The sequence below is a fragment of the Pseudomonas sp. TE6283 genome (assembly GCF_054060555.1).
Genome location: NZ_JBSSDH010000007.1, coordinates 1 through 57,671 on the forward strand (window position 1 = coordinate 1; position 57,671 = coordinate 57,671).

The 57,671-nt window shown below is 68.3% G+C and carries 19 protein-coding genes (1 of these 19 running past the window's edge); 7 read left to right on the forward strand and 12 right to left on the reverse strand.

Translation table 11 applies throughout. The features are described 5' to 3' along the window. Positions 1 to 127 precede the first annotated feature (127 nt). The 4 genes from ACVWZ5_RS11795 to ACVWZ5_RS11810 all read right to left on the reverse strand — a co-directional run bounded on the left by ACVWZ5_RS11795 (position 128) and on the right by ACVWZ5_RS11810 (position 5,464). Positions 128 to 1,555, reverse strand: a complete 1,428-nt coding sequence (locus ACVWZ5_RS11795) for a sigma-54-dependent transcriptional regulator (RefSeq protein ID WP_457340624.1) — start codon at positions 1,553 to 1,555, stop codon at positions 128 to 130. Further along, the gene (locus tag ACVWZ5_RS11800; protein ID WP_062574189.1) at positions 1,524 to 3,017 is read right to left on the reverse strand and encodes a sensor histidine kinase; all 1,494 of its coding nucleotides are present in this window, start codon (positions 3,015 to 3,017) and stop codon (positions 1,524 to 1,526) included. The genes ACVWZ5_RS11795 and ACVWZ5_RS11800 overlap by 32 nt, the downstream gene beginning before the upstream one ends. Positions 3,018 to 3,307: 290 nt before the next feature. Next, a complete protein-coding gene (locus tag ACVWZ5_RS11805) occupies positions 3,308 to 4,753 on the reverse strand; it encodes an ATP-binding protein (RefSeq protein WP_343582254.1) in 1,446 nt (481 codons plus the stop codon). Positions 4,754 to 4,900: 147 nt separating this feature from the next. After that, positions 4,901 to 5,464: a lytic transglycosylase domain-containing protein gene (locus ACVWZ5_RS11810; protein ID WP_375547225.1), complete on the reverse strand. Its 564-nt coding sequence runs from the start codon at positions 5,462 to 5,464 to the stop codon at positions 4,901 to 4,903. A 221-nt stretch (positions 5,465 to 5,685) separates the two neighbouring features. On the opposite strand from ACVWZ5_RS11810, the gene gspG reads away from it, so the two are divergent. The 3 genes from gspG (at position 5,686) to ACVWZ5_RS11825 (ending at position 8,524) form a co-directional block, all read left to right on the forward strand. Further along, positions 5,686 to 6,111 (forward strand): type II secretion system major pseudopilin GspG, encoded by a 426-nt coding sequence (gene gspG, locus ACVWZ5_RS11815; protein WP_028691860.1) that lies wholly within the window; start codon positions 5,686 to 5,688, stop codon positions 6,109 to 6,111. Positions 6,112 to 6,122: 11 nt separating this feature from the next. Further along, positions 6,123 to 7,301, forward strand: coding sequence for a type II secretion system F family protein (locus ACVWZ5_RS11820; protein ID WP_186599795.1), 1,179 nt, complete (start codon positions 6,123 to 6,125; stop codon positions 7,299 to 7,301). A gap of 65 nt (positions 7,302 to 7,366) precedes the next feature. Then, positions 7,367 to 8,524, forward strand: a complete 1,158-nt coding sequence (locus ACVWZ5_RS11825) for a GGDEF domain-containing protein (RefSeq protein ID WP_062574192.1) — start codon at positions 7,367 to 7,369, stop codon at positions 8,522 to 8,524. Between the two features lie 15 nt (positions 8,525 to 8,539). On the opposite strand, the gene ACVWZ5_RS11830 is transcribed toward ACVWZ5_RS11825, so the two are convergent. Next, on the reverse strand, positions 8,540 to 9,454 hold the full coding sequence (locus tag ACVWZ5_RS11830) for a site-specific integrase (protein ID WP_028691857.1): 915 nt from the start codon (positions 9,452 to 9,454) through the stop codon (positions 8,540 to 8,542). A gap of 215 nt (positions 9,455 to 9,669) precedes the next feature. Between ACVWZ5_RS11830 and ACVWZ5_RS11835 the strand changes: the two genes are divergently transcribed. Continuing rightward, positions 9,670 to 10,851, forward strand: coding sequence for an NnrS family protein (locus ACVWZ5_RS11835; protein WP_062574193.1), 1,182 nt, complete (start codon positions 9,670 to 9,672; stop codon positions 10,849 to 10,851). Positions 10,852 to 10,931: 80 nt separating this feature from the next. Beyond that, positions 10,932 to 11,579 carry a DUF1345 domain-containing protein gene (locus ACVWZ5_RS11840; protein WP_062574194.1) on the forward strand — a complete coding sequence of 216 codons (648 nt, stop codon included), beginning with the start codon at positions 10,932 to 10,934 and terminating at the stop codon, positions 11,577 to 11,579. Here ACVWZ5_RS11840 and ACVWZ5_RS11845 read toward each other — a convergent pair. Next, positions 11,505 to 12,734: a pyridoxal phosphate-dependent aminotransferase gene (locus ACVWZ5_RS11845; RefSeq protein WP_457340625.1), complete on the reverse strand. Its 1,230-nt coding sequence runs from the start codon at positions 12,732 to 12,734 to the stop codon at positions 11,505 to 11,507. The genes ACVWZ5_RS11840 and ACVWZ5_RS11845 overlap by 75 nt on opposite strands. 298 nt (positions 12,735 to 13,032) lie before the next feature. Between ACVWZ5_RS11845 and ACVWZ5_RS11850 the strand changes: the two genes are divergently transcribed. Then, positions 13,033 to 13,296, forward strand: coding sequence for a DUF1652 domain-containing protein (locus tag ACVWZ5_RS11850; RefSeq protein ID WP_028691502.1), 264 nt, complete (start codon positions 13,033 to 13,035; stop codon positions 13,294 to 13,296). Here ACVWZ5_RS11850 and ACVWZ5_RS11855 read toward each other — a convergent pair. Then, positions 13,293 to 15,380, reverse strand: a complete 2,088-nt coding sequence (locus ACVWZ5_RS11855; RefSeq protein ID WP_062574196.1) for a putative bifunctional diguanylate cyclase/phosphodiesterase — start codon at positions 15,378 to 15,380, stop codon at positions 13,293 to 13,295. The two genes, ACVWZ5_RS11850 and ACVWZ5_RS11855, sit on opposite strands and share 4 nt — an antisense overlap. A 282-nt stretch (positions 15,381 to 15,662) precedes the next feature. Here ACVWZ5_RS11855 and ACVWZ5_RS11860 point away from each other — a divergent pair, with 282 nt between their 5' ends. Next, entirely contained in the window at positions 15,663 to 15,944 is a 282-nt protein-coding gene (locus ACVWZ5_RS11860) for a hypothetical protein (protein ID WP_062574197.1), read from the forward strand. A gap of 55 nt (positions 15,945 to 15,999) precedes the next feature. Here the strand turns inward: ACVWZ5_RS11860 and ACVWZ5_RS11865 are convergent, their stop codons facing one another. From ACVWZ5_RS11865 to ACVWZ5_RS11885, 5 genes are all read right to left on the reverse strand, one after another. Then, a complete protein-coding gene (locus tag ACVWZ5_RS11865; protein ID WP_062574198.1) occupies positions 16,000 to 16,809 on the reverse strand; it encodes a substrate-binding periplasmic protein in 810 nt (269 codons plus the stop codon). Between the two features lie 124 nt (positions 16,810 to 16,933). Next, positions 16,934 to 18,937 (reverse strand): MacB family efflux pump subunit, encoded by a 2,004-nt coding sequence (locus tag ACVWZ5_RS11870; RefSeq protein ID WP_069016638.1) that lies wholly within the window; start codon positions 18,935 to 18,937, stop codon positions 16,934 to 16,936. Positions 18,938 to 18,939: 2 nt separating this feature from the next. Further along, positions 18,940 to 20,094 carry a macrolide transporter subunit MacA gene (gene macA, locus ACVWZ5_RS11875; RefSeq protein WP_062363080.1) on the reverse strand — a complete coding sequence of 385 codons (1,155 nt, stop codon included), beginning with the start codon at positions 20,092 to 20,094 and terminating at the stop codon, positions 18,940 to 18,942. A gap of 66 nt (positions 20,095 to 20,160) precedes the next feature. Next, positions 20,161 to 34,686 (reverse strand): amino acid adenylation domain-containing protein, encoded by a 14,526-nt coding sequence (locus ACVWZ5_RS11880; protein ID WP_457340626.1) that lies wholly within the window; start codon positions 34,684 to 34,686, stop codon positions 20,161 to 20,163. Next, positions 34,683 to 57,671, reverse strand: partial view of a non-ribosomal peptide synthase/polyketide synthase gene (locus tag ACVWZ5_RS11885; protein WP_457340627.1) — the 3' portion only. Its footprint extends 2,466 nt past the window's final position; only the last 22,989 of its 25,455 coding nucleotides appear in the window; the start codon falls outside the window, past its right edge — the gene reads right to left on this strand; it ends in the stop codon at positions 34,683 to 34,685. Before ACVWZ5_RS11885 ends, ACVWZ5_RS11880 begins: the two co-directional genes overlap by 4 nt.

Genomic DNA, 57,671 nt, shown 5'->3' on the forward strand with positions numbered 1-57,671 from the left:
CTCGCGGGTATAGGTCTTTCGTTCTTGCATGGAACCTCCTGAATGGGCGAATCATATCGCCCTTAAGAGGTGTCCGGGGTTAGTAGACCACTACAAGGCCGCTCCTACAGGGATCGCGCTGGGCTGGTCACCACTGGCGCTTGTCCGGGCGGGTCAGGCCGAGCTTCTCGATCTTGTAGCGCAGCATGTCCCGCGACAGCCCCAGCAGACGTGCCGACTTGGTGACGTTCCAGTCGGTGCGATCAAGCGTGCGGCAGACCATGTCGCGCTCCATGTCCGGCAGGCTGGCGGTACCCGGGGGCTCGTGGCGCGGCGCTTCGAACGCCAGCACCTGCCCCGGTTGCGCCGGCGGCTCGTCGACCAGGGTCAGGCACAGGTTCAGCTGATGGGCGCCGATCACCTCGCCGGGCGCCAGCAGCACCGTCTGCTCGAGCATGTTGCGCAGTTCGCGCACGTTGCCCGGCCAGCCATAGCCCAGCATCAGCGCCTCGGCCTCGGCCGAGAAACGCAGGTTGGGCTTGCCGTAGCGCCGCCCGTGATGAGCCAGGAAGTGCCGGGCCAGGAGCAGGATATCCTGCCCGCGAGCATGCAGGCGCGGCACCTTGAGCGCGATGATGCGCAGGCGGAAGAACAGGTCGCGGCGGAACTTGCCCTGCTGGACCATCTGCTCGAGGTTGCAGTTGGTGGCGCTGATCACCCGCAGGTCGACCTTGCGCTCCTTGACCGCGCCGATCCGGCGGATGGTCCGATCCTCCAGCAGCTTGAGCAGCTTGGCCTGCAGCACCAGGTCCATCTCGCCGATCTCGTCGAGGAACAAGGTGCCGCCATCGGCCGCCTCGACCAGGCCCACACGACGCTCCTTGGCATCGGTGAAGGCGCCCTTCTCATGACCGAACAGCTCGGCCTCCAGCAGGTTGGCGGGAATCGAGGCGCAGTTGAACTCGATAAACGGCCCCTTGGCCCGACTGCCGTCGAAATGCAGGGCGCGGGCCACCAGTTCCTTGCCGGTACCGGTCTCACCCTCGACCAGTACCGGCGGCAGGTCGCCGCTGGCCATGCGCTGCTCGGCGTCGAGCAATTGGCGCAGGGTGTGCTTGAGTTCGAGCATGGCCGGCGACTCGCCGATCAGCGCTTGCAGCCCGGACTTCTGCGCCTCGCGTTCCTGGTAGAACGACAGCGTGCGCTCCATGCGCTCGGCGGCAAGGGCCTTGTCCAGCATCAGCTTGAGCTCGGCCAGCACCACCGGTTTGGTCAGGTAGTGGAACGCCCCCTCCTTCATGGCCAGCACGGCGTCCTCGACGTTGCCGTAGCCGGTCATCATGATCACCTTGAGCTCCGGCGCCTGCGCCACCAGCGTGCGCAGCAGGTCGTGGCCGCTCATGCCGGGCAGCGAGTTGTCGGTCAGCACGGCGTCGGGCCGGGCGCGCTTGATCTGCTCCAGCGCCAGTTCCGCACTGTGACACACCGTGACCTCGAAGCCTTTCAGGCCCAGGTAGGTGCGAATGTTGTCGGCGAGGATTTCATCATCCTCGACCACCAGGATGCTGTGCTCCATGGTCCCCTCCCGCTGCAATTTTGAAAGTCAGGCTGACGCGGGTTCCTTCCTCTTCGCGGCTGGTCAGCTCGACCGCACCGCCAAAGCGCTCCATGATCCGCTTGACCAGGGCCAGGCCGACACCCAGCCCGCCCTGCTTGGTGGTGAAGAACGGCTTGAACACCATGCGCCGTTGCTGCTCGTTCATGCCCTTGCCGGTGTCGCTGAGCTGAAGTTGCGCCTGCTGGCCCTCCAGTTGGCGAACCTCGGCGCGCAGCTCGCCGCCCTGGGGCATGGCCTCCAGGGCGTTGGCGAACAGGCTGTTGAGGATCTGCGTCAGTTGTAGCGGCTGGCTGGCCACCCATTGTGTTGGCGGCCCTTCGAAGGCGAAGCGCACGCCGTTGCGCTCGATCTGCGGGGCGAAGGTCTGGCGCGTATCCTCGATGGCCGCCACCAGGTCCACTGACTCGGGCTCGTCGCTGGCCGGGCGCAGCGATACCAGCAGGTCGCGGACCCAGCGCGACATGCGATCGACCTGGGTGATGATATCGCCGATATTCTTCTGCGCCGCCGGACTGGCGATGTCCTGAGCAAGCTCCGCGCTGGAGCGGATATTGGCCAACGGGTTGCGCAGGCTGTGGGCCACCGCCGAGGACATCTCGCCCAGGGCCACGTAGGTCTCGCTGGCCACCAGGCGGTCCTGCTGGTGGTGCAGCAGGCTGGCGGCGCGGCGCACGATCCAGAACAGGCCGAAGTAGACCAGCGCCCCGCCGACCAGGGTCGAGGCCCAGATCAGCACGTAGCCACGGTGGATGCGCCGCACCAGATCCTGGGGTTCCTTGTAGATCTCGACCATGGCCAGCACCTGCTCGCCCTGGCTGTCAAACAGCGGTATGTAGTTCTCGATGAACAGGTGCCGGGGCTCGCGCTTGAACTTCTGCTCCTCGCGCTCCTCATCGGCCTTGTGGTAGCTGGCCGATACTGACTTGCGCGAATGGAAGGCGCGCTCCAGGTCCGCGTCCTCGTCGATGCGCTTGCCAATCAAGTTGGAGTTGGTCGACCAGACCACCAGGCGGTCGCGACCATAGACATTGGCCAGCAGGGTGTCGGGCAGGTGTTCGATGTGGTCAAGGAACTCGACCCGGGTCGACTCGGCCAGTTGTGGGGTGAACTGCAGGTGTTGCTGGTCCATACGCGGGTCAAGCAGCTCGCCCATGGTGATGCCGGGCGGCAGCTGCGAATGGCGCACCTCCGCCTGGGCCATGGCCTGGATGAACTGGGCAGTGAGCATGGCGTCGCGTTCAACGCTGTCACGCACCACGAAACGCGTCGAGACATATCCCAACCCGCCGGCGACCGAGGCGATAATCAACAGGCTGACCAGCGAGAACCAGCGCAGCAGGTTGAACTCGCTCAGCGGCGCGGCCAACCCGGAAGCGAGACTGCCGGGCTTGTCAGAGGCATCATTGTCGAGCGTCTGCATTGCGTCGCTCCCGCCTGGGGCCGATGAAGGCTATCGGCATGCCATTGCTACCGATAGTAGCAAAGTGACTCCATTGAGGCCGGGCGGACGGTGCCGCCTCAGGCTTGTATCAGGTGAAGCAAAAACTCAGCCAACGCGTCAACTATTTTATTTTTCTTTATAGATCACATGCTTGAACAAATTTATTAATGCTAAATATAGAAAAATCCCCCACTTCTGGGGAATTGCCACCCATACCCAATAAAATACTTACAAAACAATAGGTTAATAGATATATCTACAGTTGATAATCACATAACTGCGACACGAAAATTCAACAACACCCGTGTCCCCATCCCCTCGCGGCTGCTCAACCGCACCGAACCACCAAAGCACTCCATGATCCGTTTGACCAGCATCAGCCCCACGCCCACGCCACCCTGCTTGGTGGTGAAGAATGGCCGGAAGGCCATGCGCTGCTGCTGCTCATTCATGCCCTTGCCGGTGTCCGAGAGACGCAGGCTGAGGGTGCGGCGGTCGTGGCGCACCACCTCCACGCGCAGCTCTCCACCCGCCTCCATCGACTCCAGGGCGTTGGCAATCAGGCTGTTGAAGATCTGCCGGAGCAAAGCCGGTTGGCCCAGCACCCGGGCCGTCGGCAGCTCGTCCATGACCAGACGCACCCCCCTCTGCCGCAGCGCCTGGTCATGGGCCTGGAAGCTGTCGCGCACGGCCTGGGCCACATCCACCGGCACGGCCTCGTCACCGAGCGGGCGCAATGACTGCAGCAGCTCACGCACCCACTGCGACATGCGGTCGACCTGGCTGATGATGTCGCTGATGTTCTTCTGCGCCGGGCCATCATCGAACGCCTGGGCCAGTTCGGCGCTGGAGCGGATGCTCGCCAGCGGGTTGCGCAGGCTGTGCGCCACCGCCGACGACACCTCGCCCAGGGCGACGAAGGTTTCATTGCCGATCAGCCGCTTCTGCTGCACCGCCATCAGCCGCGCCGCGCGGCGCATGATGCCGTACAGGCCGACGTAGACCAGGCCGGCGCCCACGGCGATGGCCAGCCAGATCAGCAGCAGGCCGTGCTCGATGCGCACGATCAGGTCGTGGGGCTCCTTGTAGATCTCGACCATGGCCGTGACGTTTTCGTCGTCGGCATCGAACAGGGGAATGTAGTTCTCGATGAACAGCTCCTCGGGCGGGGTGACGAACTTCTGCTCGCTGCGCGCCCGCTCGAAGTCGTGGTAGCTGGCCGACACCCGCATCTTGTACGCGAAGGCCCGGTCGAGGTCGTCGTCGGACTCGATCAGCTTGCCGATCAGCGCCGGGTTGCTCGACCAGATCACCGTGCGATCGGGGGCGTAGATGTTGGCCAGGAGTATGTCCGGCAGATGGGCGATATGGTCGAGGAACTCACCCCGGGCACGGCGCCGGGCCTCGGGGTCGACGTCCGACAGGGCCTTGTCGGTACGCGGGTCGAGCAGTTCGCCCATGGTCCGCACGTTGGGGATCGACACATGACGTACTTCGGCATCGGCGATGGAGGTGATGAACTGCGCGGTAAGCAAGGCGTCGCGCTCGACACTCTCATTGATGATGAAGCGGCTGGAAATCAGGCCCAGGCCGACACCCACCGAGACGATGACCGCCAGGCTCACCCAGGCGTACCAGCGCAGCAGGTTGAACGGCTTGCGCGCCGGGACGGTGTCGGCGGGCAGCAGTGTGTCGGGACGGGGGGCGAGGTCCATGGCGGGCTCCGCGGCTGGGCACCTTTAGAGGTTATAGCCCAGAGTTGGGGAAACCATGGGGTGTCGGTCGGGCTACTAGTCGCATGAAGGCTGCCAGGTGCTCGCCGCGAGCCTTGCAGCGCCTTTGAGATCGAGCGCCGGCCGCCCTCAAAGTGGCGCATCCTCAGCCAGCCCGCGCAGCAACCGATACTCACGCAAGACCGCCGGCACATACCGCCGCGTCTCGGCAAACGGCGGCACCACCCTCCCCCGGCTGAGCACCGCGTCGGGCCCGGCATTGTAGGCCGCCACCGCCAGGGTGATGTCGTTGTCGAACAGCTTGAGCATGCGCTTGATATAGCGCGCCCCGCCCTGCACGTTGGACGCCGGGTCCAGCACATCCGCGACACCCATCTCCTTCGCCGTGTCCGGCATCAGTTGCATCAGCCCCGCCGCCCCCTTGGCCGAACGGGCCTTGGGGTTGTAGCCGGACTCGGCCTTGATCAGCGCATGCAAGAGCGCAGGCGACACATCGTTGGCCAAGGCCGCGGCCGCCACCAGGTCGGCATAGGGCCGCCCGGTGACCAGCTGGGCGTTGACCGGCCCGCCAGCCAAGCCGTTCTCCTTGATCACCCGCTCATAGTGCCGTCCTGGCCGATGCACGTTGGACAGCACGAAGCCGCCCTTGCCATCACTGGCGATGTAGATGTCGGCCTGGGCGCCGAGCGCCATCAGCCCCGCCGCCAATCCCAGGATCAGTCCACGCATGTCGGTCACCTCCCGCCGCACAAGAACAACAGTGGCCCCCGATGTGGGGAAAATGGCCCGTCGAACCGGGCTTTTCGGCTATGACGCAAGCGCCGTGCCGCCCGCCAGCGCTCATGGCGCAAGGGCCCGGCGCAGACGTGCACGGCTGTTGCATGGCAGGGGTAAACGCACTGGAGGATTTCACCATGCAGCGCAACATCCACAGCCAACGCGGCTTCACCCTGCTCGAACTGTTGGTGGTGCTGGTGGTGCTGGGCCTGCTGGCCGGCATCGTCGCGCCCAAGTACTTCAGCCAGCTGGGCCGTTCCGAGGCCAAAGTGGCGCGGGCGCAGATCGAAGGCCTGGGCAAGGCCCTGGACCTCTATCGCCTGGAAGTCGGCCACTACCCCAGCAGCGAACAGGGCCTGCAGGCCCTGGTGGCCGCCCCCAGCGGCGAGGCGCGCTGGTCGGGGCCATACCTGCAAAAAGCGGTACCCCAGGATCCCTGGGGACGCCCCTACATCTACAAGCAGCCCGGCGAGAACGGCGGCGAGTACGACCTGCTGTCGATGGGCAAGGACGGGCAGCCCGGCGGCGACGGAGAAAATGCCGAGATCACCAGTTGGCAGTGAGGAGCCCGACCATGCGCTACCAGCTCAAGGCCCTGGGCAGTCAGGGCGTGGTGCAAATGCAGGTCGAGGCCGAGGACAGCGACCAGGCCCGGCGCCAGGCCGAGGACCAGGGCCTGCGCGTGCTCAGTGTGCGCAGCCGGGGCCTGGCCCTGCGCCGACGCCCGGCAGCGTTCGACCTGATGCTGTTCAGCCAGGAACTGGCCACCCTCCTCGGCGCCGGCCTGCCGCTGATCGACGCCCTCGAAAGCCTGGCCGAGAAAGCCCCCGGCGGCGCCACGCGCAAGACCCTGGCGCAACTGGTGGGCCAGCTGTACGAGGGGCGTTCGCTGTCCCAGGCCCTGGCCCAGCAGCCACGGGTGTTTCCCGCCCTGTACGTGGCCCTGGTGCAGTCGAGCGAGCGCACCGGCGCCCTGGGCGATGCGCTGAACCGCTACATCGGCTATCGCCAGCGGCTGGACCTGGTGCGCCAGAAGCTGGTCGGCGCCTCGGTCTACCCGCTGCTGCTGCTGCTGGTGGGCGGCGGCGTGGTGCTGTTCCTGCTGGGCTATGTCGTGCCGCGCTTCAGCCTGGTGTTCGAGGGCATGGGCAGCGAGCTGCCCTGGTTGTCACGGGTGCTGATGCAGATCGGCCTGTTCCTGCATGCCCAACAACTGCCGTTGGGGCTGGGCACCCTCGCCGGCCTCGGCGCGCTGGTCGCCCTGCGCCGCCATCCGGCACTGCGCCGTGGTGCCGGTCGCCTGCTGCGCCGGGTACCGGCCCTGCACCAGCGCCTGGTGATGTACGAACTGGCGCGTTTCTACCGCTCGCTGGGGATCCTCCTGCAAGGCGGCATTCCCATCCTCACCGCCCTGGGCATGGCCCGGGGGCTGCTGGGCAGCAGTGCGGCCGAAGGCCTTGAGCAGGCCAGCCGACGGGTCGCCGAAGGCCTGCCATTGTCCGACGCGCTGCTGGCCGGGCAACTGGTCACGCCGGTTTCGCTGCGCCTGCTGCGCGCCGGCGAGCAATCGGGCAACCTGGGCGAGATGCTCGAGCGCTGCGCGGATTTCCACGACCAGGAGATCGGCCGCTGGGTCGAGTGGTTCGTCAAACTGTTCGAACCCTTGCTGATGACCTTCATCGGCCTGCTGATCGGACTGATCGTGATCCTGATGTACATGCCGATCTTCGAACTGGCGTCGAGCATTCACTGAGCGAGGTAGCAAATGGCCATGCGCATGGCTTAGCATCGCCGGTTTGCCCCTAGAGCCCTTCAATCGTGCCGCTTAGCCTGCCGACCCTGATCCTGGTCGCCGTTTTCATCCTGGCCCTGATGGGCATCCTGACCCTGCACGCCTGGCGGCGCTGCGCCAGCGATCCGAGCCTGGGCTACCTGGGCGCGATGCTGCTGATCTCGGGCCTGGGAGTCTGCCTGAACGCCCTGCGCGGGTTTGGCGCGGACTACCTGGCCCTGGTACTGGGGAATATCGTACTGCTGGTCGGCACCGGCCTGGGCTGGACGGCCATGCGCGTGCTCGGCGGACGCAAACCGCACTGGCCGCTGCTGCTGGCCGGCGCCGTGTTCTGGGGGCTGTTCAGCCTATGGCCGGGCTTTTACGGCGATCTCGGCCTGCGGGTGAAGGTGTATTCGCTGCTGACCCTGGGCTACACCGGCCTGAGCATCGGCGAGTTGCTGCGGCCACGGGTGCGCCTGCAGGTGTCCTATACCCCGGCGCTGATCCTGACCACCCTGCATGCAGCGCTCTACCTGATGCGCACGCTGCTCGAGGACGGTGTCGCCCTCGACCAGGCGATCAACAACGGCGGCGCCAGCCCGGGCTTCTTTGCCTTCATCCTGTTCGAGTCGATGCTGTTCGCCATCGGCATTTCCTATGTGACCCTGGCAATGGTCCGCGAGCGCGCCGAGATCCTGCTCCGCGCCGCGGCCTACAGCGACCCGCTGACCGGCATCGACAACCGCCGGGCGTTCATGGAGCGTGGCAACCAGTTGCTGCATGACTGCGCAACAAGCCAGGTGCCGGTGGCGTTACTGCTGTGCGACCTGGACCATTTCAAACGGATAAACGACCGATTCGGCCACCCCGCCGGGGATGAGGTGCTGTTGGCGTTCGCCCGGGAAACCGCTCGCCACCTGCGCCGCGACGACCTGTTTGCGCGCATCGGCGGTGAGGAGTTCGCCTGCCTGCTGCGCGGCGCCAGCGAGGCCGAGGCCGAACAGGTGGCGCAGCGGATCTGCGCCGGATTTTCCGGGCTGGCGTTGCTGGAACCGGGCCTGCTGGGTGTAAGTATCGGCATAGTCAGCCAGCCGGCCGCGCCAGGGGAGCTATCGCGGCTGCTGTCGATGGGCGACCGGGCCTTGTACGCGGCCAAGCATCAGGGGCGTGGCCGGGCGTTGCGCTATGCCGAGCTGTGCTGAGGCCCGCGCTCGCTCTCAGTAGTCGAACCGTTCCACCGCCCGCCGCCGCTCGTTGTCATCGCGCCGGTCATAGCTCGCCGTGGTCTGGATATTGGCATGGTGCGCGAGCTTCTGCGCGATCGACAGGTCGTGCTCCTCGATCACCCGGGTGATGAACGCCCGGCGAAAATCATGGGGCATGATCTTGGCCCCCACCTGCGCCCCACGCTGGCGGGCAATGTAATAGATCGCGTGCTTGGTGATGCGCGCACGGGTAATGTGGCTGCCGCGACGGATGCGGTTGAACAGGAAGCTGTCGTCGCGCTCGCCGGCAGGCAGGTGCTGGCGGCGCAGGTCGAGCCAGGCCTGCAGCTTGTCGAAGGCCCAGGCCGGGGCGTACTTGACCAGTTGGCGATTGCCCTTGGCCAGCACCTGCACGCTGCGCTCCTGGAAGTCCACCTGGTCCAGGTCGACATCCACCGACTCCGACTTGCGCATGCCGGTGCCGTAGAGCAACGCCAGGATCGCCGCGTCGCGCACGCCCTGGGGGCGCGGGTCGGCGGCGCACACGTCCATCAGTTCACGGATCAGGTTGCGCCGCAGGTTGCGTCCCGGCGGCAGGCGGCTGCCGCCGGCCGGCTTGACCTCGCGGATCATCAGCAGTTGCTCGTGGTCGATCAGCCCCTGGCGCCAGGCCTCGTTCATCACCCCCCGCACGGCATTGACGTACAGCGACGAGGTATTGGGCGCGTAACCATCGGCGCGCAGCGCCGCCACCAGGGCGATCACATGGCCGGGCTCGAGTCGGTGCCAAGGCACATCGGCGATATCGCCATCGGCGAAGCCCAGGCGGTCGGCGGCATCCTGCAGGATGTAGCGCATGGTCAACTGGCTGGACGGGGCCAGGCGGGCGAGGTACTGCAGCAGCGGATTGCGCAGGAGGTCGGTCACAGCGGGGATCCTGTAGCAAAGCCGAATGCGCGGCGAGCGCAAGACGGCGCAAAGCGAGTCATTTCAACCCTGATCAAGGTCAAAAAGACTACAAACAAAAAGAGTCATAATGACCTTAAGCAGTGCCATCACCTTGATATTCAAGGCCTTTGAACGCTGGCATGGTTCGTGATGGTACCCCATTCAACCGCTCCGATCGAACCAAGGTCCCCGCCATGCTCGTCCAGCCGATCACCGCTCGCCCACGCCAGGCCCTTTGGGCCCTGGGTTTTCGTCCGTTCTTCCTCGGCGGCAGCCTGTTCGCCCTGGTCGCCCTGTTGCTGTGGGCCGGCGAGCTGGCCGGCGCGCTCCAGCTCAACCCGGCGGGTGGCATGCTGGCCTGGCATCGCCATGAAATGCTGTTCGGCTTCGCGGTGGCCATTGTCGCCGGCTTTCTGCTCACCGCCGTGCAGAACTGGAGCGGTATCCCGGGCCTGAGCGGCCGGCCGCTGCAGGGGCTGTTCCTGCTCTGGCTGCTGGGTCGGATCAGTTGGTTCCTGCCCTTGCCGACCTGGCTGCTGGTCTTGATCGAGGGTACCTTCCTGCCGCTGGTGGCGCTGGCCCTGGCGCGACCGATCGTGCAGCGGCGGCTGCGCAACAACTATCCCATCGTCGCACTGGTGCTGCTGATCGCCGCCTGCCAGTGGCTGACCTTGGCCGGCGGGCTGCAGGACAACGAGCTGTGGCAACGGCGCGGCGTGCTGGCCGGGCTTTGGCTGGTGGCGGCGATGATGAGCGTGATTGGCGGGCGGGTGATCCCGTTCTTCACCCGTCGCGGCCTGGGCAACATGAGCCCTGCACCGCCCCGCCCCTGGCTGGACCGCGCCTGCCTGCTGGGCAGCGTGTCGCTGCCGCTCACCTACGTGCTCGGCTTCAACGATGCGCCGCAGCCGCCAATGGCCTTGCTGTTCGCCGCCCTGGCGGTGCTGCACGGCGTGCGCCTGGTGCTTTGGCATGACCGTGGCCTTTGGCGGGTGCCGCTGCTGTGGTCGCTGCACCTGGCCTACGCCTGGCTGATCCCGGCCTGCCTGGGCCTGGCGCTGTGGCATGCCGGGGTCGCGATCAATCCGAGCCTGGCCGCCCACGCCTTGACGGTCGGCGCCATGACCGGACTGATCGTGGCGATGATGGCCCGGGTCAGCCTGGGGCATACCGGGCGACCTCTGGCGGTGCCGCGCAGCATTGGCTGGGCGTTCGCGCTGATCCAGCTGGCGGCGCTGGCTCGGGTCGTGGTGACGCCGTTCACGCCGCTGGGGCTGGGGGTATCGGTGCTGTTCGGCAGCGGCGCGTTGCTGCTGTTCCTCTGGCACTACCTGCCGATCCTGCTGCGGCCGCGGGTGGACGGCATGCCGGGCTGAACGACGTGGAGCGGGCTTGCCCCGCGCCAGGGGCGCATCTGGTCTACAGTTCAACCCACGCTCATCCACCAAGGGACCGCATGGCCTTCCACCACCTCACCCGCACCCACCCCCGTCTCAGTATCGCCACCCTGGCCGGCCTGCTCGGCGGCTGGCTGATCCCCGCCGGCGATACCGTGCAGCACATCCTTGCCGGCTGGAACCTTGGCGTCTGGCTGTACCTGGCCATGGTCCTGTGGCTGAGCCTGCGGGCCAATGCCGAGCGGGTGCGCAAGGTCGCCCGCATCGAGGATGAAAACGCCGGTCTGGTGTTGATCACCGTCTGCGTCTCGGCCATCGCCAGCCTGGCCGCCGTCACCCTGCAGTTGGTATCCAGCCGCGGCCTGGAGGGCGGCGCCCTGGCCCTGCACTACCTGTACACCGGCCTGACCGTGGCCGGCTCATGGCTGCTGATCGGCTGCATCTTCAGCCTGCACTACGCCCGGCTGTTCTACACCGGCGACCGCCATGAACCGCCCCTGCGCTTTGCCGACGGCGAGCGCAACCCGGACTACTGGGACTTCCACTACTTCTCGTTCACCATCAACGTCGCCGTGCAGACCTCGGACATCGGCGTCGCCGGCCGGGCCATGCGCCGGGTGGTGCTGGCGCACTCACTGGTAGGTTTCGTGTTCAACACGGCGATCCTCGGTTTTACCATCAACATCGCCGCCGGGTTGCTCGGCTAGCACCCGCAGCGCGCAGGCGGCGATGCGCCGACACACCTGTTCCAGCACAGCGGCCTCCAGCACCAGCCCCAGGCGCAGATGTCCCGCCGCGCTCGGCCCGAACCCATCCCCCGGCAGCAGGGCCACGCCCTCCTCGTCCAGCAGGCGCTGGGCGAACGCCTGGGCGCCGAGCCCGCTGCCGCGGATGTCAAGCATCACGAACATGCCGCCGACCGGCCTATGGACATGAATGCCCGGACAGCCCCCCAGCGCCGCGCAGACCCGGTCACGCCGCTGTCGGTAGACCTCACGCATCCGCCGCACGTCTACCCCAGCCTGGTCCAGTGCCACGCAAGCCGCATGCATGACGAACTCCGGCAGGCCGAACAGCATGCTCATCACCAGTGTGCCGAGGTGCTGGGCGAACAGCGGCGGGCCGATCACCCAGCCGACCCGCCAGCCACTCATCGCATGGGACTTGGACAGGCTGCCGATCGACACGCAGCGCTCGGCCATGCCTGGCAGGCTCAACGGACTGGACGCCTCACCTTCGTACAGCAGCGACTGGTAGACATCATCGCAGACCAGCCACAGATCATGCTCCCGACATAACTGCGCCAGGCGCTCCAGGTCGGCCTGGTCGATCATCGCGCCCGTCGGATTGTGCGGACTGTTGAGCAGCAGGCCCCGGGTGCGCGGAGTGATCACCCTGGCCACTGCGGCAGGATCCAGGCGAAACCCCTGCTCCGGCCGCACCGCGACCTGTACGGCCCGTGCACCGCAAGCACCGAACACGCCGTGATAGGTCACGTACATGGGCTCGGCGACGATCACCTCGTCGCCGGGCTCGAACAGGCACTGAAAGGTCGCGAACAGGCCGCACTGGGCTCCGGCGGTCACCACGACCTGCGCGGGATCCAAAGATAACTGGCTGTGGCGCACCACAGCCTCACGCAAGGCGAGACTGCCACACACATCGCTGTAATGGGTATCGCCGCGCCGCAAGCTGGCCACGGCGGCCTCGACCACCGGGCCCGGGGTGTCGAAGTCGGGGTCGCCCACCGATAGCAGAAAGATTTCGCGCCCCAGGCGGCGTTGCTCCAGGGCCTGGTAGTGAATGTCCCAGGCGGCGACTGCATGGCCGGCAATACGTTGGGTAAGCGTGGAAAAACGCATGACTGTCTCCCTGTCTGCCCGGCCGACACCGTTGGTCCGAAAAGCGCTGCCGATAAACATAGCAGAGCAACTCTCGCTGCCAGCCGCCCGCCCACAGGGAAAACGTTTGCCCCGGCAGATAGACACCCACCGTTCATCGTGACAGGACTGTGACCGCCGTCATGCATTAGTACATCTGCCTTATTTTCTGGCGATTACTGTCATGGCAGGTGCTATGGTTAGAGTCCCGACTGCCAGGAAGGCCACAGTGTTACCGCTACGAAATCACCGTGTTCAGGACACGAACAAGGAGGCTGGCATGAACAAGATGACGTTCCCCAACGCCTGCCAGGTGATGCGTTGGCATTTCCATCCGCTGGGCTTCGAGGCCAGCATGGATGCCCCGCGCAGCATGGTCGCCCGGCTGTTCGACCGGGTCACTGGCGAGACCCTGCTGGCAATCGCCGGCATCCCCTGCGCCACCATCATGCCCGCCGCCGATGTCGAGCGGATCATCGAGGCAGTGGAAGCCGAGATGGAAATCTTCGACCTGCTGGCCAGCCCCATGCGCAGCGCCGTCTAGATTGCCTGTTCCTGGCGCGCCTTCAACGTCTGCAACCCTTTCATGAACTGCTCGGGCGGCACTGGCTGGCCAAGCAGGTAGCCCTGCAGCGAGTCGCAACCCAGGCGGGTGAGGAAATCCTGCTGGCGGTCGGTTTCCACCCCTTCGGCGACAATTCGCAAGCCCAGCGCCTGGCCCAGGGCGACGATGGCCGAGACAATCGCCGCATCGTCGCTGTCCTGTTCCAGATCGCGCACGAAGCCGCGGTCGATCTTCAGCTCATTGGCTGGTAGACGCTTGAGGTACATCAGGCTGGAATACCCGGTGCCAAAATCGTCGATGGACAGGTCCACGCCCATGTCCGACAGACGCTGCAGCACATGCAGGCTGGCGTCGGCATCGCGCATGGCGGTGGTTTCGGTGATTTCCAGGGTCAGGCGGTTGGCCGGCAGGCCGTTCTCGTTCAGCGCCTGGGCCACGCTGTCGACCAGCCCGGCATGGCAGAACTGAATGGCCGACAGGTTGACCGCGATGCGCCAGTCTTGGTTGCCCTCGTCCAGCCACTGGCGCATCTGCCGGCACGCTTCGCCCAGCACCCACTCGCCGATCGGAATGATCAGGCCGGTCTTCTCGGCCAGGCCGATGAAGCGGTCCGGCAGTATCAGGCCATGTTGCGGATGCTCCCAGCGCAGCAGGGCCTCGGCGCCGATCGGCTGGCGCTGCACAGCGTCGAACTTGGGCTGGTAATGCAGGCGGAACTGATTGTGCTCCAGGGCCGTGCGCAGGTCCTGCAGCAGTTGCAGTTGCTGGCGGGCGTTGCTGTTCATCGAGGCGTCGAAGAAGCTGTAGCCGTTCTTGCCGGCGCTCTTGGCGTGGTACATGGCTGCGTCGGCATTGCGCAGCAGCTCATGCTGGTCCAGGCCGTTGCCCGGGTACAGCACGATGCCCAGGCTCGCCGACAGCTGCAGGTCGTGTTCGGCCACGCGGAACGGCCTGGCCATCAGGTTGACCTGCTTGACCGCGACGTTCATGGCGTCGTCCGGCTCGTCCAGCTCCACCAGCAGCACGAACTCGTCGCCGCCGATCCGAGCCAGGGTGTCCTGGCTGTGCAGATGGCCGCGCAGGCGTGCCGCCACGGCCTTGAGCAACAGGTCGCCAACATGGTGGCCGAAGGCATCGTTGACCGGCTTGAAGCCGTCCAGGTCGATGAACATCAGGGCGAAGCAGCCGCCCTGTTCCGCCACCCGGCCCATGGCCTGGTCGATACGGTCGGCCAGCAGCGTGCGGTTGGGCAGGCCGGTCAGGGTGTCGTGCAGGGCCAGCTGGGTCAACTCCTGGTTGGCCAGGGTCAGCGAGCGGGCCAGCTCCGCCGTGCGCGCCTCCAGGCGGGCGTCCAGCACCGAGGTCAACAGGGCAACCGCCAGCACCGCCAGGGTGGTGATCAGCACCAGGTAGTCCAGGCCGTCGCCGGCCAGGCCCGTGGCCAGCGCGCCGCAGAAGCTGCCCGCCGGGAAGCTGGCCGCAGCCATGCCGGTGTAGTGCATGCCGACGATGGCGATACCCATCACCACCGCCGCGACACCGCGGATCTGACGCACATAGGGGGTGTGCTGACGCAGGCGGAAGGCGATCCACAGCGCCGCCGCCGACGCCCCCACCGCGATGGCCAGCGACACGCCGAACAGCGTCGGGTCGTAGTCGATGCCCGGCTGCATGCGCAGCGCGGCCATGCCCATGTAGTGCATGCAGGCGATGCCGGTGCCCATGATCAAGGCACCGAACACCAACTGCAGCCACGGCAGTCGCGGCTGGCTCACCAGCCATAGCGCAAAGCCTGAGGAGGCCACCGCGATCAGCAGCGACAGGACCGTAAGCGTGGTGTCATAACCCAGCTCGATCGGCAGGCTGAACGCCAGCATGCCGATGAAGTGCATCGACCAGATACCGATGCCCATGGCAAACGCCCCGCCGCCCATCCACAGGTACACCGCGCGCCCCTTGGCCGTGGCGATGCGCCCGGTGAGGTCCAGGGCCGTATAAGAGGCAAGGATGGCCACGCACAGCGAGATCAACACCAGCGAGGATGAGTAACTACCGATCAGCATTTGCACTTCCAGGAACAGGCCGGGGGACGGCCCGGAAAAAGCCGATGATTGTACTCAAGCTTTGGCGAAACGCACGGGGTTTTCGCGAAGCTAAATGGATCCAATGAACGGCAAGAGACGCCGCAGGGACTGGGCTAGAGCGCATTGCCCAGCAATTGAAGGCATATTGCCACTTGTCGTTTCGGGCCTCATCGCGTCACCACGAAACCCAAGCCAAACGAAGCGACTCCAGCTAATCTCAACAGGCCGCCCCCTGCAAACTTGCTGCCCCAGGAGCTCGCAATGGCCATCCCACCCAACCAGGCAGCGTTGCTCACCCTGCTTGTCTTCGCGCTGTGTCTGACTGCCGGCTGTTCAAGCAAACACGCCACCACCCGCTACGCGGCCCAAGGCGCCAACTGCTACGCCAAGGCTCTGCCCAGCAGCGGCGAAGGCGGCCTGGCCTTCGGCCCCACCCTGGCCATGGCCAGCAAGAAGTCACTGGACAGCTGCGTGCGCTACGCCGGCAGGTCGGGCGGCACCCCGCACACCTGCCAGGTGGTCGTGGCCAGGTGCAAAGGCTAGCCCAGCGCTCGCTCGACCAACGCGGTGACCTTCCTGCGACAGGCAGGCGGATGAGTTATTGGCCCGTCTGCTGACGCTGCCAGCGCTGCAGGTTCTCGGCCACCAGTTGCTCGGGCAATGGCCCGCCGACCAGCGCCTTCATCTTGCGCGCCAGCTGCTCGCGCAGCGCCGGCTTGTTGCAGCCCGACTTGTGCGACAGCGCCAGGTACAACCCCTCGCTTGAGACCGGTGGGTCGAGCACTTCAAGCGCCTGTTCCTTGCCCAGCATGCGGGCCAGGGCAAGGCCTGGGTAGTGTTCGAAGATCACATAGTCGCTGCGTTTGAGCAGCAGTTTCTGGAAGGCCTGGGTGACGCTGGGCACGGCCTCGAGCACGAGCTGCGCCCGTGCATAGTCGTCAAAGGCCTGGCCGTGGCTGTTGTTGACCAGTGTCCCGCCACGCCGCCCCTTGAGGTCGGACCAGTCGCTGTAGGCGAAGCCCTCGCCCTTGCGTACCCAGACCACGCTGGAGTTGAACAGGAACGGCGGGCTGACGAAGTCCACCAGTTGCTCCCGCGCCTGGGTGCGAAAATACCCCGCGAGCATGTCGACACGCCCGGTATTCACCTCTTCCTGGGCTCTGGACCAAGGCCCGACATACACCACGTCCACCACCAGTCCCAGCTCCTTGGCCACCTGCTTGAGCAGGTCGGCGTTGGCGCCGATCAGCCGCCCGGGGTCATGCGGATCACGCCACAGGTAGGGTGGATAGTCCGGATTGCCGGTGGCGGTGAGGTGCTGGCAGGCGTCAGTGGCACCGGCGAGCTTGGGCATCACCGCCAAGGCGAACGACAACAACACAGACAGACCCAGACAATGTCCGCTCATTGCGCTCCTCTTACCATGGATTACGCCACTGACAACATGGCCCTACACAGTGTGCACGAGAAACGCACGAATGCCATATGCGACATGATGAACCATTGTGCCGCGCCGGCAGGCGCAATACCGTCTAATCCCGCGCCAACGCCTCGATCGGGTCCAACCGCGCCGCGTTCCTCGCCGGCACGAAGCCGAACACGATCCCGATCAGCGTCGAACACACGAACGCCGTGACGATCGATCCCAGCGAAAACACCATTTCCCACTGCTTGACGAACAACGCGAACAAATAACCGATCCCATAGGACAACCCGATCCCGATCACCCCACCGATCAGGCAGACCATCACCGCCTCCACCAGGAACTGCTGGCGGATATCGGACTGCCGCGCCCCCACTGCCATGCGAATGCCGATCTCCCGGGTCCGCTCGGTGACCGATACCAGCATGATGTTCATCACCCCGATCCCCCCGACCACCAGTGAAATCACCGCGATCAGCGACAGCAGCAGGGTCAGCGAGCGGCTGGTCTTCTGCACGGTCTGCATGATGCTGTCGAGGTTGTTGGTGAAGAAGTCCTTGGTGCCATGGCGCTGCAGCATCAGCTTGTTGACCTCCTCCTCCACCCGCTTGCTCGGCATGCCGTCCTTGATCCGCACACTGATGCTGTCCAGATGGCGCTGGCCGAGCACCCGCCCGGCGGCGGTCTCGTAGGGCATCCACACGTTGAGCGTGTTGCCGGCGACGAACAGGTTCTTGTTCTCGGCGGTCACGCCGATCACCGTGCACGGCAGCTTGCCGACCAGGATCACCTGCCCCAGCGGGTTGACCCCGTCGCCGAACAGGCGCTTGCGCGTGTTGTGGTCGATCACCACCACCTGCGCCTGGCGCCGGGCGTCGTCGGCGCTGAACACGATCCCCGAGGCCAGCGGAATGTTGCGCACCTGGAAGTACTGCTCGCTGACGCCGTTGAGCTGTACGTCGGCGTCGATGTTGCGGTAGCGCACCAGCGAGCTCTGGCCGATCACCGGCGTGGCGCTGTCGACGTAGTAGAGCGCGTTGAGCGCCGTCACATCGGCCGGCATCAAGGTCTCGATGGCCTTGGCCCGGCTGTCGCCGAAACTGGTGCCCGAATAGATGTCGATGGTGTTGCTGCCGATCGCCTGGATGTCCTTGAGCACGTAGCCCTTGGCGCCTTCGCCGATGGCCGAGATCGACACCACCGAGGTGATGCCGATGATGATCCCGAGCATGGTCAGCAAGGTGCGCATGCGGTGCGAGACCAGGGCGATCCAGGCCATCTTGAACGCCTCGCGGAACAGCCCCAGGCTGGCCACCAGCCGCGGCCGCGCCTGCTCGACAGCCGGCGCGGCCGCGGCGGTCGGCGCCGGTGCCTCGGGCCGGGTGCGGCGGTCGCTGACGATCTGCCCGTCGCTGACCTCGATGATCCGCTCGGCGTGGGCGGCGACCTTGGGATCGTGGGTCACCAGGATTACCGTGTGCCCGGCAGCGTGCAGTTCCAGCAGGATGTTCATCACCTCCTTGCCGCTGGCGGTGTCGAGGGCGCCGGTGGGTTCGTCGGCGAGGATCACCTCGCCGCCGTTCATCAGCGCCCGGCAGATGCTCACCCGCTGCTGTTGGCCGCCGGACAGCTGGCTCGGGCGGTGCGCCAGGTGGCTGGCCAGGCCCAGCCGCCCGAGCAGTTCGCGGGCGCGGGCATGGCGCCCGGCCTGGGACACGCCGGCATACACCGCCGGGATCTCGACGTTGCGCAGGGCATCCAGGTGCGGCAACAGATGGTAACGCTGGAAGATGAAACCAAAATGGTCGCGCCGCAGCGCCGCCAGGGCGTCGTCGTCCAGGTCACGGGTTTCCTGGCCGCTGACCTGGTAGCTGCCGGCGCTGGCATGGTCCAGGCAGCCGAGGATGTTCATCAGGGTCGACTTGCCCGAGCCCGAGGCGCCGATGATCGCCACCAGCTCACCGGCATGAATCTGCAGGTCGATGCCCTTGAGCGCCAGGAACTCACGGTCGCCGGCCATGAAACTGCGGCTGACACGCTGCAGGCGCAGCAACGGCTGTTGCTGGTCAGCAGGCCGCGCCAGGTGCGGTGAAAGCTCGACGGTCATGTTCATGCTCACGCCCCCGCCTCGCCCGACACCGGCTCGCCGATCACCACCCGATCGCCTTCGGCCAGGCCATCCTTGACCTGCACCTTGACGTTGTTGTTGATCCCCGCCTGGACCTTGCGCACCTGGGCGAAGCCCTTGGCGTCGATCACCCTTACCGGAAAACTGCCGTCGGCGTCGCGCGGCCCCAGCGCCGCCACCGGCACGGTGAGCACGCCCTGGGCGGTGTCGAGGACGATGCGCACCTGGGCGGTCATCGAGATGCGCAGGCGGTGCTCGGGGTTGGGTACCTCGAACAGTGCGTTGTAGAACACCGCGCTGGCCTGCTTGGCCGCGCCGCTGTTCTTGTCGCTGCTTTCCAGGTAGTTCTGCGGCGCAGGCTCCGTGCCGCGCAGCTTGGCGTAGTAGCGCTGGTCGTCGCCAAGGATGGTGAAGTACACCTGCTGGCCGGGGCTGATATGGATCACGTCGGCCTCGGACACCTGGGCCTTGATGGTCATGGTGTCGAGGTCGGCCAGCTTGAGGATCACCGGCGCCAACTGGTTGGAGATCACCGTCTGGCCTTCCTGGGTGACGATGCCCACCACATGGCCATTGATCGGCGCGACGATGCGGGTGTAGCCGAGGTTGACCCTGGCGGTGTCGATCTGTACCCGGGCGCTCTTGATCTGCGCGTCCAGCGAGCGCAGGTTGGCCTGCTGCACCTCGAACTCGGACTCGGCACTTTCGAAATCCTGGCGCGAGATCGACTCGTCGTCCTGCAGCACCTCGTACCGCTCGTAGACCCGCCTGGCCTGCTTGAGCTTGGCCTGCACCGAGCGCCGCTCGGCCTGCAGCTTCTCCTCGTCGACCTCGGCCTGGCGCAGGGTGTTCTGCGGCACAAGCGGGTCGATCTCGGCCAGCCACTGGCCCTCGCTGACCTTGTCGCCGAGCTTGACCTTCAGCGACTTGAGCTGCCCGGAAACCTGGGCACCGACGTCCACCTGGCGGATGCCCTCCAGGGTGCCGGTGGCCAGCACCGCGTTCTCGATGTCGCCACGCTCGACCGTGGCGGTAATGTACTGCGGCGGCTTGGCCGGGGCCTGCACCGCGTACAGCACGATACCAGCGACCAGGGCCGCGGCGAGCCCAAGGGTGATCTTGCGAAACTTCGTCTTTTCCATAAAACCGTTCTTCCAGAATCCGCTGAGGTCCCGTGGGCACGGGCATGGCCCGCGCCCACGACGGTGTTACTGCTTCACCCTGCCGTGATACAGGGCCTGCCCGTCATGCCACCACGCCGCCAGGCTGAACACATCCGGCACCTTGAGGATGCTGAAGTGGTTGCCCGGCCCCTGCCATACCTCCAGTTGCGGCAGCCAATCGCGCCAGCCCTGCTCCATGGCCTGCTGTTCACGCTGGTTGCCGGCGAGGTCCAGGCTCGGATCAGCCACCAGTACCAGCCGCGCCAGGCCGTTGAACCCGCCGTCGGGACGGTACACCGTGCGCAGGGCCGTGGCGAAGGTCCGCACCACGCCCTCGAGCGCCTGAGCCGAAGAACGCGACGGCATCAGGCCGACCCGCACCATGGCCGCGTGCAACTGGCGCAGTTGCTCCTGATCGTCGGCTTCGGCAAAGGCCGCAGGCTCGATGCCCAACGACTTGCCGGTGGACAGCTGCAACGACTCGATCAGCCGCTGCAGGGCCTGGGTAAAGGTGTACGGTTTGCCGCAACTGCCCCCCGCGCCCGGCGCCTCGCTGTCGATCAGGGTCAGGGAGCGCACTTCGCGCCCCTTGGCCTGCAGGCGCAGCGCCATGGCATGGGCCACCCAGCCACCGAACGAATGCCCGACCAGGTTCAACGGGCCTTCGGGGTACAGCGCCTCGATGGCCCGGACATGGCAGTCGGCGGCGGCCTCCACCGCGCTGTGCGGCACCTCGCCCGCAGCCAGGCCCCGGGCCTGCAGGCCATGCACCGGCCAGTCCGGCCCCAGCGCCTCGGCCAGGCCGATAAAGCTGGTCACGCTGTCACCGGCCCCCGGCACACAGAACACCGGGACATGGGACGGCGTGCCGCTCTGGATCGCCAGCAGCGGCTGGTGCGTCGGCGGCACCAGGCCGGGTGCGGCCTGCATCGCCTGCGCGATGGCCTGGCCCAACACCGCCGCCTGCGGATCCTGCACCATGCTCTGGTGATCGCCCGGCACGCTCAGGCAATGCAACGCCTGCCCCGGCAAGGCCTCTGCCCAGCCCAGGGTCGGGCTGTCGGTGACGATGCCGGCGCTGCGCTGCTCGGCCACGAACAGGTGCAGCGACACCGGCAACGGTGCCAGCCGGTAGTGGGCCAGGGCATGCCCATGGGCCAGGTGACGCTCGAAGAAGTGGCGCAATTGCCCGTCGCTGGCCTGGGCCAGGCCTGGCACCAGGAGCTGGCGCTCGCGGCAGTGGGCGAGCAGTGCTTCGAATGCCAACGCACCGGGCTGCAATGCCTCGATCTCGGCCAACTGCACGGCCCCCGCCTCGCCCTGGGCCTGCCAATGCACCCGGCAATGCAGCAACAGCTGCCCTTGCAACAGGTGCGGCCCTTGCCAGCGCGCCTTGCCCTGGTCGCTCAGGCGCGGCACGTAGGTGTCGATCAGGCCGACGAACGCCACCGGCTCGTCCGCGCCCAGCAACTGCGCGGCCACCTCGTAGGCCAGCACGCCGCCGAACGACCAACCCGCCAGCCGATACGGCCCGTGCGGCTGCACGGCGCGGATCCGCCCTACCAGGCGCGCCGCCAGGCACTCCATGGTGTTCAGTTGCGCTTCCCCAGGGGCGACGCCAGCCAGGCCGTAGACGGGGAAATCACCTTCGATATGCCGCCCCAGGACCGGGAAGTACAGGTCCAGGCCACTGAACTCGTGGATCAGGAACAATGCCGGCTGGCTGCCTGCGGCGCGCACCGTGACCAGGCCTTCGTCCTCGTCCGCACCCTCGCCCAGGCGCGCTGCCAGGGTGGCGATGGTCGGGTGCTGGAACAACTCCGCCAGGGTCGTGTGCAGGCCGGCCTGGCGCATCTCGCCCACCAGGCGGATCGCCGACAGCGAATGCCCGCCCAGTTCGAAGAAGCTGTCATGCCGCCCGACCCGCTCGACTTCCAGCACCTGCGCCCACAACGCGGCCAACGCCTGCTCGACCGGCGTTGCAGCGGCCTCGAACACCGCCACGGCCAGGTCCTGGGCACCCGGCAGTGGCAACGCCCGACGGTCGACCTTGCCATTGTTGGTCAACGGCAGCGCCTCGAGCGCGACGAACGCCGCCGGCAACATGTACTCCGGCAGCCGTTCGCGCAGGAAGCCACGCAGCGCCACGCCATCGAGGGCCGTGTCGGTGCGGGTGTACCAGGCCACCAGGCGCAGCGGCCCCTGCTCCAGGCGCAGGGCCATGACCACGACTTCGTCGACGCCCGGGCACTGGGCCAGGTGCTGCTCGATCTCGCCCAGCTCGATGCGGAAACCACGGATCTTCACCTGATCGTCGGTGCGGCCCAGGCATTCCAGCTGGCCGTCATCACGCCAGCGGGCCAGGTCGCCGGTGCGGTACAACCTCGCGCCAGGCCCAGCACCGAACGGGTCGTCGAGGAAGCGCTCGGCCGTCAGTTGCGGGCGATTCAGGTACCCCAGCGCGACGCCGTCGCCGCCAATGTACAGCTCGCCAGTCACGCCTTCGGGCAACAGCCGCCCGTGTGCATCGAGGACATAGGCCGTGGTATTGCCGATCGGGCCGCCGATCGGCACGTGCTCGGCGCCGTCGGCCACGGCCCGCACGGTGCAGGCGGTAGCAAAGGTGGTGGTCTCGGTGGGCCCGTAGCAGTGCACCAGGCGCAGGCTCGGCGCCCGCGCCAGCAACGCCCGGAAGCTGGCGGGCTCGCCGCGCTCGCCGCCGCACAGCAGGACCCGCAGCCCTGCCAGGGCCTCGGGGATCAGCTGCACATACTGGTTGAACAGCGCCGTGGTGACGAACATCACGCTGGCGCCGCCCTGGCGCAACGCGCTGGCGAACTGCGCCGGCTCGACCAGGGTCTGGTGATCGATCACCAGCACCTGGCCGCCGTTGAGCAGGCCGCCCCAGACATCCAGGGTGGCGGCGTCGAACGCCGGGTTGGAGACGAAGGCGAAACGGTCGCTGGCGTCGAAGTCGGCATAGCCGTTGTTCAGCACCAGCCGGGTGATGCCCCGGTGGGTCACCCGCACTCCCTTCGGCGTGCCGGTGGAGCCCGAGGTGTACATCACGTAGGCCACCGCGTCGGCGTCCTGCGCGAGGTTCGGGTTGTGCACCGGCTGGTCGTCGAGGGCCAGGCAATCCAGATCGATGCGCCGCGCCTCGCATTCCGCCGCCAGGCTGCCGAGGGTCAGCAGCGCCACCGCCTGGCAGTCCTGAACCATGAATGCCTGACGCTCGGCCGGGGCGTTGATGTCCAACGGCACATAGATGGCCGCGCACTTGAGCACGGCCAGCTGCGCCACCAGCAAGGGCAACGAGCGCGGCAGCAGGATCGCCACCGGGTCGCCTGCCGCCACACCCTCGCCGATCAGCCAGTGAGCCAGGCGGTTGGCCTGTTCGTTCAGCTCGCCATAGGTGAGCTGTCTTTCATCATGGCGCGCCGCCAGCGCCAGCGGATGCCGCGCCACCTGCTGCTCGAACAGACGCTGCACGGGCAGTTGTCGCGGGTAGTCACGCTGCGTGGCGTTGTAACCCACCAAGAGCCGCTGGCGTTCCTCGGCCGGCACGATGTCCAGCCGCTCCAGGCCTCGCTCGGGATCCTGCGCCAGGGCCTCGACCAGGTTTTCCAGTGCCTGCTGCAGATAACCGCACAGGCGCCGCGCATCCAGGCCCGGCGCGCACTGCGCGGTCAGGCCGAAGCCTTCGCCCAGGTCGTCGATGCTCAGGGCCAGCGGGTAGTTGCTGCGTTCCTCGGCATGCAGCAGCTCGATGCCTTCCCAGGCACGCCCGGCCGCGCTGTCGCGGACCAGGGCCGTGGCACTGTGACGGTAGTTGAGCAAGGCGCTGAACAGCGGCGCGCCGGGCGGCAGCGCGCTGCAACGCTGGGCCAGGGCCAGTTGCGCATGCTCGTGCACCAGCAGCCCGGTAAGCCGGCGGTGGGTGTCGAGCAACGCCTCGCGCACCGGCAGGCGGCCCACCTCCAGGCGCAGCGGCAAGGTGTTGATGAACACCCCAAGGGCGCGCTCCATGCCTTCGCCCCCCTGCAGGCGACCGAGCAGCACGGTGCCGAACACCACGCTGTCGCGCCCCGACAACTGCCCCAGCACCATCCCCCAGGCCAGGTGCATCAGGCTGGCCGCACCGACACCCAGCAATCGCGCTTGCTCACGCAGGCGCCGCGCCAGCCCGTCGTCCAGCAACAGCCGGGCTTCGGCCTCGGCGCCCTGATGCGCCAGCGGATGCGGACCATAGGGCAAGGTCGGCTCGTCGATGTCGCCCAGTTGTTCGCGGAAGAACGCCTCGTGCCCGGCCTCGCCCGCGCCGTGCAGCACCTGGGCGATGTAGTTGCGGTAGGGCACCGGCGCGGGCAACCGGTGCTGCTCGCCAAGCAGGCAGGCCTGCAGTTCGGCGCGCAGCACATCCTGGGCCACGTGGTCCATGACCAGGTGGTGGAACAGCAAGGTCGCGGTGATGCGACCGCTGGCCGGGTCCTGGCTGTGCAGCAAGCGCAGCATGGGCGCGCGGGTCAGGTCCAGGCGCAACACCGGCGACGTCTGCGGGGTCACCTCCTGTACCGGCAGCGATGCCTGGCGCCACACCACCTGCACCGGTTCGGCGAGGCCGTCCCAGTACAGCGAGGAACGCAGAATGTCGTGACGGGCGATTACCTGGTCCAAGGCCCGCTGCAGCGCCTCCAGCCGCGCGCGGTCGGCCACGGCGAAACGCGCCTGCAACAGGTACGGATCGTCACCCTCGCTGGCCAGGTGGTGGTAGAGAATCCCCGCCTGCAGCGGCCCCAGCGGGTAGATGTCCTGCACATTGGCGGCACCACCCGGGACCTGGGCGACGATGCGGTCGATGGCCGCCTGCTCCAGCACCACCAGCGCCAGCAGGTCCGGGGTGATGCGTCGGCAGTCGGCGCCAATACGGTTGGCCGGCACCCTGGGCCCGCCATGCTGGCCCAGGGTCGCGGCCAGGGCGGCCAGGGTCGGCTCGGCGAACAACACGCGGATATCCGCCTCCAGGCCTTCGGCACGCAGGCGGGCAATCAGGGTCACCGCCAGCAGCGAGTGGCCGCCCAGTTCGAAGAAGTGGTCCTGGCGCCCTACCCTCGGCACGTTCAACAGCTCGGCCCAAAGCGCTGCCAGATGGGTTTCGGCCTCGCCTTGCGGCGCCTCGTAGGCACGGCTGAGCACAGACTCGGCACCGGGCTCGGGCAGCGCCTGGCGGTCGAGCTTGCCGTTGGCGGTCAGCGGCATGGCCGGCATCGCCACATAGGCCGACGGCACCATGTAGTCCGGCAACCGCGCCAGGGCATGCCGGCGCAGCGTCTCGATCCCAGGTGCCTCGTCATGGGCGGTGAACCAGGCGACCAGCCGTTCGCCACGCAGCAGCACCGCCACTTCACGAATGGCGGGATGACTGGCCAGGCAGGCCTCGATCTCGCCCAGTTCGATGCGCAGGCCATGCAGCTTGACCTGGAAATCGTCGCGGCCGAGGAATTCCAGCTCGCCGTCGGCGCGGCGGCGCACCAGGTCGCCGCTGCGGTACAGACGCTCACCGACCACGAACGGGCTGTCGCCGAAGCGCTCGGCGTCCAGTTCCGGCAGGCCCAGGTAGCCACGGGCCACGCCGACGCCGCCGATGTACAGCTCGCCCACCACGCCACGGGGCACCGGCAGGCCGTTGCGGTCGAGCACGTACAGCCGGGTATTGGCGATCGGCCGGCCGATCGGTGGCGCGCTTACAGGCAGCGCTTGTCCAGGCTCCAGGGTCCAGGCGCTGCAATCGACGGTGGCCTCGGTCGGGCCATAGACATTGTGCAGCCGCACCTGTGGCAGGCACTCGCGCACCTGTTGCAGCAATGCCGTGGTCAGCTCGCCGCCGCCGCAGACGATATCGGTGAGACTGTCGCAGTCCGCGCTGGCCTCCAGGGCAAGGAACTGCTGCAGCAGCGCCGGCACGAACTGCACCACGCTGACCCGCTGGCGCTGGATCAGCGCCGCCAGGTAGGCCGGATCGCGCTGGCCGTCCGGACGCGCCAGCACCAGGCGCAGGCCGGCGCACAGCGGCCAGAACAATTCCCATACCGAGGCGTCGAAACTCACCGGGGTCTTGTGCAGCAGCGCGCCCTCGACGGTCGGGGCGATCAGCCGCGAGCTCCAGTGCACCAGGTTGCACAGGCTGCGGTGCTCTACCATCACCCCTTTCGGCGTGCCGGTGGAGCCGGAGGTGTAGATCACGTAGGCCAGGTGACGGGCCCCCAGCCCCAGGACCTGCGGATTGTCCGGCGACTGGCCGGCCCAGGCCGGCTGGTCGAGGTCCAGGCGCGGTACCACGCTGTCGGCGAAGCGCCCGCGGCTGCCGGCATCCACCAGCAACGCCAGCGGCGCGCTGTCGGCAAGCATGTACGCCAGGCGCTCGTCGGGGTAGCCCGGGTCCAACGGCACGTAGGCCCCGCCGGCCTTGAGCACCGCCAGCAGTCCGACCAGCAGCTGCGGGCCACGGGCCAGGCACACCGCGACCCGGCTGTCGGCGACCACGCCCAGGGCGATCAGCTGATGGGCCAGGCGGTTGGCCGCCTCGTTCAGTTGTTGGTAGCTCATCTGGCCGTCCTCGGCCTGCACCGCCAACGCCTGCGGCATGCGCGCCACCTGCGCCTCGAACAACGCCTGCACCGGTTGCTGCAAGCCGCCGACCAATTCGCTGGCATTGCAGGTCACCAGCTCCTGGCGACGCTCGGCGGCACCCAGCAGCTCGACCTTCGCCGGCACCGCCTGGTCACTGCCGGCCATCGCCCACAGCAGTTGCTCCAGGTAGCCGACATGGCGCTCGATGGTCGCCCGGTCGAACAACGCCGTGGCGAACTCCAGGGCACCGCCGTAGCCGTCGGCGGTCTCGCCCAGGCTCAAGGTCAGGTCGAACTTGGCGAAGGTCTGCGCGCCGCCCAGCGCCTCCAGTTGCAGGTCGCCCAGTTGCAGGGCCTCGGCCGGAACGCCGTTCCAGGCCAGCGACACCTGGTACAGCGGGGTATGGGCCAGGCTGCGCGGCGGGTGCAGCAGTTCCACCACCTGTTCGAACGGCAGGTCCTGATGGTCCTGGGCCTGGCTGACGCAGGCCTTTACCCGCGCCAACAGCGCGCCGACGTCCGGCAGTCCGGCGGTATCGATGCGCAGGGCCAGGGAGTTGACGAACAGCCCGATCAGCCCTTCGACCTCGGCCTGCCGACGGTTGGCCACCGGCGTGCCGATCACCACCTCGGCCTGGCCGGACAGCCGCGCCAGCAGCACTGCCCAGGCGGCGCCGAACAGCATGAACGGGGTGACCGCGTGGCGCAGGCACAGCGCCTTGAGGTCTTCGCTCAGACGCCGGTCCAGACGTATCTCGACCCGGTCACCGTGATAGTCCTGGCGGGCCGGCCGCGGCCGGTCGGTCGGCAAGGTCAGCAGCACCGGCGCGCCGGCCAGTGCCTGTTGCCAGTATTCGCCCTGGCGCTGCAACGCGTCGCCGGCCAGCCAGCGGCGCTGCCACAGGGCGTAGTCGCCGTACTGGATCGCCAGCGCCGGCAGCGGGTCGTCGCGCCCTGCGCTGAAGGCCTGGTACAGCGCCGCCAGCTCCTGGGTGAACACCCCCATCGACCAGCCATCGGCGACGATATGGTGCAAGGTCAGCAGCAGCACATGATGCTCCGCCGCCAGGCACAGCAGGCGGCCGCGCACCGGCAACTGGTGCGCCAGGTCGAAGGGCAGCAGCGCTTCGGCGTGCATCAGTTCGGGCAGCTGCTGCTCGGCGCCGCGCAGGTCGTGCCAGGCCAGGGCGAAGCCACCGCGCCCTGGGGCCACCCGCGCCCGCGCCTCGGCGCCTTCCTGGGTGAAGTGGCTGCGCAGGCTTTCGTGACGCTCGATGATGCGCGCCAGCGCCCGCTCCAGCGCCGCACGGTCCAGCGGGCCGCGCATGGCCAGGCCCAGGGGGATATGGTAGGCGGCGCTGGCATCGTCCATCTGCGCCAGGAACCACAGGCGCTGCTGGGCGAACGACAGCGGCAGGGACTGGCCACGGGGCGTCGGTTCGATGGCCGGCAGCACCTCGCCGCCGCGCTCGGCCAGGGTCGCCGCCACCGCCAGCAGGCGGTCATCGGCGAACAGCTCGCCCAGCGACAACTCCCGGCCGAGGCGTGCACGCACCTGGCCGACCATGCGCATGGCCAGCAGCGAATGGCCGCCCAGTTCGAAGAAGCGGTCCTGGCGCCCGACCCGTTCCAGCTGCAGCAGCTCGCACCAGAGCTCGGCCAGGGCCGTTTCCAGGGCGCCTTCGGCGGCCTCGTGGGCCTGGCTGGCCGACGCCTCGCGCTCGGGCAACGGCAGCGCCCGGCGGTCGACCTTGCCGTTGGCGGTCAGCGGCCAGGCATCCAGGCGCACCAGGGCCGAAGGCACCATGTAGGCCGGCAGACGCTGTTGCAAGGCGGCGCGCAGGGCGCCGACCGGCTGCGCCTGGGCGCTGGCGATGTAGTAAGCGACAAGACGCGGTTGGCCGGGCTGGTCCTCGCGGGCCAGCACCAGCGCTTCGGCGACGCCGGGCAAGGCCAGCAGTTGTGCCTCGATCTCCCCCAGCTCGATGCGCAGGCCGCGCACCTTCACCTGGTCGTCGTTGCGGCCCAGGTAGTCCAGGGTACCGTCGGCGTTCCAGCGGGCCAGGTCGCCGGTGCGGTACATGCGTGCGCCGGGCTGCTCGCTGAACGGGTCGTCGAGGAAGCGCTCGGCCGTCAGTTGCGCACGGTTCAGATAGCCCCGCGCCACACCGGCACCGCCCACGTAGAGCTCGCCGGTCACGCCGCACGGTACCAGTTGTCGCGCCTCGTCCAACAGGTAGACCCGGGCATTGGCGATCGGCCGGCCGATATCCAGCGCCCCGCCCGGCAGCACCAGGCCGGAGGTGGCGACCACCGTCGCCTCGGTGGGGCCGTAGTTGTTGACCACCACGCAGCCCGGATCGCTGGTGAACTGGCGCAGGCGGTCGCCACCGATCAGCAGGGTGCGCAGGGTCGGATGGCGCAGCCCCTGGGTGAAGGCATATTCGGCGACCGGTGTCGGCAGGAAGGCCACCTTCAGCGGTTGCTCCAGCCACCAGGCCAGCAGCCCGTCGAGCTGCTCGTTGCCCAGCTCGGCCGGTGGCAGGTGCAGCACCGCGCCGGCGCACAGGGCCGGCCAGACCTCCCAGGCCATGGCGTCGAAGCCGAAGCCGGCGACGCTGGCAGTGTGCTCGCCGGCGCCCAGCTCGAAGGCCTTGCAGTGCCAGTGCACCAGGTTGGCCAGGGTACGGTGCTCGACCATCACGCCCTTGGGCTGCCCGGTGGAGCCGGAGGTGTAGATCACGTAGGCCAGGTGGCTGGCCAACAGGTCGTGCCGCCCGGGATTGTCCGTGCGCGCCGGCCAGTCCGCCCGGTCCAGTGCCAGCACGGGCACGGTCAACCCATCCAGGCGCGCCAGCAACGCCTGCTGGGCCAGGACCACCACGGGGGCGCTGTCTTCGAGCAGGTAGCGCAGGCGCTCATCCGGATGCGTCGGGTCCACCGGCACATAGGCGCCACCGGCCTTGAGCACCGCCAGCAGCGCCACCAGGGTATCCAGCCCGCGCCGGGCGACCACCGCCACCCGGTCGTCGGGCCCCACGCCCCGTTCGATCAGGTGATGGGCCAGGGCGTTGGCGCACTGGTTCAGCTCGCCGTAGCTCAGGCGTGCATCGCCGGCCACGGCGGCCAGCGCCTGTGGGGCACGGGTGGCCTGGGCCTCGATCAGGGTCGGCAGGGTCTGGTCGACCGGGAATGCCCGGGCGCTGCCGTTGAAGGTCTGCAGCAGGCGCCGGCGTTCGACGTCACCGACCAGTTCGACCTCGGCCAGGGGGGCCTGGTCGTTGGCGACCATCGCCTGCAGCAGGCGCTCGAAGTAACCGGCGAAACGGCGCACGCTGCTTGCATCGAACAGCGCCGTGGCGTACTCGAGGCTGCCGACCAGCGCCTCGCCCTGCTCGCCCATGCTCAGCGACAGGTCGAACTTGGCCACCTGGTTGGCCTGGGCCACGCCCTCCAGGCGCAATCCCGCCAGGCTCGGCGCGGCGCCCTCGGTGGCCAGCCAGTTGAGGGTGGTCTGGAACAACGGCGTATGGCCGAGGCTGCGCGCCGGGCGGACGATCTCCACCACCTGCTCGAACGGCAGGTCCTGATGCGCCTGGGCGTCGAGCAGGCGGGCCTTCACCTGACCCAGCAGGCGCTCGCTGCTCGGCGCGCCCGACATGTCGATGCGCAGCGCCAGGGTGTTGACGAACAACCCCACCAGCGGCTCCAGCTCGGCATGGCCGCGTCCGGCCACCGGGCAGCCCACCACCACCTCGGCCTGCCCTGACAGGCGCGCCAGGGTCGCGGCCCAGGCACTGAGCAGCACCATGTACAGGGTCGCCTGATGCCGCTGGGCCAGGGCCCGCAGACCGGCACCGAGACGCGCATCCAACTGCAGCGCCAGGCTGGCGCCGCTGAAGTCCTGGCGTGGCGGCCGTGGCCGATCACTCGGCAGGCTCAACAGGGTCGGCGCGCCGTCCAGGGCCTGGCGCCAGTAGTCGGCCTGGCGTTGCAGCTGCTCACCGGCCAGCCAGCGCCGCTGCCACACGGCATAGTCGCCGTACTGGATCCCCAGGGTCGGCAACGGATCGTCCAGGCCCTGGCACATGGCCGGGTACAGCGCGCCCAGCTCATGGGTCAGCACGCCGAGGGACCAGCCGTCGGCGACGATATGGTGCAGGGTCAGCAGCAGCACATGGTGCTGATCCTCCAGGCGCAGCAGGCTGGCGCGCAGCAAGGGTCCCTCGACCAGGTCGAACGGCGCGGAGGCCTCGGCCTGCAGGTGCGCGGCCAGGTCATCGGGCGCCAGGCGCAGGCGCCGCAGCCAGCCCGGTTGCGGTGCTTCGGCGATGTGCACCTCGGCGCTGTCGCCTGCGGGCACGAAGCGGCTGCGCAGGCCCTCATGGCGCGCGACGATGCACAGCAGGGCCCGCTCCAGCGCGTCGGCATCCAGCGGGCCGCGCAGGCCCAGGGCCAGCGGCACGTTATAGGCTTGGCTGCCGCCCTCCAGCTGGGCCAGGAACCACAGACGCTGCTGGGCGAACGACAACGGCAGGGGCTGCTCACGGGACACCGCGACGATGGCCGGCAGCGCGCTGTGCCCGGCGCTCGCCAGCACCTGGGCCACGGCGGCCAGCTCGGGGTTGGCGAACAGCTCGGCCAAGGTCAGCTCGATGCCGAGCCGCAGGCGCACCTGGGACACCATGCGCATGGCCAGCAGCGAATGGCCACCCAGGGCGAAGAAATGGTCATGCCGCCCGACCCGCTCCACCTGCAGCAGTTCGGCCCACAGCTGGGCCAGGGCGCTTTCCAGTTCACCCTCGGGGGCCACGTAGCCACGCTCGAACAGCGCCGAACGCTCCGGTGCCGGCAACGCCCGGCGGTCGAGCTTGCCGTTGGCGGTCAGCGGCAGCGCCTCCAGCGCGACGAAGGCCACCGGCACCATGTACTCCGGCAGATGGGCGAGCAGTTGCGTGCGCAGGATCTCGGGCAAGGGCGCCTCGAGGCCGGCTTGCGCGGTGAAATAGGCCACCAGGCGCGGCTGGCCAGGCTGGTCCTCGCGGGCAACCACCACGGCCTCGCCGATGCCCGGCAGGCTGTTCAGCCGGTTCTCGATCTCGCCCAGCTCGATGCGCACCCCGCGAATCTTCACCTGGTCGTCGTTGCGCCCCAGGTAATCGAGGGTGCCGTCGGCCAGCCAACGCACCAGGTCACCGGTGCGGTACATGCGCGCGCCCGGCGTTGTCGAGAACGGATCGTCCAGGAAGCGCTCGGCGGTGAGCTGCGGGCGGCCGAGGTAGCCACGGGCGACGCCGGCGCCGCCGACGTACAACTCGCCCGCCACGCCCAATGGCACGGGCTGCAGGCCGGCATCGAGCACGTACAGGCGGGCATTGTCCACGGGGCCGCCGATGTGCAGCGCGCCCCCAGCCTCCACCACCCCGGAACTGGCCACCACGGTGGTCTCGGTCGGGCCGTAGTTGTTGACCACGGCGAAGGTCTGGGTGCGATTGAACTGACGCAGGCGATCACCGCCGATCAGCAGGGTACGCAGGGTCGGATGCCCGAGCTGATGGCTGAAAGCGTATTCAGCCACTGGCGTAGGCAGGAAACTGACATCCAGCGGTTGGTCGCGCCACCAGGCCAGCAACGCATCGAGGTCCTCGTGGCCCTCGCCGGCGGGTGCCAGGTGCAGGGTGGCGCCGGCGCATAGCGCCGGCCAGACCTCCCAGGCCATGGCGTCGAAGCCGAAACCTGCCAGGCTCGAAGTGTGCCGGCCCAGGCACAGGCCGAAGGCCCGGCAGTGCCAGTCCACCAGGTTGTTCAGGGTGCGGTGCTCGACCATCACCCCCTTCGGCTGCCCGGTGGAGCCCGAGGTGTAGATCACGTAGGCCAGGTGTTCCGGTCCCAGGTCGGCGACGGCTGGATCATCCAGCTGCTGCGGCCAGTCAGCCTGATCGAGCGCCAGCACGGGCACCGTGATCCCATCCAGCCGCCCCCGCAACGCGTGTTGGGTCAGCACGGCCACTGGCGCGCTGTCGTCGAGCAGGTAGCGCACCCGCTCGTCCGGGTGGGCCGGGTCCACCGGCACGTAGCCGGCACCGGCCTTGAGCACCGCGACCAGGCCAATCAGCGTGTCCAGGCCACGGCGGGCGAACACTGCCACCCGGTCGTCGGGGCGCACGCCCAGGCCGATCAGGTGGTGAGCCAGGGCATTGGCGCGCTGGTTCAGTTGCTGGTAGGTCAGCGACTGGTCATTGCCGGTGGCGGCCAGGGCTTGGGGATGGGCTTGGGCCATGGCCTCGATGCGACGATGCAGTGGACCGTGCGGCTGTTCGATGCCCGGGGTCTGGTTGAAGGTTTCCAGCAGCTCCTCACGCTCGTCGGCAGGCACCATCGGCAGCGCCCTGATTTCAGCGGTGGGCGTCGCCGCAAGCAGGCTGCGCAGGGTCTGCTCCAGGTAGGCACAGACACGTCGTGCCGGCACCTCGGGGCTGGCCAGCAGGGTCAGACGGAAGGCTTCGCCGAAGTCGTCGACACTCAGGGTCAAGGGGTAGTTGGTGGCCTCGGCGGCATGCACGATCTCGATCCCGGCCCAGCCGGCGCGCAGCACTGCTTCGGAACCCGAGGCCGCGCTGTGGCGGTAATTGAGCAAGGCATTGAACAGCGGCGATGGCGCTGCCACGCCGCTGCAGCGCTGGGCCAGGGCCAGGGGCGCGTGCTCATGGCGCATCAGCGTGCTCAGGCGCTGGTGGGTGGCCTTGATCGCGCAGGCCAGGTCGGCGTCGTCCAGGTCCACCCGCAACGGCAGCGTGTTGATGAAGATGCCCAGCGCCCGGTCGGTGGCCTCGGCGCCTTGCAGGCGGCCCATCAGCACGGTGCCGAACACCACCTGGTCGCGCCCGGTCAGGCCGCCCAGCACCCGCGCCCAGGCCAGGTGGAACAGACTGGCGACGCTCACCCCCTGGCTGCGGGCCTGGGTGCGCAGCTGGCGGCACAGCGCCAGGTCGAGGTCCAGGGCGTGCTCGTTCAGCGCCGCGCCATCCCCCTGCACATCGGCCAGGCCATAGGCCAGGGTCGGCGCGTCCACGCCGCCGAGCATGTCGCGGAAGAACGCCTCGTGCTCGGCCTCGCCGATGCCCAGCAGGGCCTGGGCCACATGGTTGCGGAACGGCAGCGGGCGGCCCAGCCGGGCACTTTCGCCGAGCAGGAAGGCAAGCATCTCGTGACGCACCACCTCAAGGGCGCTGTGGTCCATGGCCACGTGGTGGAACTGCAGGATCGCGTGGACCTGCCCATCCGCCTCTGGCGCCTGGCATTGCAGGCGGATCAACGGTGCCTGGGTCAGGTCGAAGCCGCTGTCCGGCAGCTGGCCCTCGGCGAGCTGGATGACCCGCAGCCGGGCCCGGCGCCAGACCACCTGCACCGGCGTCTCCAGGGCCTTCCAGTGCACCGAGGTGCGCAGGATGTCGTGACGGTCGATCACCCCTTGCAGGGCCTGGGCGAAGGCCTCGACCCGGGCGCTGCTGGCGAACACGAAGCGCGCCTGCATCACGTAGGGATCGTGGTCGCCGGCGCTGGCGTGGTGGAACAGCATGCCTTGCTGCAACGGCACCAGCGGGTAGATGTCCTGCACATTGACCGCGCCGCCGGGCACGCCTTCGACCAGTTGGTCGATGCTGGCCTGGTCGAGTTCGACCAGGCTGAGCATGGCTGGGGTGATCCGGGTGCAGCCGGCCGGGATGCGGTTTTCCGGTACCTCGACGCTGCCCTGGCGCGCCGCCACGTACTCGCCACGCTCGAGCATCCCCAGCAGCGCCGGCTTGTGCTCGCGCAGCCGCGCCACCAACGCGGGGTCGCTCAGGGCCTGGCGATTGCCCTGGACCACCAGCTGGCCATCCTTGAGGGTCAGCTGGACATTGTTGGCGGCCAGGGTCGCCAGTAGTTCGTTGATGCTCACAGGACGATCTCCATTCTGTCTGTGATGGCGGCATAGCCTGCCAGCGTCGGGTGTTCGAACAGGCTGCGCACGTCGGCCTCCAGGCCCGCCTCGCGCAAGCGCGAGGTTAGGGTCACGGCCAGCAGCGAGTGGCCGCCAAGCTCGAAGAAGTTGTCGTGGCGCCCTACCCGCTCCACGCCCAGCAGCTCGCCCCAGATACGCGCCAGCAGCTGTTCGGTGTCGCCCTGCGGCGCCTCGTAGGCCCGCGCCGGCAGGTCCGGCTGCGGCAGCGCCTTGCGGTCAAGCTTGCCATTGGGGGTCAGCGGCAAGGCGTCGAGGGCCATGAACAGCGCCGGTACCATGTACTCGGGCAGTTGCCCCAGCAGCGCTTCGCGCAAGGCCTCGGCAGGCGGCACGTCGCCGGTGACGTAGGCCACCAGGCGCGGGCCGGCCGGCTGGGCGTCGTGCACCAGCACCACGGCTTCACGCACCCCAGGCACCCGGGTGAGGCAGGCCTCGATCTCGCCCGGTTCGATGCGCAGGCCGCGAAGCTTGATCTGGTGGTCGGTGCGGCCGAGGAACTCAAGGCTGCCGTCAGCGCGCTGGCGCACACGGTCGCCACTGCGGTACAGGCGCTCGCCGTCGGCGAACGGGCTGGCGATGAAGCGCTCGGCCTGTTGCTCCGGCAACCCCAGGTAGCCACGCGCCACCCCGGCGCCGCCAATGTGCAGTTGGCCGGCGACGCCCAATGGCACAGGCTGGTCGTGGCCATCGAGCACGTACAGCCGGATGTTGTCGATCGGACGGCCAATCGGCAGCGCCCCCGGCGTCAGCGGATCCTGCGGGTGCAAGGTGCAGACGCTGCAATCGACCGTGGTCTCGGTCGGCCCGTAGACGTTGTGCAACCTTGCCCGTGGCAGGCGCTCGCGCACCTGGCGCACCAGGGTCTCAGTCAGCTCGCCACCACCGCAGACGATATCGGTGAGGCTGCCGCAGGCCGCGCTGGCGTCGTGTTCGAGGAACTGCTGCAACAGCGCCGGCACGAACTGCACCACGCCGACCTGTTGCTGGCGGATCAGCTCGGCCAGATACTGCGGATCGCGCTGGCCGTCCGGCTTGGCCAGCACCAGGCGCACGCCACTGCACAGCGGCCAGAACAGCTCCCACACCGAGGCGTCGAAGCTCACCGGGGTCTTGTGCAGTAAAGCGCCCTCGTCCGGGAACAACCCGGCGCTCCAGCACACCAGGTTGACCACGTTGCGGTGCTCGACCATCACCCCCTTGGGCAGCCCGGTGGAGCCGGAGGTGTAGATCACATAGGCCAGGTTGGCGGCGGTCAGGCCCGACACCTGTGGGTTGTGGCTCGGCTGACGGGTCCAGTCCGCCTGGTCGAGATCAACCTGCGCCAGTGGCAGATCCCCCATCAGCGCCCGGGTGGCCGTCTGCACCAGGACCGCCCTTGGCTGGCTGTCGACCAGCATGTGGCGGATCCGTTCGGCTGGATAGTCCGGGTCCAGCGGCACATAGGCACCACCGGCCTTGAGGATCGCCAGCAGGCCGACCACCAGCGACAGCCCGCGCTCGACACAGATCGCCACCCGGTCGTCGGGCCGCACGCCCAGCGCGATCAGGTGATGGGCCAGGCGGTTGGCCTGGGCATTGAGCTGCTCATAACTGAGTTCACCCTGCTCGGCGCTGAGCGCAACGGCCTCGGGCCTGCGCAAGGCCTGGGCCTCGAACAGGTCCTGGAGGGTCCGGTTCAGGTCGTGGGGCTGCGCCGTGCGGTTGAAGTCGTGCACCAGCTGGTCGCGTTCCTCGGCCGACAGCACTGGCAGTTGCAGCAGCGCTTGCCGTGGCTGATGGGCCAAGGCCTCGGCCATGGCCTGCAGCACCCGGCGCATCTGCTCGCAGACACGCGCGGCGCCAACCTCCGCCGGGGCCAGGGCGACCAGGCGGAAGCGTTCGCCGATATCGTCCACGCTCAGGCTCAGCGGATAGTTGCTGCGCTCGTTGCTGTCCAGGGTCTCGATGCCCTGCAGGGCCTGGCGCTGCTCCTCGTCCGCCTGGCTGCCGTGACGGTAGTTGAGCATGGCGCTGAACAGCGGCGCCGGGGCCGGCACGCCACTGCAACGCTGGGCCAGGGCCAACGAGGCGTGCTCGTGGGCGAGCAAGGCACTGAGGCGCTGCTGGGTCTGACGCACAGCGTCCTGCAGGTTGATGCCTGCAAGGTCCAGACGCAGCGGCAAGGTGTTGATGAACATGCCCAGCGCCTGGTCCGCTCCCGCGCCGCCTTCCAGGCGACCGAGCAGCACGGTGCCGAATACCACGCTGTCACGGTCGCTGGCGGCGGCCAGCAGGCGGGCGTAGGCCAGGTGGAACAGGCTGGCGACGCTGATGCCCAGCTGCCGGGCCTGCTGACGCAGAGCGGTGGCCAGGGGTTCGTCCAGCCACAGCTGGGCCTCTTCGATACCGAGCCCATCGACCTGCACATCACTCAGGCCGAACGGCAGGGTCGGCTCGTCGATATCCCCCAACTGCTCGCGGAAGAACGCCTCGTGCTCGGCCTGGCTGACGCCCAGCCGCGCCTGGGCCACGTAGTTGCGGTACGGCGCGCCCTGTTCGGCGGGCACCGGCGCACCTTGCAGATAACCGACCAGTTCCCGGCCGAGCACATCCAGCGCGGTATGGTCGAGGACGATATGGTGGAACTGCAGCACAGCCTGCCGTCCGGCGCCCTGCGCGTCCGGCCAGTGGTACAGGCGCACCAGTGGCGCCTGATCCAGGGCCAAAGCGTGGGGCACCGCTGCCTCTTCAGCCACCTCGAGCAACGCCAGGTCAGCCTGGCGCCAGACCACTTGCAATGCCTGCGGCAGGCCGTCCCACAGCACTGAAGTACGCAGCACGTCATGACGGGCGATGACCTTGCCCAGCGCATCGACGAAGGCGTACAGCCGGTCACGGCTGGTGAAGGCCATGCGCGACTGCAGCACATAGGGATCGTGCTCCGGCGAGCTGAGGTGGTGGTAAAGGATGCCCTCCTGCAACGGCGCCAGTGGGTAGATGTCCTGCACGTTGGCCGCGCCGCCCGGCACCGTGGCGACGATGCGCTCGATGGCAGCCGGTTCGAGGTCCACCAGTGGCAGCATGTCCGGGGTGATCTGGGTGCAGCCGGCGGGAATCCGGTTGGCCGGGACCTCGACCTGGCGGCCATGGCCCAGGGTTGCCGCCAGCGCCGCTACCGTCGGCTGACCGAACAGAGTGCGCACGTCGGCTTGCAGGCCGGCCTGGCGCAGGCGCGCGGTGAGGCTTACCGCCAGCAACGAGTGACCGCCGAGTTCGAAGAAGTTGTCGTGACGACCGACCTGTTCGATGCCCAGTACTTCAGCCCATATCGCGGCCATGGCCTCCTCGGTCGCGCCGATCGGGGCGACATAGGCCTGGCGTGCCAGGGCTGCAGGATCAGGGTCCGGCAGCGCCTTGCGGTCCAGCTTGCCGTGGCGGGTCAGTGGCAACTCGTCCAGGCGGACGAAGGCTTGCGGTATCAAGTGGCCCGGAAGGCTGGCTTGCAGGCCTTGGCGCAAGGTGTCGAGATCGACCACGGCAGCTTCGGTGAACCAGGCCAGCAGACGCTCGTCACGCACCAGCACCACGGCATCCGCGATACCCGGCTGAGCCTTCAGCGCGGCCTCGATCTCGCCCAGTTCGACCCGCACGCCACGGATCTTCACCTGGTCGTCATTGCGGCCCTGGTAGTCCAGCGTGCCATCGGCATTCCAGCGCACCAGATCGCCCGTGCGGTACATCCGGCCGCCGTTGAACGGATCGTCGAGGAAACGCTCGGCGGTCAGTTCAGGACGGTTGAAGTAGCCTCGGGCGACCTGGGCGCCACCGATGTACAGCTCGCCGGTCACCCCCACCGGTACGGGTTGGCGTTGCTCGTCCAGCACATAGACGCGGGTGTTGGCGGTCGGCTTGCCGATATGCAGCGCACCGCCCGGTTGCAGTTGCCCCGACGTCGCCACCACGGTGGTCTCGGTCGGGCCATAGTTGTTGACCAGCACAAAGCCCGGATCACGGTCGAACTGGCGCAGGCGATCACCGCCGACCAGCAGCGTGCGCAGGGTCGGGTGCTGGCGTTCGCGGCGCAGCGCCTGCTCGGCGACCGGTGTCGGCAGGAAGCTCACGTGCAGCGGCTGCTCCAGCCACCAGTCGAGCAGTTCATCGACATGCTCGCCGCCGATGGACGCCGGCGGCAGGTGCAGCACCGCCCCGGCGCACAGGGCCGGCCAGGCTTCCCAGGCCATGGCATCGAAGCCGAAGCCGGCGACGCTGGAGGTGTGGCTGCCTGCGCCCAGATCGAAGGCCTGGCAATGCCAGTGGATCAGGTTGGCCAGGGTGCGGTGCTCGACCATCACCCCCTTGGGCTGGCCGGTGGAGCCGGAGGTGTAGATCACATAGGCCAGCTGATTCTCGTCCAGCCCCACAACCACTGGGTTGCTGGCAGGTTGGTCGGCACAGGCATCAGCATCCAGAACAGCCTTGGCCACATCCCCTGCCAACGCTTCGGTGGCCGATTCGACCAGCGCCAGCGCCGGCGCACTATCGCTGAGCAGATAGGTAATCCGCTCCGACGGATAACCCGGATCGACCGGCACATACGCCGCGCCGGCCTTGAGCACGGCCAGCATCGCCACCATCCGTTGCGGACCACGTTCCAGGCACAGTGCCACGCGATCCCCCAGCACCACGCCACGCTCGATCAGGTGATGAGCCAGGCGGTTGGCACGCTGGTTGAGCTCGCCGTAGCTCAGGCCCAGTTCACCCTGTACAACGGCCAATGCTTCGGGCGATTGAGCCTCGACCAACGCGTGCACGGTCTGCCCTTGCGGGTAGTCCACGGCCGTGGCATTGAAACCTTCAAGCACCTGGCCTCGCTGCGCACCGTCGAGGATGGGCAGCCTGTCGACCTGCGCCGCGCCACCCTGCTCCAACGCCTGGATCAACTGGCTCACGGCAGCGGTCATCCAACCTGCGACCCGTTCGGCACCGATCCCCAGCTGGGCCAGCACGCTGAGGCTGAAGCCTTCCCCGTGGTCGTCCACGCTCAGGGTCAGCGGGTAATTGCTGCGTTCTTCACCGCCCAGCTGATGCATGCCCTGGAACCCTGAAGCATCCACACCGGCCTTATCCGTCGGGCTGTGACGGTAGTTGAGCAAGGCACTGAATAGCGGCGCCGAGGCCGGCACGCCGCTGCAACGCTGGGCCAACGCCAATGACGCATGCTCATGCCCGAGCAGCGCCGACAGCCGCTGGTGGGTGGCCTGCACCGCGGCGCGGGTGCCCTTGGCGGTGTCGATGCGCAGCGGCAAGGTGTTGATGAACACCCCCAGCGCCCGGTCGGCGCCCTCGCCGCCTTGCAGGCGGCCCATCAGCACGGTGCCGAACACCACGTCGCGACGCCCCGCCAGCACACCCACCACGCGTGCCCAGGCCAGGTGCATCAGGCTCGCGGCGCTGACCCCCAGGGCCCTTGCCTGCTCGCGCACCCGGCGCGACAAGGCCGGATCCAGCGGCAGGCGCGACTCCTCGATATCGCGCCCGTCGCCCTGCACATCGGCCAGGCCCATCGGCAGGGTGGGCTCGTCGACATCGCCGAGCATGTCGCGGAAGAACGCCTCGTGCCCCGCCTCGGCGGCGCCCAGGCGTACCTGGGCCACGTAGGTGCGGTACGGCACGGGCGCGCTCAACAGGTGCTGGCGACCGGAGAGGATCGCCTGCAGCTCGTGGACGATCACCTCCATCGCCGTGTGGTCCAGGGCCAGGTGGTGAAAGTGCAGTATCGCCACCACCCTTCGATTGGCCGGATCCAGGGCATAGGTCAGGTGCAGCAGCGGCGCCTGGGTCAGGTCCAGGCGCTGCTGGCGGGCATCGAAGTGCGCGTGCAACCGCTCGACCACCGCCTCTTCACCCAGGCCTGTAACTTCGCTGACCATCAGGCGAGCCTGGCGCCAGACCACCTGCACCGGCTCGCCCAGCCCTTCCCAGACCACCGAGGTACGCAGGATATCGTGACGGTCGATGACCTGTTGCAGGGCCTCGGCACAGGCCAGCAACCGATCCAGGCTGTCGAAGGCCAAGCGGGTCTGCAGCAGGTATGGGTCGCCCTGCTCGGCACTCAGGTGGTGGTAGAGGATGCCTTCCTGAAGCGGCGCCAGCGGGTAGATTTCCTGCACGTTGGCCGCGCCACCCGGCACGCTGGCGACGATACGGTCAATGCTGGCCTGGTCCAGGTCGGTCAGGCTGAGCATGTCCGGCGTGATCTGCATCGCGCCTTGCGGCACACGGTTCTCGGGCACTGCCACTTCCCGCCCGGAGCCGACAGCAGCCGCCAACGCAGCCAGGGTCGGCTGGGCGAACAGCACGCGCACATCGGCATCCAGCCCGGCCTTGCGCATGCGCTCGATCAGGCTCACCGCCAGCAGCGAGTGGCCGCCCAACTCGAAGAAGTGGTCATGGCGGCCGACCTGCTCGACCTTGAGCACATCGGCCCAGATCGCCGCCAGCGCGGTTTCGATTTCACCCTGCGGCGCCTCGAAGGCACGGCTGACCAGCGCTTCACTGCCCGGTTGTGGCAAGGCGCGGCGGTCGAGCTTACCGTTGGCGGTCAACGGGAGCGCGTCAAGCTGCACATAGGCCGATGGCAGCATGTAGTCCGGCAGCACGCCCTGCAGCCGTTCATGCAATTCGCCAATAGCTGTCGCCTGGCCGGTGAAGTATGCGACCAGGCGCTTATCCCGCGGCGTGTCCTCACGCACGATCACGGCGGCGTCACGCACGCCCGGGCACTCGCCCAGGCGCGCTTCGATCTCGCCCAGTTCGATACGGAAACCACGCAGCTTGACCTGCTGGTCGGCGCGCCCCAGGTAACGCAGGGTGCCGTCGGCCTGCCAGCTCACCAGGTCGCCACTGCGGTACATCATGCCGCCGTTGAGCGGATCAGTCAGGAAGCGCTCAGCGGTCAGCTCCGGTTGGCCCAGGTAGCCCAGGGCCACACCGTCACCGGCGATGTACAACTCGCCCACCGCCCCCACCGGCAACAGTTGCTGGCGGGCATCGAGCACGTAGCAGCGGCTGTTGCCGATCGGCTTGCCAATCGGGATGCTGCCTTCGCCCACCTCGGTGATCTCGTGGGTGGTGCTGAAGGTGGTGGCCTCGGTCGGGCCGTAGCCATTGAGCAGGTGTTGCGGCGCGCCATCGCGCAGCACCCGGGCGATCACCGCCGGGTCCAGCACATCGCCACCGACCATCAGGTAGCGCAGGCCACGGAATGCCGACAGCAAATCGTCGGCAAACTGGTGGAACAGCCCGGCGGTCAGCCACAGCACGGTAACACCCTGCTCCAACAGGACCTCACGCAGGTCCTGACGCGACAGCACCTGATCCTGATCGATCACCACCACCGCGCCGCCGTTGAGCAGCGGCGCCCAGACCTCCAGGGTGCTGGCGTCGAACGCCGGGTTGGAGGCGAAGGCCACCCGGTCCTGGCTGTTGAAGTCGGCAAAGCCGTTGTTGATCACCAACCGCACGATGGCCCGGTGCGGCACCTGCACGCCTTTCGGTGTACCGGTGGAGCCGGAGGTGTACATGATGTACGCCGCGCTGCCGGCGTCCACCGCCAAGCCCAGCGGCGCATCGGTATATCCGCTCAGGTCGAGGCGGTCGAGTTCGACCCGGCGCGCGCCCTCCACTTGCGGCTGGTCGCTGTGGGTCAGCACCAGCCGCGCCTGGCTGTCGGCCACCATGAACGCCTGGCGCTCGGCCGGGGCGTTGCCGTCCAGCGGCACGAACACCGCCGCGCATTTGCTCACCGCCAGCTGGGCCGCCAGCAGATCGAACGAACGTGGCAGCAGCAAGGCTACCCGGTCACCCACCTGTACGCCCTGCTCCACCAGGTACCCGGCCAGCCAGCTGGCCTGCCGGTCGAGCGCCTGGTAGCTCCAGCGCCGCGTGCCATGGGCCACCGCCAGCGCATCCGGGCTGGCCTTGGCCTGCGCCTCGAACAGGGCATGCACGGGCAGGTCGCGGGGATAGTCGCGACGGGTCGCGTTGAACTGCAGCGCCACGCGCTCGCGCTCGGCGTCCGGCAAGGCGTTGATACCGTTCAACGGCGCCGTCGGCGTGTCCGCCAGGGTATCGGCCAACCGCGCCAGGGCCGTCTGCAGCAGCTGGCAGACCAGTGCCCCCTCCACTTGCGGCACCGCCTGCACGGTCAGGATGAAACCGTCACCCAAATCGTCGACGCTGACCACCAGCGGGTAGTTGCTGCGCTCATGGGCGGCCAGCAGTTCGATGCCCTGCCAAGCCTGTGCGCGCTGCGCCCCGGTCGCCGCGCTGTGGCGGTAGTTGAGCAGGCTGGTGAACAGCGCCTGGGAGGCCGGCACACCGCTGCAACGCTGAGCCAGGGCCAGGGAGGCCTGCTCATGGGCCAGCAGACGCGCCAGACGCTCATGGGTCAGGCGCACGCCGTCGACCACGTCCATCCCGCCCACGCTGACCCGCAATGGCAAGGTGTTGATGAACATGCCCAACGCCCGCTCGGCGCCCTCGCCGCCCTGCAGGCGACCAAGCAGCACGGTACCGAACACGACTTCCTCGCGGCCGGACAGTTGCGCCAGCACCTGCCCCCAGGCCTGGTGCACCAGGCTGGCGACGCTGATGCCCAGCAACCGTGCCTGCTGACGCAGGCGCAGGGCCAGTGGCTCATCCAGGCGCTCGCGGTGGTCGAGCACGTGGCTGCCGTCGCCCAGCGCCCCGCGCAGGCCGAACACTTCGGTCGGCTCGTCGATATCGCCCAGCAGTTCGCGGAACAGTGTCTCCTGCGCCTGGGTGTCGTCGCGCAGGCGAGCCTGGGCCACATAGTTGCGGTAAGGGACGCTGTCGCCCTCGGGCATGCGCCCCAGCAGCGCATCGCCGACCTCGGCCACCAGCAGCTCCATGGCGGCGTGGTCGAGGAGGATATGGTGCAGCAGCAAGGTCGCCTGCAAGCGGCCCTTCTCCACCTGGCTGCTCAGGTGCATCAATGGTGCGCGGCCCAGGTCCAGGCGCGGGCTGTCCAGTGCCGGCTCAAGATGCAGGTGCGCCTCGCGCCAGACCACCTGCACCGCTTCGTCGAGCCCCTGCCAGTGTACGCTGGTGCGCAGGATGTCGTGGCGGGCGATGACCTGGTTCAGCGCCGCGACGAAGCCCTCCAGCTCGGTCTGGCCGGCGAAGGCGAAGTTCAGTTGCAGTACGTAGGGGTCGACCTCGGCGCTGGCCAGGTGGTGGTAGAGAATGCCCTGCTGCAACGGCGCCAGGGCGTACAGGTCCTGGATGTTGGCCGCGCCGCCGGGGATTCTCTGCACCAGGCTGTCGAGCGCGGCCTGCTCCAACGTCGCCAACGGCAGCATGTCGGGGCTGATGCGTGTGCAGTCCGCCGGGATACGGTTGGCCGGCACTTCCAGCGTCACCTCGCCACCCACCGCCGCCGCCAGCGCGGCCAGGCTCGGCTGGCCGAACAGCACCCGCACATCCGCCGCGAGGCCGGCTTGGCGCATGCGCGCGGTCAGGGTCACGGCCAGCAACGAGTGGCCGCCGAGCTCGAAGAAGTTGTCATGACGACCGACCCGGTCCACGCCCAGCAGTTCGCCCCACAGCTGCGCCAGCAGGGTCTCGACTTCGCCTTGCGGCGCCTCGTAGACCTGCTGCGTGGTTTCCGGCTGTGGCAGCGCCTTGCGGTCGAGCTTGCCGTTGGGGCTCAGCGGCAGCGCCTCGAGGTGGGTGAACGAAGCCGGCACCATGAACTCCGGCAACTGGCCCAGCAGCGCTGCGCGCAGCGTGTCCGGCGCCTGCCGGGCACCGGTGTAGTACGCCACCAGACGCTGCTCGCGGGCCAGCACCACCGCCTCCTTGACCCCTTCGATACGGGTCAGGCAGGCCTGGATTTCGCCCAGTTCGATGCGCAGTCCGCGGATCTTCACCTGGTCGTCGTTGCGCCCGAGGTATTCCAGGTTGCCATCGGCCAGGTAGCGGGCCAGGTCGCCGGTACGGTACATCCGCCCACCGGCCCTGAGCGAGAACGGATCATCGAGGAAGCGTTCGGCGGTCAGTTGCTCGCGGTTGAGATACCCCCGCGCCACCTGCACGCCACCGATATACAGCTCGCCGGCCACGCCCACCGGTACCGGCTCGCCCTGGGCGTCCAGGACGTACAGCGCGGTATTGGCGATCGGCTTGCCGATCGGCGTGCTGTCCGGTGTCGTTACGCAGTGCCAGGCGCTGACATCCACCGCCGCCTCGGTCGGGCCGTACAGGTTGTGCAGCTCGACCGTCGGCAGCTGTGCGTGGAAACGCTGTACAAGGCTGCCGGGCAAGGCCTCGCCGCTGCACAGCACGCGCTTGAGCTGGTGCGGCAGGACTTCGCCATGGGCGAGGAACACATCCAGCATCGACGGCACGAAGTGCAAGGTGCTGACCTGCTCTTCACGGATAACCTCGCGCAGGTACTCGGGGTCACGATGTCCTCCAGGGCGTGCCATCACCAGGCGGGCGCCGGTCTGCAGCGGCCAGAGGAACTCCCACACCGACACGTCGAAGCTGAACGGGGTTTTCTGCAGCACCACGTCACCGGCGCCCAGCCGGTAGGCGTCCTGCATCCACAGCAGGCGGTTGACCACCCCGGCGTGCTCGTTCATCACGCCCTTGGGCAGGCCGGTGGAACCGGAGGTGTAGATCACATAGGCCAGGTGTCGCGGAGTCAACCCGGGCACCTGTGGGGCCTGCGCCGGCTGCGCCTGCCAGGTTGGCCGGTCGAGGTCGATCAGCGTCGCCCGACTCGCCTGCGGCACGTCGCGGGTGGCGCCGTGCACCAGCACCGCCCGCGGCGCGCTGTCATCGAGCATGTGGCGGATGCGCTCGGCCGGGTAGTCCGGGTCGACCGGCACGTAGGCGCCGCCGGCCTTGAGGATGGCCAGCAGGCCGACCACCATCGACAGGCCGCGTTCGACGCAGATCGCCACGCGATCGTCAGGTTTTAACCCCAGCGCAATCAGGTGATGGGCCAGGCGGTTGGCCTGCTCGTCGAGCTGGCGATAGGTCAGCTCGCCTTCCTCGGACTTCACCGCAATGGCCTGCGGCGTACGTCGCACCCGGGCCTCGATCATGCCGTGCAGGGTCTGCTCCAGGTCGTACGCCACCGCCGTGTCATTGAAATCGACCAGCACCTGGCGCCGCGCCTCGGCACTGAGCACCGGCAACCGGTTCAGCGCTTGCTGCGGCTGTTGCTCAAGCGCCAGCAACAGACCGTCGAGCACCTGCAGCATCTGCGCGCAGATCCGCTGCGCGCCCACCTGGGCCGACACTTGCACGCCCAGGCGCAGGCCGTCGCCGAAGTCATCGACGTTCAGGCTCAGCGGGTAGTTGGTGCGCCCTTCGCTGCCCAGGGTCTCGATCCCCTCCCAGGCTTGTGGCTGCGGCGCGGCGCGGGTGCTTTGCCGGTAGTTGAGCATGGCGCTGAACAACGGCAGCGGCGCGGCCAGCTGGCTGCAGCGCTGGGCCAGGGCCAGCGAGGCGTGCTCGTGGACCAGCAGCGCCGACAGCTCGCGGTGGGTGGCCAGCACGCCGTCACGCACGCCCACCCCATCCAGGTCGACCCGCAGCGGCAGGGTGTTGATGAACATGCCCAGTGCCCGCTCGCTGCCCTCGCCGCCCTGCAGGCGGCCCAGCAGCACGGTGCCGAACACCACGCGGTCCTTGCCGCAGGCCACCGCCAGCAGGCGGGCCCAGGCCAGGTGCACCAGGCTTGCCGTACTCACCCCCAGCTGTCGAGCCTGGTCGCGCAGGCGACCATAGCGGGTACCCTCGAACGCTACCTCGGCCTCATCGAGGGCCTGGCCGTCGCCTTGCACCTCGCGCAGGCCGAACGGCAGGCTCGGCTCGTCGATATCGCCCAGACGGGCGCGGAAGAACGCCTCGTGCTCGGCCTCGCTGACGCCAAGGCGCGCCTGGGCCACATAGTTGCGGTACGGTACCGAGGCCGGCAACGGCTCGCTCTGCCCCAGCAGGTAGCTGCGCAGTTCGGCCTGCACCGCCTGCATGGCGATATGGTCGAGCACGATATGGTGGAACTGCAGCACCGCCTCGACCCGCTGGCCGCTCGGCTCGGTGCGGTGCAGCAGGCGGATCAGCGGCGCCTGGCTGAGGTCCAGGTGCGCCAGGTGGATGTCGTCGAGCGGCGCCAATTGCAGCGGCGCCTGGCGCCAGACCACCTGCACCGGTTGCGCCAGACCGTCCCAGAGCACTGCGGTGCGCAGGATGTCATGCCGGGCGATGACTTGCTCCAGGGCCTGGGCGAACGCCTGCAGACGCGCCGGGCTGTCGAAACGCAGCCGCGCACGCAGGGCATAGGGATCGGCGCCCACGGCGCTCAAGTGCAGGTAGAGGATGCCCTCCTGCAACGGCGCCAGGGGGTAGATATCCTGGACATTGGCCGCACCACCCGGCACTGCGGCGGCGATACGCTCGATGGCGGCCGGTTCCAGCTCCACCAGCGGCAGCATGTCCGGGGTGATCTGGGTGCAGCCCGCCGGGATCCGGTTGGCCGGCACCGTCACCGCGCCGCCCTGGCCCAGGGTGGCCGCCAGCGCGGCCACGCTCGGCTGGCCGAACAGGGTGCGTACATCCACCTGCAGGCCGGCCTGGCGCAGGCGCGCGGTCAAGGTAACGGCCAGCAGCGAGTGACCGCCCAGTTCGAAGAAGTTGTCGTGTCGCCCTACCCGCTCCACGCCCAGCAGTTGCGACCAGATCTCGGCCAGCAGCACCTCGGTCTCGCCCTGTGGCGCCTCGTACTGGCGCGCCTGCAGGTCCGGCAACGGCAGCGCCTTGCGGTCGAGCTTGCCGTTGGGGGTCAGCGGCCAGCTGTCGAGGTGGATGAACAGCGCCGGCACCATGTACTCCGGCAACCGCGCCAGCAATGCCTGGCGCAGCGCGTCGGCCGGCTGCGGCTCGCCACGGTGGTAGGCGACCAGGCGATCACCACCGTGTGGATGCCGCTGGACCAGCACCAGGGCCTCACGCACGCCGGCCGAGCGGTTCAGGCAGGCCTCGATCTCGCCCGGCTCGATGCGCAGGCCGCGCAGCTTGATCTGGTGGTCGGTACGGCCGAGGAACGTCAGGCTGCCATCGGCTGCCTGGCGTACCAGGTCGCCGCTGCGGTACAGGCGCTCACCCTCGACGAACGGGCTGGCGATGAAGCGTTCGGCCTGTTGCTCCGGCAACCCCAGGTAGCCACGCGTCACCCCGGCGCCGCCGATATGCAGCTGGCCGGCGACGCCCCAGGGTACCGGCTGGTCGTGGGCATCGAGGACGTACAGGCGGGTGTTGTCGATGGGTTGGCCGATCGGCAACGCCCCGGATGGAATCGGCTGCCCGGGTTCCAGGGTCCAGGCGCTGCAGTCGACCGTGGTTTCGGTGGGGCCGTAGACGTTGTGCAGGCGCACTTGCGGCAAACGCTGGCGAACCTGCCGGGCCAGGGCCTCGGTCAACTCGCCGCCGCCGCAGACGATATCGGTCAGGCTGGCGCAGGCGGCGCTGTCGTCCTCGTCGAGGAACTGCTGCAACAATGCGGGCACGAATTGCGCCACGCCGACCTGCTGCTGGCGGATCAGCCTGGCCAGGTACTGCGGGTCGCGCTGGCCATCCGGCTTGGCCAGCACCAGGCGCAGCCCGCTGCACAGCGGCCAGAACAGCTCCCACACCGAGGCGTCGAAGCTCACCGGGGTCTTGTGCAGCACCGCGCCGCCGGCCGGGAACCGGCGCGCACTCCAGTGCACCAGGTTGGCCAGGTTGCGGTGCTCGACCATCACCCCCTTGGGCAGGCCGGTGGAACCAGAGGTGTAGATCACATAGGCCAGGTGCGCGCCGTTAAGCCCGGGCACCCGCGGGTCGCTGTCCGGCTGTCCGGCCCAGCTCGGTTGATCGAGATCGACCTGCGGCAACGCCGCTTCGCCGACCAGCGTCCGCGTGCCTCGCTGCACCAGCAGCGCTCGCGGCTGGCTGTCGGCGAGCATGTGTCCGATACGTTCTGCCGGGTAATCCGGGTCCAGCGGCACATAGGCGCCGCCGGCCTTGAGGATGGCCAGCAGGCCGACCACCAGCGACAGGCCGCGCTCGACACAGATCGCCACCCGGTCGTCAGGCTGCACGCCCAGCGCGATCAGGTGGTGGGCCAGGCGGTTGGCCTCGGCGTTGAGCTGGCGATAGCTCAGTTGTCCTTCCTCCGACTGCACCGCGACCGCCTCGGGATCGCGCGCCACCTGCTGCTCGAACAATGCCTGGATGGGCTGTTCGTCATCACCGGCCTGGGCCGTCGCGTTACAGGCCTGCAACAGATGCCCACGCTCATCGTCCGGCAATACCGGGACCGACAGCAGCGCGTGCCGTGGCTGAGCCTCCAGACCTTCCACCATGCCCTGCAGCACGTGCCGCATTTGCCCGCAGATCCGCTGGGCGCCGACGCTTGCCGGGGTCATCGCCACCAGACGGAAGCCTTCCCCCATGTCATCCACGCTCAAACTCAGTGGATAGTTGCTGCGCTCCTGGCCATCGAGGAACTCGATGCCCTGCCACTCCTGGCGCCGGTCTTCGCTCGCCGCCTGGCCATGGCGGTAGTTGAGCATGGCGCTGAACAGCGGCGCCGGGGCCGGCACGCCACTGCAACGCTGGGCCAGGGCCAGCGACGCGTGCTCATGCACCAGCAAGGCACTCAGGCGCTGCTGGGTCAGGCGTACGGCGTCCTGCAGGTCGAGGCCTGCAAGGTCCAGGCGTAGCGGCAAGGTGTTGATGAACATGCCCAGGGCCCGCTCGGCGCCCTCGCCGGCCTCCAGGCGGCCCAGCAACACGGTGCCGAACACCACACGATCGGTGCCGCTGACGGCAGCCAGCAGGCGGGCGAAGGCCAGGTGGAACAGGCTGGCGGGGCTGATGCCCAGTTGCCGGGCCTGTTGCCGCAGCCGCGCGGCCAGGGTTTCGTCCAGCCACAGCCAGGCTTCCTCGATGGCCTGGCCGTCGCCCTGCACATCGCTCAGGCCGTAGGGCAGCGTCGGCTCGTCGATATCGCCCAGTTGCGCACGGAAGAACGCCTCGTGCTCGGCCTGGCTGACGCCCAGGCGCGCCTGGGCCACATAGTTGCGATAAGGCACCGGGGCCTGCACCGGCGCGGCGCTGCCCTGCAAGTAGCCCAGCAACTCAGCGCCGATGATCTCCAGGGCGGTGTGATCGAGGACAATATGGTGGAACTGCAATAGCGCCTCGATGCGCTCGCTGCCGGTAACGCCGCTATACAGCAGGCGGATCAGCGGCGCCCGGGCCAGGTCGAGGCGTTGCAGGTCTTGCCCATCCAGCGGCGCGACCAGCAGCGGCGCCTCGCGCCAGACCACCTGCAACGGTTGCGCCAGACCTTCCCAGAGCACCGCGGTACGCAGCACGTCATGACGGCTGATGGCCTGGCGCAAGGCCCTGGCGAACGCCTCCAGGCGTGCCGGGCTGTCGAACGCCATGCGCGACTGCAGCACATAGGGATCGTGCTCCGGCGAGCTGAGGTGGTGGTAAAGGATGCCCTCCTGCAACGGCGCCAGCGGGTAGATGTCCTGCACGTTGGCCGCACCGCCCGGCACCGTGGCGACGATGCGCTCGATGGCGGCCGGTTCCAGCTCCACCAGTGGCAGCATGTCCGGAGTGATCCGGGTGCAGCCGGCCGGGATCCGGTTGGCCGGCACCTCGACCTGGCGGCCATGGCCCAGGGTCGCCGCCAGCGCCGCTACCGTCGGCTGACCGAACAGAGTGCGCACGTCGGCTTGCAGGCCGGCCTGGCGCAGGCGCGCGGTGAGGCTCACCGCGAGCAGCGAGTGGCCGCCGAGTTCGAAGAAGTTGTCATGGCGACCGACCTGCGCAATACCCAGTACCTCGGCCCAGAGTGCCGCGATAATGGTCTCCACGGGGCCTTCCGGCATGGCGTAGGCCTGGTCGGCGAGTATGGCCGGCTCCGGCAAAGCCTTGCGGTCCAGCTTGCCGTGGCGGGTCAGTGGCAACTCGTCCAGGCGGACGAAGGCTTGCGGTATCAAGTGGCCCGGAAGGCTGGCTTGCAGGCCTTGGCGCAAGGTGTCGAGATCGACCACGGCAGCTTCGGTGAACCAGGCCAGCAGACGCTCGTCACGCACCAGCACCACGGCATCCGCGATACCCGGCTGAGCCTTCAGCGCGGCCTCGATCTCGCCCAGTTCGACCCGCACGCCACGGATCTTCACCTGGTCGTCATTGCGGCCCTGGTAGTCCAGCGTGCCATCGGCATTCCAGCGCACCAGATCGCCCGTGCGGTACATCCGGCCGCCGTTGAACGGATCGTCGAGGAAACGCTCGGCAGTCAGTTCAGGGCGATTGAGATAGCCTCGGGCAACCTGGGCGCCACCGATGTACAACTCGCCTATCACACCCACCGGTACAGGCTGGCGCTGCTCATCCAACACATAGACGCGGGTGTTGGCGGTCGGCTTGCCGATATGCAGCGCACCGCCCGGTTGCAGTTGCCCCGACGTCGCCACCACGGTGGTCTCGGTCGGGCCATAGTTGTTGACCAGCGCAAAGCCCGGATCACGGTCGAACTGGCGCAGGCGATCGCCGCCGACCAGCAACGTGCGCAGGGTCGGGTGCTGGCGTTCGCGGCGCAGTGCCTGCTCGGCGACCGGTGTCGGCAGGAAGCTCACGTGCAGCGGCTGCTCCAGCCACCAGTCGAGCAGTTCATCGACATGCTCGCCGCCGATGGACGCCGGCGGCAGGTGCAGCACCGCCCCGGCGCACAGGGCCGGCCAGGCTTCCCAGGCCATGGCGTCGAAGCCGAAGCCGGCGACGCTGGAGGTATGGCTGCCCTCGCCTAGCGCGAACGCCTGGCAATGCCAGTGGATCAGGTTGGCCAGGGTGCGGTGCTCGACCATCACCCCCTTGGGCTGGCCGGTGGAACCGGAGGTGTAGATGACATAGGCCAACTGATGCGCGTCCAGCCCAGCGACGACGGGATTGCTGGCCGCCTGGTCGAGCCAGTCATCGCCATCCAGCCTGAGTTTGGCTGCATCCCCTACCAATGCTTCGGTGGCCGACTCGACCAGCACCAGCGCTGGCGCGCTGTCGCTGAGCAAATAGGCAATCCGCTGCGCCGGATAGCCGGGATCGACCGGCACATACGCCGCGCCGGCCTTGAGCACGGCCAGCATCGCCACCATCCGTTGCGGACCACGTTCCAGGCACAGCGCCACACGGTCGCCCAGGACCACGCCACGCTCGATCAGGTGATGAGCCAGGCGGTTGGCACGCTGGTTGAGCTCGCCGTAGCTCAGACTCAGCTCACCCTGTACAACGGCCAATGCTTCAGGCGCTTGGGCCTCGACCAGCGCGTGCACGGTCTGACCTTGCGGATAGGCCTCGGCTGTGGCGTTGAAGTCCTCCAGCACCTGGCGCGAAGCTTCGTCATCCAGCATCGGCAAGGCTTCGACCACTTGCCCCGGGCACTGCTGCAGGGCCTGCACCAATCGGCCGAGGGTATTGACCATCCAGCCGCCGATCTGCGCTGCCGGCAGCCCTTCGGCGGCCAGCACGCTCAAGCCGAAGCCCTCACCCAGGTCGTCGACGCTCAGGGTCAGCGGGTAGTTGCTGCGCTCCTCGCCACCCAGCAGGCGCACGCCCTGCCAGATGCCCTCACCGTCGCGAGCGACACCCTCGGTACTGTGACGGTAGTTGAGCAAGGCACTGAACAATGGCGCCGAAGCGGCCACGCCGCTGCAACGCTGGGCCAGCGCCAGGGGGGCGTGCTCGTGACCGAGCAGCGCCGACAGCCGCTGGTGGGTGACACGCAGTGCCTGGTCAACCGGCAACGCGGTGTCCACCCGCAATGGCAGGGTATTGATGAACATGCCCAGGGCCCGGTCGGCACCCTCGCCCGCTTGCAGGCGGCCCATCAGCACGGTGCCGAACACCACGTCACCGCGCCCCGCCAGCACGCCCACCACGCGAGCCCAGGCCAGGTGCACCAGGCTGGCGGCGCTGACGCCGCGCTGCCGCGCTTGCTCACGCAAGCCATGGGCCAGGGTGGCCGGCAGCATCAGCGCGGCATGTTCGACCCGCCCGCCGTCGCCCTGCACATCGGCCAGGCCATACGGCAGGGTAGGTTCGTCGATATCACCCAGTTGCGCGCGGAAGAACGCCTCGTGGCCGGTCTGATCATCGCCCAGGCAAACCTGGGCGACATAGTTGCGATACGGCACCGCGGCGGGCAGTGCAACGCCACGCCCGTCCAGCAGCGCCTGCATCTCCTCGCCGACCACGGCCATGGCGGCGTGGTCGAGGGTCAGGTGGTGGAACTGCAACAGGGCTACCCACTCGCCCTGGCGCGGATCTTCGGCATAGACCAGGCGCAGCAAGGGCGCCCGGGTCAGGTCCAGACGCTGCTGACGGGCATCGAAACGGGCCTGCAATTGCTCGATCACCGCCTCTTCGCCCAGGCCGGTAACCTCGCTGACCGCCAGGCCGGCCTCGCGCCAGACCACCTGCACCGGTTGCTCCAGTCCCTCCCAGACCACCGAGGTACGCAGGATGTCGTGGCGGTCGATGACCTGTTGCAAGGCCTCGGCCCAGGTACGCAGCCGCTCCAGGCTGTCGAAGGCCATGCGCGACTGCAGCAGGTACGGGTCGCCCTGCTCGGCGCTGAGGTGGTGGTAGAGAATGCCCGATTGCAACGGCGCCAGCGGGTAGATTTCCTGGACGTTGGCCGCACCACCCGGCACGGTGGCGACGATACGGTCGATGCTGGCCTGGTCCAGATCGATCAGGCTGAGCATGTCCGGCGTGATCTGCATCGCGCCTTGCGGCACACGGTTCTCGGGCACTGCCACTTCCCGCCCGGAGCCGACAGCAGCCGCCAACGCGGCCAGGGTCGGCTGGGCGAACAGCACGCGCACATCGGCATCCAGCCCGGCCTTGCGCATGCGCTCGATCAGGCTCACCGCCAGCAGCGAGTGGCCGCCCAGCTCGAAGAAGTGGTCATGGCGGCCGATCTGTTCGACCTTGAGCACCTCGGCCCAGATCGCAGCCAGCGCGGTTTCGATCTCACCTTGCGGCGCCTCGAAGGCACGGCTGACCAGCGCCTCACTGCCCGGCTTGGGCAAGGCGCGGCGGTCGAGCTTGCCGTTGGCGGTCAGCGGCAACGCGTCCAGGCGCACGTAGGCCGATGGCAGCATGTAGTCCGGCAGCACGCCTTGCAGACGCTCATGCAGCTCGCCGATGGTCGGCACCTGGCCGGTGAAGTAAGCGACCAGGCGCTTGTCGCCCGGCGCGTCCTCCCGCACGATCACGGCGGCATCGCGAACCCCCGGGCACTCGCCCAGGCGCGCCTCGATCTCGCCCAGCTCGATACGGAAGCCACGCAGCTTGACCTGCTGGTCGGCGCGGCCCAGGTAACGCAGGGTACCGTCGGCCTGCCAGCTCACCAGGTCGCCGCTGCGGTACATCGTGCCGCCGTTGAACGGATCGGGCAGGAAGCGCTCAGCCGTCAGTTCCGGCTGGCCCAGGTAGCCCAGGGCCACGCCGTCACCGGCGATATACAACTCGCCCACCGCGCCCACTGGCAGCAGTTGCTGGCGGGCATCGAGCACATAGCAGCGGCTGTTGCCGATCGGCTTGCCAATCGGGATGCTGCCCTCGCCCACCGCGGTGATTTCGTGGGTGGTGCTGAAAGTAGTGGCCTCGGTCGGGCCGTAGCCATTGAGCAGGTGGTGCGGCGCGCCATCGCGCAGTACCCGGGCGATCACCGCCGGGTCCAGCACATCGCCACCGACCATCAGGTAGCGAAGCGCTCGGAACGCAGGCAGCAGGTCGTCGGCGAACTGATGGAACAGGCCGGCGGTCAGCCACAGCACGGTGACGCCCTGCTCCAGCAGCACTTCGCGCAGGCCCTGGCGCGACAGCACCGTGTCCTGGTCGATCACCACCACCGCGCCGCCGTTGAGCAGTGGCGCCCAGACTTCCAGGGTGCTGGCGTCGAACGCCGGGTTGGAGGCGAAGGCCACGCGGTCCTGGCTGTTGAAATCGGCAAAGCCGTTGTTGATCACCAGGCGCACGATGGCCCGGTGCGGCACCGGCACGCCTTTCGGTGTACCGGTGGAGCCGGAGGTGTACATGATGTACGCCGCGCTGCCGGCGTCCACCGCCAGGCCCAATGGCGCATCGGCGTAACCGCTCAGGTCGAGGCGGTCGAGTTCGACCCGGCGCGCGCCCTCCACTTGCGGCTGGTCGCTGTGGGTCAACAGCAGTCGCGCCTGGCTGTCGGCCACCATGAACGCCTGGCGCTCGGCCGGGGCGTTGCCGTCCAGCGGCACGAACACCGCCGCGCATTTGCTCACCGCCAGCTGGGCCGCCAGCAGGTCGAACGAACGTGGCAGCAGCAAGGCTACCCGATCGCCAGCCCGCACGCCCTGTTCGAGCAGGAAATAGGCCAGGCGATTGGCCTGGGCCTCGAGCTGGGCGAAGGTCCATCGACGCTGACCCTGGACCACCGCCAGCGCATCCGGCGAATTCACGGCCTGGGCCTCGAACAATCGGTGCACGGCCAGTTCACGCGGATATTCACGCGCCGTGGCGTTGAACTGCCGCAGCACGCGTTCGCGCTCTGCTTCCGGCACGCGATGGAGGCTGTTCAGCGCGCTCCTCGGCGTCTGTTCCAACGCCGTGACCAGTTGCAACAGCGCCATGCGCAGCAGCTGGCAGACCCGGCCACCGTCCACGGGGGCCACGGCCTGCACCGTCAGTCTGAAGTCATTACCGTAATCGTCGACACTGACCACCAGCGGATAGTTGCTGCGCTCTTGCGCGCTCAGCAGTTCGATCCCGTCCCAGGCTGGCCCCTCGGCCGGTTTACCGGCACTGTGGCGATAGTTCAGCAAGCTGGTGAACAGCGCCTGGGACGCCGGTACGCCACTGCAACGCTGGGCCAGGGCCAGGGACGCCTGTTCGTGCGCCAGCAGGCGCGCCAGGCGCTGATGGGTCAGGCGCACCCCGTCGGCTACGCCCGCAGCCCCCACGCTGACCCTCAGCGGCAAGGTATTGATGAACATGCCCAGCGCCCGGTCGGCGCCCTCGCCGCCCAGCAGGCGACCAAGCAGCACGGTGCCGAACACCACGTCCTCGCGGCCGGACAACTGCGCCAGCACCTGGCCCCAGGCCTGGTGCACCAGGCTGGCGACGCTGACCCCGAGCGCCCTGGCCTGGCCACGCAGACGAGCCCCCAGTTCCGGCTCCAGCGGCTGGCGGCTTTCACTGACCAGGCCCGTATCGACCTGGGCCTCGCGCAAACCGAACACCTCGGTCGGTTCGTCGATATCGCCCAGCAGCTCGCGGAACAGCGCCTCGTCGGCCTGCGGGTCGACGCCCAGGCGCGCCTGGGCAACGTAGTTGCGGTACGGCACGCTGTCCGGCAGCGCCGTCTGCCCTTGCAGCAAGGCACCGATCTCGGCCACCAGCTGCTCCACGGCAGTGTGGTCGAGGAGGATATGGTGCAGCAGCAGGGTCGCCTCCAGGCGACCGGCCTGGACCTGGCTGCTCAGGCGCAACAGTGGCGCCTGCCCCAGGTCGAGCCGCAGTGTCTCCAGCGCCGGGCTCGGCACCAGCGGCGCCTCGCGCCAGACCACCTGCACCGCCTCGTCCAGGCCCTGCCAGTGCAGGCTGGTGCGCAGGATATCGTGGCGGGCGATGACCTGGTTCAGCGCCGCAACGAACGCGTCCAGCTCGGCCTGGCCGGCAAAGGCGAAACGCGCCTGCACCACGTAGGGGTCGGCGCCTTCGCTGGCCAGGTGATGGTAGAGAATGCCCTGCTGCAACGGCGCCAGGCCGTAGATGTCCTGGACATTTTCCACGCCGCCGGGGATCTGGCGCACCAGCGCATCGATGGCGTCCTGGTCGAGACTGGCCAGGGGCAGCATGTCCGGAGTGATCCGCGTGCAATCGACGGGGATGCGGTTGGCCGGCACGGCGACAGTCGCCCGAGCACCCACCGACGCCGCCAGCGCCGCCAGTGTGGGCTGGCTGAACAGCACCCGCACATCGGCTTGCAGCGCCTGCTGGCGCATGCGTTCGACCAGACGCACCGCCAGCAGCGAATGGCCGCCCAATTCAAAGAAGTTGTCGTCACGCCCCACCGCCTCGACACCGAGCAGATCCGTCCAGATCGCCGCCAGGGCGGTCTCGACCGGCCCCTCGGGAGCCTGGTACTGCCGCATCGGTGCTTCGGGCGCCGGCAGGGCCTTGCGGTCGACCTTGCCATTGGGCGTCAACGGCATGGCCTCGAGGTGAATGAACAGCGCCGGCACCATGTACTCGGGCAATTGGCCCAGCAGATGCTCACGCAGGTCTTGCGCGACCTGGGCCCGACCGCTGTGGTAGGCCACCAGGCGTGGGCCGCTGTGCGGATGCTCGTGAACCAGCACCAGCGCCTCGCGCACGCCAGGCAGGCGGTTCAGGCAGGCCTCGATCTCGCCCGGTTCGATGCGCAGGCCGCGCAGCTTGATCTGGTGGTCGTTACGGCCAAGGAACGCAAGGCTCCCGTCCGCGCGCTGACGCACCAGGTCACCGCTGCGGTACAGGCGCTCACCCTTGACGAACGGACTGTCGATAAAGCGCCCGGCCTGCTGCCCTGCCAGGCCCAGATAGCCCCGCGCCACCCCCGCGCCACTGATGTGCAGGTGCCCGGCCACGCCCCACGGCAGTGGCTGGTCGGCGTCGTCCAGGACGTACAGGCGGGTATTGTCGATGGGCCGGCCGATCGGCAGCGCGCCGTGGGGCACAGGTTGTCCTGGCTCCAGGGTGAAGACGGTGCAGTCGACCGTGGTTTCGGTGGGTCCGTAGACGTTGTGCAGGCGCACCTGAGGCAAGCGCTC

What these genes read in the sequence shown, in the direction of transcription:
- ACVWZ5_RS11795 (WP_457340624.1), bottom strand. Translation starts at nt 1,555, where the DNA reads ATGGAGCACAGCATCCTGGTGGTCGAGGATGATGAAATCCTCGCCGAC.
- ACVWZ5_RS11800 (WP_062574189.1), bottom strand. Translation starts at nt 3,017, where the DNA reads ATGCAGACGCTCGACAATGATGCCTCTGACAAGCCCGGCAGTCTCGCT.
- ACVWZ5_RS11855 (WP_062574196.1), bottom strand. Translation starts at nt 15,380, where the DNA reads ATGCTGATCGGTAGTTACTCATCCTCGCTGGTGTTGATCTCGCTGTGC.
- ACVWZ5_RS11810 (WP_375547225.1), bottom strand. Translation starts at nt 5,464, where the DNA reads ATGGCGCTCGGCGCCCAGGCCGACATCTACATCGCCAGTGATGGCAAG.
- ACVWZ5_RS11820 (WP_186599795.1), top strand. Translation starts at nt 6,123, where the DNA reads ATGCGCTACCAGCTCAAGGCCCTGGGCAGTCAGGGCGTGGTGCAAATG.
- macA (WP_062363080.1), bottom strand. Translation starts at nt 20,094, where the DNA reads ATGGAAAAGACGAAGTTTCGCAAGATCACCCTTGGGCTCGCCGCGGCC.
- gspG (WP_028691860.1), top strand. Translation starts at nt 5,686, where the DNA reads ATGCAGCGCAACATCCACAGCCAACGCGGCTTCACCCTGCTCGAACTG.
- ACVWZ5_RS11870 (WP_069016638.1), bottom strand. Translation starts at nt 18,937, where the DNA reads ATGAACATGACCGTCGAGCTTTCACCGCACCTGGCGCGGCCTGCTGAC.
- ACVWZ5_RS11805 (WP_343582254.1), bottom strand. Translation starts at nt 4,753, where the DNA reads ATGGACCTCGCCCCCCGTCCCGACACACTGCTGCCCGCCGACACCGTC.
- ACVWZ5_RS11865 (WP_062574198.1), bottom strand. Translation starts at nt 16,809, where the DNA reads ATGAGCGGACATTGTCTGGGTCTGTCTGTGTTGTTGTCGTTCGCCTTG.
- ACVWZ5_RS11850 (WP_028691502.1), top strand. Translation starts at nt 13,033, where the DNA reads ATGAACAAGATGACGTTCCCCAACGCCTGCCAGGTGATGCGTTGGCAT.
- ACVWZ5_RS11860 (WP_062574197.1), top strand. Translation starts at nt 15,663, where the DNA reads ATGGCCATCCCACCCAACCAGGCAGCGTTGCTCACCCTGCTTGTCTTC.
- ACVWZ5_RS11835 (WP_062574193.1), top strand. Translation starts at nt 9,670, where the DNA reads ATGCTCGTCCAGCCGATCACCGCTCGCCCACGCCAGGCCCTTTGGGCC.
- ACVWZ5_RS11840 (WP_062574194.1), top strand. Translation starts at nt 10,932, where the DNA reads ATGGCCTTCCACCACCTCACCCGCACCCACCCCCGTCTCAGTATCGCC.
- ACVWZ5_RS11845 (WP_457340625.1), bottom strand. Translation starts at nt 12,734, where the DNA reads ATGCGTTTTTCCACGCTTACCCAACGTATTGCCGGCCATGCAGTCGCC.